The organism is Myceligenerans halotolerans, assembly GCF_054782975.1.
In genome coordinates, this window is the sequence record NZ_BAAGRL010000054.1 from 1 (window position 1) to 51,866 (window position 51,866).

A 51,866-nucleotide genomic window follows, 5' to 3' on the forward strand; every position below is an offset into this window, starting at 1 on the left:
CACCATCACCGCCCAGCGGCGGAATCCGTCCACAGCACAACCGGTCCCTCATACCGTCTGATACGCCGAACGGTCATCCGTCCGCCGAACCGCAAGCCAGACCAGGCTGGGCCTGCTGCCGAACCGCAGCCCAGTGCCGCAAGGTGCCGTCGAACCGCAGGGTGAATCGTTCGAATTTGAGTTTTGAACGATTCACCCTGCGGTTCGGCAGCGATCTGCGACGGCATCCTGCGGTTCGGCGTCAGCTCCGTTCCGGCTTTTGTTCCGCCGGGCCGCGGCGAACGCCCGGCCGCCAGGAACGCCCGAAACGCCGCCCCCGCCCGTCAGGCGTTCTGGATCAGGAGCGCCACGTTGTGGCCGCCGAAGCCGAACGAGTTGTTGATCGCCGCGATGTCGCCGCCCTGCAGCTTCACCGGCTCGTCCCGCACCAGCGGGACCTGCAGCTCGGGGTCGGGGTTGGCGACGTTGATGGTCGGCGGGGCGAGGCGCTCCGCCACAGCCTTCACCGTGAACACCGTCTCGAGCGCGCCGGCCCCGCCGAGCAGGTGACCGGTCATCGACTTCGTCGCCGACAGCTGCACGTGGTCCGCGTCGCTCCCGAACAGGTTCCGGATCGACGCCGTCTCGGTCAGGTCGCCCACCTTCGTGGACGTGGCGTGGGCGTTGACGTGCACGACGTCGGCCCCGGTCACCCCGGCGTCCTCGAGGGCTCCGCGCATCGCCGCGACCTGCCCCGTCCCGTCCGGGTCGGGAGAGGTGATGTGGTACGCGTCGGACGACAGCCCGACGCCGCCGATCTTCGCGTACACGCGCGCGCCCCGGGCGGCGGCGTGCTCGGCGCTCTCCAGCACCACCACGGCCGAGCCCTCGCCGACGACGAAGCCGTCCCGGTCGATGTCGTACGGGCGGGAGGCGCCCTCGGGGTCGTCGTTGCGCAGCGACAGCGTGCGCGACGCGGCGAACGCCGCGATCGGCATCGGGTGGATGGTGGCCTCGGTGCCGCCGGCGACGACGACGTCGGCGCGGCCCGTGCGGATCATCTCGACGCCGTACCCGATGGCCTCGGCTCCCGAGGCGCACGCGGACACGAGCGCGTGGGCGCCGGCCTTGGCGCCCAGGTCGAGCGACACGAACGCGACGGGAGAGTTCGGCATGAGCATCGGCACGGTCATGGGCAGCAGGCGGCGGGCGCCGCGCTCGCGCAGCGTGTCCCAGCCGTCGAGCAGAGTCCAGACCCCGCCGATGCCGGAGGACACGACTGCCCCCAGTCGCTCGCCCTCGACCTCGGGCTCCCCGGCGTCCTTCCAGGCCTCGCGCGCGGCGATGATGGCGTACTGCGCGGACGGGTCCATGCGCTTGAGCTCGGGACGCTTGAGCACCTCCTCCGGCTTGACCTTGATGGTCGCAGCGAAGGACACGGGGATCTCGTAGCGCTCGGCCCAGTCGTTGTCCATGGTGCGCGCACCGGACTTCCCGGCGAGTGCGGCGTCCCAGGTGGAGGGCACGTCGCCGCCGAGCGGGGTGGTGGCGCCGAGGCCGGTGACGACGACGTCGCGTGCGGAGGTCATGGGTCTGGCTCCAGGGTAGGTGGTGCGGTGGAAGATCGTGCCCGACGACGGCCCGGCGGGCTTTCGCAGGGAAAGACGGGCGGCGGACCGCCGTCGGACAGGGCGGGCGGAGGGATGACGACGAGGCGTCAGCCCGCGCCCGTCAAGACGTGAGCCCGGGGATCGTCAGTCCTGGGCGGTCTTGATGTAGCTCACGGCGTCGCCGACGGTCGCGAGGTTCTTGACCTCTTCGTCCGGGATGCGGACACCGAACTTGTCCTCGGCGTGCGTGACGATGGTCATCATCGACAGCGAGTCGATGTCGAGGTCATCGGTGAACGACTTCTCCAGCGCGACGTCGGCGGTGTCAAGGCCGGTCTCCTCGGCGACGATCTCGGCGAGACCCGCGAGGATCTCCTGCTCGGTGTTGGCCATGGGGCTTCCTTTTCTTCTCGGTGGGAGTCGAGGCTCCCGGGGGACTTGCCGTGACTGCACCTGTCCCGGGTTACGCCGGGGTGAGCAGTACGAAGCGAAGGTTACGGCAGGACGATGACCTGTGCGGCGTACACGAGTCCGGCGCCGAAGCCGATCTGCAGGGCGACGTCACCGGATTTCGCCTGGCCTTCCGCGAGCAGACGGGCGGTGGCGAGCGGGATCGAGGCGGCCGAGGTGTTGCCGGTGTCGGCGATGTCACGCGCGACCACGACCGAGTCGGGCAGCTTGAGCTGCTTGACGAGCTGGTCGATGATCCGCATGTTCGCCTGGTGCGGCACGAACACCTGGATGTCCTCGGGGGTGACGCCGGCGTCGGCCATCGCCTTCGCCGCGATCGGCGCCATCTGGAAGGACGCCCACTTGAACACTGTGGGGCCGTCCTGGCGGAGCGTGGGCCAGCCGAGCGAGGAATCCTCGCGCCACTCCTGCCACGAGTGGGTCTGCCGGATGGCGGTGTACTTGGAACCGTCCGATCCCCACACGGTGGGGCCGATGCCGGGCGTGTCGGACGGCCCGACGATCGCGGCGCCGGCGCCGTCGCCCAGGAGGAACGAGATGGAGCGGTCGGTCGGGTCGATGATCTCCGACAGCTTCTCGGCGCCGATCACGAGCACGTTCCGGGCGAGGCCGGCGCGCACGAGGCCGTCCGCCTGGCCGATGCCGTAGGTGTACCCGGCGCACGCGGCCGAGATGTCGAACGCGGCGGCCGGCGTGGCACCGAGCCGGTCGGCGAGGATCGAGGCCGCCGACGGCGTCATGTGCATGTGCGTGATCGTCGAGATGATCACGGCGTCGATGTCCGAGCCGGTGAGGCCGGCGGCGTCGAGCGCCTTGCGGGCGGCGGCCTCGGACATGTCGAGCACGTCACGGCCGGCCCCAGCGCGGCGGCGGGTCACGATGCCGGTGCGCTGCTGGATCCACTCGTCGGAGGAGTCGATGGGCCCGGCGATGTCGTCGTTGGTGACGACGTCCTCGCCGCGCTCCGCGCCGATGGCGAGGATGCGGGAGTACCGGGTGGGCTGGGCCTGCTGCAGGAGGGTCACTGTGCTGCTCCGGGGGTGGTGACGGGCGCGGCGCCGGAGGTGGCGCTGTGGCGGGCGATGAGGTCGCGGGCGGCGTCGACGTCGTCGGGCGACTTCACCGCGAGGGTTTCCACGCCCTTGAGGCCGCGCTTGGCGAGGCCTGTCAGGACGCCGCCGGGGGCGAGTTCCAGCAGGGCGGTCACGCCGCGGGCGGCGAGCGTCTCCATGACCAGGTCCCACCGGACCGGCGCGGTCACCTGCCCGGCGAGGTGGGACAGCACGTCGGCGGCGGTGCCGTGGCCGTGCGTGCCGCCCGTGTAGGCGGCGCCGTCGAGGTCGGCCAGGAGGGGGAGCACCGGGTCGGCCGCGCCCTCGAAGCCGGTCGCGACCGGCTCGAACTCGGCGCGGGCGGAGTCCATGAACGGCGTGTGGAACGCGCCGGCGACCTGCAGCGGGATCACGCGCGCGCGCTCGGGCGGATTGTCGGCCAGCTTCGCGAGGTCGTCGAGGGCGCCCGCGGCGACCACCTGCCCCCCGCCGTTGACGTTCGCCGGCCACAGCCCCGCCGCCTCGATCGCGGCGAGCACGTCCTCGGGCTTGCCGCCCACCACCGCGCTCATACCCGACGGCGCCGCCGCGGCGGCCTTCGCCATCGCGCGGGCACGCACCGAGACCAGCCCGGCCGCTCCGGCGTCGGACACGACACCCGCCACCGCGGCGGCGGCGAGCTCACCGACGGAGTGCCCCGCGGTGACGTCCACGACGTCGGCCGCATCCCGGCCGTCCAGGATCACGCTCAGCGCGAGGAGCGACGACGCGACGATCAGCGGCTGCGCGACAGCGGTGTCGCGGATCGTGTCCGCGTCCGACGTCGTGCCGTGGGCGGCGAGGTCGGTCTCCGCGGCCTCCGAGGCGGCGGAGAGCAGGTCGGAAGCTCCGGGCAGCTCCAGCCAGGGGCTGAGCATCCCGGGGGTCTGAGAGCCCTGTCCAGGGCAGACGACGGCGAGCACTCGTCCACTCTGCCAAGGCGAGGTCAAACCGGGGCGTCGCGACGCGTACCAAGGTTCTCCGGGGCGGTTGTGGGATGTCTACAAGGTCTGGCGCCGGAAGAGGGCGTCAGCGCTCGCCGAGCTGGCCCAGCGCGAGCGCCACCTGCAGCACGAACGACTCGCGCGCGTCGAGCGGATCCCAGCCGGTGATCTCCGAGACCTTGCGCAGCCGGTACCGCACCGTGTTCGGGTGGACGTACAGGCGGCGGGCCGCCGCCTCCAGGGACCGCCCGGTCCCCAGGTACGCCGACAGCGTCTCCAGCACCGAGCCGCCCGCCTCCGCCAGCGGCGTGTACGCCTGGCTCACCAGTGTGCGCCGGGCCGAGGCGTCGCCGGTCAGGACGCGCTCGGGAAGCAGGTCGTCGGCCATGACCGGGCGCGGGGCCTGCGGCCACGCCGGCGCGGCCGCCATCCCGGCCAGGGCGGATCGCGCGGAGCGTGCGGCGTCGTCCAGGCCCGACACCGCGGACCCGATCACGACCGGCCCCGGCCCGAACCGGCCGAGCAGGCCGGTCGCGGCCTCCACCAGGTCGCCCTCGCCGCCGAGCACCAGCACGAGGCGGTCGCCGTGGATCCCGACCAGGGCGTCGCCGGCGCTGCGCCGTGCCGCCCGGCGCAGCTCGGCGGCCCGGACGTCGTCGAGCCCGGGGTTCGTGGTGCCGACCACGACGAGCGTGCCGCCCTTGCCGCTCCAGCCCAGGGCCGACATCCTGCTGCGCAGCGCGTCGTTGCCGTCCCCCCGCACCAGCGCGTCCACGACCAGCGCCTCCAGCCGGGCGTCCCACGCACCCCGCACCTCGGCGGCGCGGGCGTAGATCTCCGCCGCCGAGAACGCGACCTCGCGCGAGTACCGCAGCACGGCCTCACGCAGCTCCCGCTCACCGCCCGGGGCGGCGATCTCGTCCGACATCGCCTCCACCACGTCGACACCGCAGCGCACGAGCTGCAACGTCTGCTGCAACGAGATGGTGCGCGTCAGCTCCGGGGGAGCGGCCGAGAACATCTTGTCCACGCCGTGCGGCGGGCGATGCGGGTCGGCGAACCACGTGATGAAGGCGTTGACGCCGGCCTGCGCGACCAGGCCCACGTAGGACCGGTCCTCCGCGGGCAGGTCGCGGTACCAGGACAGCTGCTCGTCCAGGCGCCGCAGCGTCGCCGACGTCAGTTTGCCGCTCGCGTCACGGACCCGCTGCAGGTTCTCCCCGCTGACCGTCCCGGCCACGGGCGCGGCCGTCGAACTCGTCTTGCGGCGGGGCGCGGGGCCGGTCGATGCGGTCTTGGGCGAAGCAGGCACGGAGCGAGAATACGGGCCCGATTGTACGGAGTCCACAAACGGACTAATCGCTCACGGTCCCCGACGGTCCGGGTCACCACTCTTTCAGCGGACGGGCAAGGCCGTCCCCTGTAGGGTCGAGGGTATGGCCCTGATGCAACGGCTCCGCCGCCTCATCCACAGGCCTACCTCTGCATCCAGTGTCGGCGCCCGCCACCCGTCGCCGTCGGCCCCACGTCGAGGAGACACCATCCACGAGGACGCGCTGCGAGCACAGCTCGCCGACGACCCCAACAACATCGAGGCCTTCACCGCACTCGCGGACATGGTCAGACGACACGCTGCTGAGGCCCACGGCGAGCTCGACCCCCTGCGCGACACCGAGGACGAGCTGACCGCGGCCGAACTGCGCAGCCAGGCCGCGGACCTCGCGGTCTGGGCGCTCGCGGAGGAGATCGGCGGCAACCCGCGCGGCTGGTACCCGCTGGTGGAACTGGGACGGCTCTCGCTGGCCGAGGACCCGGAGGGCGCGGTACGGCGCTTCACGACGGCGGCCGAGCGCGACCCCGAGGGCCGGGCGCTGGCCGAGGGCCTGGCGATCCTGCGTGCCGCGGGGATGCCCGTGGAGGCGCTGGGGCTCGGCGTCGGGCACTGGCGGGTGCGGGACCACACGCCCGAGGTGGGGCAGCACCTGGTGCGCGCCGCGCTCGAGGCGGACCGGCCCTTCGAGGCCAAGCAGCACCTGCGGGCGCTGGACCTGCACCCCGACGGTGACGCCGTGGCGAAGCTCAGGGCCGAGCTGGAGCAGGAGATCGCGGCGAGCGAGCGGGGCGCGGCCAGTACCTGACCGCCCCCGCCCGCCGCGCGGGTGTGGGAGCGCTTGCGGGCCGGTGACCGGCGGCAGCATCCGGGCCCGCTGCCGCCGGCCGGCCGGTCAGTCCTCCGCCTCCATGACGAGCAGGTCGTCGAACGCCCAGCCCGACGCCGTCGACCCGCCCGTGTAGAGGGAGATGCCCACCGATCCCGGGGCCTGCAGCGACGCGGTCGTGTCGGTGGAGACCACCTGCCACGTCGTCGGCTCCGGGCTGCCCTCGGCCCACACCCGCGTCCGGATCGTCGCCGGCGACGTGTCGGTCACCTGGACGCGCACGAGCAGCGGATCGCCGGGTGCGAACGCCAGCCCCGCGACGGTCCCGCCCGCCAGGGGCGTACCGTTCCGCACCGTGTGCAGGTCGACGCGCCCGTCGGGGTACAGCTTGAGCCGCCCGCCCAGGTGCTCGCCCCCGACACGACGCCCCTGCACCGTCAGGTAGGAGTTGCCCGACGGCGACTGGTCGGCCCACGTACGCACCGTGACGTCGGCGGCAGTGGTGGAGACGTCGCCGAGCTGGGCGGACAGCGTCAGCCCGCCCGCCATCGAGAACATCCCGGCGCCGCCGTCGACAGAGAAGCGGGACGCCGCGCCCCCGAGAGACCACGCGCCGCCCGTGTCGGCGGTTCCCCAGCCGTCCGTGACGGTGCGGTCGAACGTGTCGCGCGCGAGCGCCGGGTCGGGCGGCGGCGGGTCGGTCGCCGTGACGTCAGCGGTGTGGGTGTCCTCGGCGCCGTCGTCGTCGGTGACCGTGAGGGTCACCTCGTACGTCCCGGCCTCGGCGTAGGTGTGCTCGGCGACCGGTCCGGTGGCGGTGCTGCCGTCCCCGAGGTCCCAGGCGTAGGACACGATCTCGCCGTCGGTGTCGGCGCTCGCGCTCGCGTCGGCGGTGAGGGTGAGGTCCTGCACGGTGAGCGTGGCGTCCGCGACGGGCGGCTCGTTCGGGCCCTCACCGGTCAGCCCGACGAGGTGGTGCAGCGAGACCTGCTCGGGTGTGAGCACGTGCTCGTAGACGGCGACCTCGTCGATGTCCCCGGTGAAGTCGCGGGTCGGGGACGACGGGGACCATCCGTTGAGGTTGTCCCCGCCGACGCGCCAGTAGCCGTTGTAGGACTGGGCGCTCGTGGCGTCGGTGTCGGTGGCCACGAGCTCGCCGTCGAGGTAGAGGCGCAGCCCGTCGGTGCCGAGCGTCCCGGCGGCGTGGTGCCACTCGCCGTCGGTCACCGCGGTGGGCGAGACGATCGTGCGGACGGCGCCGGGGTAGACGCCGAGGACGAGCTTGCCGGTGGAGTCGAGGTACAGGTGCCGGTCGTAGCTGCTCGACGTCGACCGGCTCCCGCTGTTGCCGAAGCCTACGAGCTTGCCGCCCGGGGTGGTGGTGCGGAACCACGTCTCGACGCTGAACGTCTGCGGGCCGGGCCGGGCCGTGTCGCTGGTCCAGGAGCGGGAGTCGATGGTGCCGTCGGTGGTGACGGCGGTGTCGGAACTGTCGGTGAGCGCGCCGGCCGTGCCGAACACGACGTCGTCCCCGGCGGTGAGATCGTCCACGCCGGCGAGGTCGGTGACCGGGCCGGAGGAGCCGCCCATGCGCCAGTAGTGGGTGGCGCCGTCGAGCAGCACGTCCTCGGCGTACTTGCCGAGCGGCTCGCCGTCGGCCACGGTGATCTCCACCCAGTCGGACCAGGCCGCGTTGCCCCACGGGTCGCGCGCGACGACGGCGTAGCGGTGCGTCGCACCCGGCGTGGCGTCCACGTCGAGGGTCGCGAGGGGCTCCGTCTCCCAGAAGCTCGCGGTGGCCTCCAGCTCGGCGACGGGAGGGGCCGACGACGTGTCGCGGTACACGGTGTAGGACAGGGTCTTGTCGTCGCGGTCGTGGTTGCCCGGCCAGGTCAGGCGCACGACGCCGCTCCAAGGTGACGAGGCTGTCAGCTGGAACGACGTGCCACCGAGGCGCGGGCCGTCGTCGTTCGGCGCCACCTCCCGCACCGCGAACCGCACGAGACCCTGCTGAGGCTGGTTGTTCACGCGGAGGAACTCACCGCCGAACACCACGTGGTCACCGCCCGCCGTCACGTGCCACGGGCCCTGGTCCAGACCCGTGTACGTGCCGACCGTGAAGTCCGGGTACCAGTTGAGGAACTCGGGCCGCGGCGTGCCGGGGTGGTCCGGGTAGCCGTAGATGTCGGCCGTGTTCGTGCCCTCGACCGTGAGCGTGGTCGCCGTCCCGTGCTGGTAGGTCCACGGGTTCGTCTGCGGGAAACCGCCGCTGTTGCCGCAGTAGTGCTTGTGGCTCGCCTGGTAGGCGACCCCCTCGAAGGGAGCGACGGAGTAGGTGTCGCCGTGGCAGTCCTCGATCCAGACCAGGTCGCCGGTGTCCCAGGACGCCGCGAACGACCCCTCCATGTTGCCGGCACCGCCGAAGTGGTAGCCGGTGCCGTAGAAACGCTCGGCATCCGCGGACAGGGAGAGGACCGCCGACCGGTCGCCGGCGTTGCGGACCTCGGTGTTGACGGGCAGCGGCAGGAGATCGCCGGTGGCGGCGTCCAGCCGGGCCAGGCCGTAGCCGGGGTCGGAGGACCCGTCCACCGACGTGAAGTTGCCGCCGATCACCACGGAGCCACCGTCGGGCGCGGCGGCGAGCGCCTGGACCGAGTGGTCGTCGACGGACGCCGCGAAGGGGCGCGTCGTCGCTCCGGTCGCCGCGTCCACCGCGGCGACGCGGGAGCGACCGGTGTTGTTCACGCTGGAGAAGGCGCCCCCCAGGAACACGTCGTCGCCCGACGCCGCCACGGCGTACACCGGGCCGTTGACGGCCGGGCGGAACGAGGTGAGCGCGCCCGTGGCGGTGTCGAACGCGGCGGAACGGTACCGGGTGGTGCCGTCGATCGACGTGAACGAGCCGACCGCGTACAACACACTCCCGTCCGGGGAGACGGCCAGGCCCTTCACCTGCGCGTTCGCCATCGGGGACCAGGAGGTGTCGAGCTCACCCGTGTCCAGGTCGTAGGCGAGGAGGTTGCCGCGCGGTACCTCGTCGGTGCCCGGCGGAGCCCCGGCCGGGCGCGCGGAACTGAACTCCCCGCCCACGTACACCGTGTCGCCGACGACCACCTGGGTCCAGGCGACACCGTCGATCTGGACGGTGGGAAGGGGGTCGCTGCTCACGGTCGCGGGCAGGTCGGCGGACGTCGTCGTCTCCGCGGCCGTCACGGACGCGGCCACGTCGCCGCGGGCCGCCGGGGCCGCCGACGCCGGGACGGCCGCCAGGCTCGCCGCCAGTACCGCGGCGGTCGCGGCGGCCGCCACGACGGCCGCAGGACGGCGGTGCGACCTGACAGTGGGGGAATCGGATGGAGGGACGCGCATGTTCGTACTCCGCCTTCGAGAGCCGTTACCGGGCTCACCACACCCGTGTCGGGGACCCCACCGCCCGCGAGTGGGATCACTCCGAGGCTACGACCGGGCATGGGAGGGAAAAAGCCGAAAGAGGGTGAAGTGGCGGGTGAAATCGGACCGATGCGTCAGATCGTTTACCTAGGATCGGTCACATGCCCTTCGCCGTACCCCTGTCCGACGACGTCGTCCTGCGCGACGTCACCATCGCCGACACCGGGGCGCTCGCCGACGCCTACACCCGCAACCGTGCGCACCTGGAGCAGTGGGAGCCGGCCCGGCCGGACGACTTCTTCACCGAGGAGGCGCAGAAGCGCGTCGTCGACCTCCAGCTGGAGCAGGCGGCCGCGGGGCGAGGCGTGTTCCTCGTCCTGGCATCCGGCGACGACGTGCTGGGCAGGCTCAACCTCGCCGACATCGTGCGCGGTGCGTTCCAGAACGGGAACCTCGGCTACTGGATCGACGCGCGTCTCGCGGGGCGCGGCCTCATGACGCGTGCCGTGGTGTCGCTCGTGGACCACGCCCGCGACGAACTGGGTCTGCACAGGCTCCAGGCGGGGACCCTCCCGCACAACAGGGCGTCGCAGAAGGTCCTGGCGCGGGCCGGGTTCGAGCGGTTCGGCTACGCGCCGCGCTACATGCGCATCGCCGGGGAGTGGCGGGACCACGTGCTGTACCAGCGCATCCTGGACGACTGACGGCGACCGGCGGCGACTGACGGCGACCGGACGGCAGTCGCCGGGCGTCACCGGGGCGGCTCGGACCAGGCGGTGCTCGTAGGCGAACGCGGCGTGCGCAAGCGCCGAGTGCCGGTGCTCATCGGGCCGGATGGCGCTCCCCTGCGGTTCCGAACGGCGGCACGGCGGTCACGGGCGCGGGGATCAACTCGGTCTGAAGTTCGCGGATCGTCGTGGCGAGAACGCCGGAAGCAAGGAGTCCCGATCCCAGGGGTCCGGATGAGTCCTCGCCGAGGGCGGGGAGGCGTCGGAGCGCGGCGCGGACATCCGCTGTCATGTGCTCGACCTGCCAGTGGACCTCGTTCTCCCGGGCATCCGTCCGATCGGGTGCGGCCAGTCCGGCGGCCTTCGCGGCGTACGCTGCCGCGCCCAGGGCGTGTGCGCCCATGTGCGCGACGCCTGACGCCTGACCGGCGGAGCGGGCGGCCGCCACCGCGGCGGGGCCGGTGACCGACTGGGCTGCCCGACCCGCGACGAAGCGGCGACGGATCTCCCCGGCGGCGCTGAGTTCACCACGACCGAACGCCCGGGCACGAGCTATGCCGTCTCGTGCGCGGTCGTCGGTCGGTGCCTCGGCCTCGAACAGGGCAAGAACGCGCTCCGCGCAGTCCGCTGCCCACAGGGCCACGAGCCGACGATCAGCCTCACTGAGTGCCTGCGGGGATGCCATCCCGACACTCTCGCACATACCTGGCACTGGCCTGCGACGCGTCGCGACAGCGGGGAGCAGATGCCGAACCTGCTGACGTCGCGGGTTCGAACATCCAGCCTCGGGACCTTGCCGAGCGATTCTCAAACATCCGTCCGGCGTTGGCAACGCTTGTTCGCCGTGCTCTTCGAGGGAGTGAGGGGAGGTGGGACCGTTCGACAACTTGTAACACCAAGTCACACGTTCGTATTCCGAATGAAACCAAACGGTAAAAACTGGCCTCTTCACTGAGGTCATGACGCCGACCGACCAGCTCTCCACCCGAGTGAGCATCGCGCTCCTCGGGGTGCGCAGCGACGCTCCGGTCCGCCGTACCGGCGGTGCGGGGCCGAGCGACGACGGACATTTCGTCATTGGCGGTGCAGGCGCCGCGATCCCGATCGACCCCGACAGCCCGTACGTCATCTCGCAAGGTCGCCTGACCCTGGACGGCGCAGATCTCGGGATGGACGTGGAACCCGTCACCCGACCGCGATTCTACGACCTGACCACAGCCGACGGGACCCCGTACGACAAGATCGCCAAGCTGCACGGCAAGGACGTGCTGGCCACCACCGTGGTCCAGACGTGCGTCCGCTACGACGAGAGCGAGCGCTGCCGGTTCTGCGCCATCGAGTCGTCGCTGCGCTCGGGAACGACGATCGCCGTCAAGACCCCGGCGATGCTCGCCGAGGTGGCGGAGGCCGCCCGCGAACTGGACGGCGTCTCGCAGATGGTCATGACCACGGGTACCTCGAACGGTTGGGACCGGGGTGCCAAGCACCTGGCGCGCTGCGTCCTCGCGGTCAAGAAGGCCGTCCCGGAGCTGCAGGTCCAGGTGCAGTGCGAACCGCCGTCGGACCTGCGGGCCATCACTGATCTGTACGAGGCGGGCGCCCGCTCCATCGGCATCCACGTCGAGTCGATGGACGACGACGTGCGGCGTCGCTGGATGCCGGGCAAGGCGACCGTGTCGCTGGACGAGTACCGCGCGGCCTGGCGCGAGGCGGTGCGCGTGTTCGGGCGCAACCAGGTCTCCACCTACCTGCTGGTCGGCCTGGGCGAGGACCCGGACGAGATGGTCGAGGCCGCGGGCGAGCTCATCGACATGGGCGTCTACCCGTTCGTGGTCCCGTTCCGACCGCTGGCCGGCACGCTCGCGACCGACGTCGACCACGTCCCGGCACCGCACCGCGCGGTGGTCGCCGACGTCACCCGGCGGGTCGGCGCGCTCCTCGCGGCCGCTGGGATGCGCGGGTCGGACCAGGCCGCGGGGTGTGCGGCGTGCGGCGCCTGCAGCGCTCTCGCGGCAGTGGGAGGCTGACATGCTGGACGTCCCCACGCTGACCGGCAGGCAGCTCGCGCCGGCCGCGCCCTGGGCGGTCCGGGAGGCCGAACCTCGGCACGTGGCCGCCTACCGGGCGCTGCGCCGCGAGGTGTTCGTCGCCGAGCAGGGCCTGTTCTCCGGGCACGATCTGGACCGGATCGACGAGGACGAGCGCACACAGGTGCTGGTCGCCGTCGATGCCGAGGACCGGGTGCTGGGCGGCGTGCGCATCGCCCCGGATCCCGGCGCGCTCGACGCCGCAGGCAGGGACATCGGGTGGTGGGCCGGCAGCCGGCTCGTCGTGGCGCGCGGGGCGCGCGGGGCTACCGGGATCGGGGCGGCGCTGGTCCGGTCCGCCTGTGCTCGCGTGACGGAGCTCGGCGTGCTGCGCTTCGAGGCCACCGTCCAGGTCCGTAACCGGCCGCTGTTCGAGCGCCTCGGCTGGCAGGCCTGGGGTACCCGGGACGTCCAGGGCCGGCCGCACGACCTGATGCGCTGGCCGGTGACCCGGGTCGCGGACCTGGTGGGCTCCACCAAGTCCGCCCTCGCCGACCTGATCGGTCCGTTGCGCGAGCACACGGGCCCCGCCACGCTGGGCGGCGCGGGATTCGTGGGCGACGACGGAGCACCTGTGCCGGGCAGCGACGTCGTCGCCGCGTGCGACGCGATCCTGCCGGCGATGCTCGAGCGCGACCCCGAGTGGGCCGGCTGGTGCGCGGTGCTGGTCAACGTCAACGACCTCACGGCGATGGGCGCCGACCCCACCGGGCTGATGGACGCGCTCGGTGCGCCGACCGCGTCGTTCGCGCGTCGTGTGCTGGGCGGCCTGCACAGCGCGTCCCAGGCGTGGGGCGTGCCTGTGCTCGGCGGGCACACCCAGCTCGGCGTGCCGGCCTCGCTGGCGGTCACCGCGCTCGGCCGTACGGAGCACCCGGTCCCGGGTGGCGGCGGCCGGCCGGGGCACGCTCTGTCCCTGACCGCCGACCTCTCCGGCCGCTGGCGGCGCGGGTTCGAGGGCCGGCAGTGGGACTCCACCTCCTCGCGCTCGGCAGCTGAGCTGCGGCACCTGGCCGGCACCGTCGGCGCGGCCCGCCCGCACGCCGCCAAGGACGTGAGCATGGCCGGCGTCCTCGGCACGACGGCGATGCTCGCCGAGGCCTCGGGCACGGGCGCCACGGTCGACGTCGCCGCCGTGCCGATGCCGGACGGTGCCGCGCCGGGCGACTGGTTCACCTGTTTTCCCGGCTTCGCGATCCTCACGGCGGACCCACGGGGCGCCGGGCGCATGTCCTCGCCGCTGGCGGACACCGCCGAGTGCGGGGAGCTGACCAGCGAACCCGGCGTCCGCCTGCGCTGGCCTGACGGGGAGACCACCGTGGCCGTCCCCGGCGCCGCGACCGGCCTCGGCCGCGCCTGACCGCGCCCGGCCGCACACCGATTCGGCGGCGCTGCCGGCCACCCCACGAGCTGCACCACTCGCACCACCCAGCACGACCGCACCATCCACCACCGAAGGAGCATCAACCATGGCGTTCGACGAGCAGATCCAGGCCAACATCGACGTGTCACTCGCGGAGATCCCGCACCCGTCGCTGCCGAAGGGCAGCAACCTGTACGGCTCGACCAAGATCTTCCCCGACTACCAGGCGGAGCCGGGCCAGGCGTACTTCACGCTGGTGCACGGCGTCGCGCACGAGTCGTCGGTGAGCTTCGTCGCGATCCTGCAGGCCACCCGTGCGCTGCGGAAGGGCTTCGAGTCGGCCCTCTACTTCTACGGCCCCGGCGCGATCAACGCCCTGGACACTCGCGGGTTCCCCACCACCGGCGACAGCGCGTTCCCGGGCGAGCAGAACATCAACGACGCCCTCAAGACGTTCATCGCCGAGGGCGGCACGGTGTTCTGCTGCCGGTTCGGCCTGTCGCTGCACGGCGCGCGCGAGGAGGACCTCATCGCCGGTGTCATTCCGGCCCACCCGCTGGACGTGCAGGACGCGGTGATCCACTACGCGCGCAAGGGCGCGATCATCAACTCCACCTACAACCTCTAGCCCGCACCGCAGCCTGGCAGACCCCCGTTGTACGACCCCGGAGGAGCAACTTCCGTGAGCCTCACCGTCGCCGCCGTGTCGGCGAACTTCACCCGCGACCTCGAGCAGAACTACGCACTCGTAGAGCAGCTCCTGGACGAGGCACGCGCCCAGGGCGCACGGCTCGTCGTCTTCCCCGAGGCGTCGATCGGGGGCTACCTGTCCACACTCGGCAACCACGGGGACACCGTGCGCACCACCAAGCGGTCATTGCCGCCCGCGATCCGCCTGGACGGGCCGGAGATCCGGCGCGTCCAGGCGCTCGCGGGGGAGACCGTGGTCTGCATCGGCTTCTGCGAGCTCGACGACGACGGCGAGACACGCTACAACGCGGCCGTCTGCCTCGACGGAAGCCAGGTGTACGGCTCCTACCGCAAGGTGCACCAGCCCCTGGGCGAGGCGATGTCGTACGCCCCGGGCACCTCCTACCGGGCGTTCGACACACCCGTCGGCCGGATCGGCCTGCAGATCTGCTACGACAAGGCCTTCCCGGAGGCAGCCCGGGCGCTGGCCCTGGACGGCGCGGAGATCGTCGTGAGCATGTCGGCGTGGCCGGCGGCCCGCACCGCGACCGCCGAAGACCTGCAGCAGGACCGGTGGACCTACCGGTTCAACCTGTTCGACGCCGCCCGCGCGCTGGACAACCAGGTGTTCTGGATCGCGTCCAACCAGTCCGGCACGTTCGGGTCGCTGCGCTACGTCGGCAACGCGAAGGTGGTCGACCCCGGCGGGAACGTGCTGGCCACGACCCAGCTGGACGCCGGGCTCGCCGTCGCCGAGATCGACGTCGAGGGCACCTTCCGCGCGATGCGCGGCGGCATGTTCCACCTGCGCGACCGCCGCCCCGACGTCTACGCGGCGCTCACCGCACCGGACGCCCCCGAGTCCACCGGATGGAAGGACCTGGCCCATGCCTGAGATGACGTTCGACGTGCGCTGGCCCGACGGATCCACGGCGAGCTGCTACTCGCCCAGCCTCGTGATGCACGACCACCTCGAGGTCGGGGCCAGCTATCCCGTGGCCGAGTTCGTGAACCGCACGTCCCGCGCACTACGCGAGGCAAGTGAACGGGTGCGAGCCCGCTACGGCATGGCATGCACGTCGGCCATGCAACAGGAGGCAGAGATCCGGCAGACCGCCACGTCGTTCCGCACAGGTGAGGTCGAGGTCCTGCGCATGGAACCGCCTCTACCCGGGACGGACGTGCAGGAGACCGCCGGACAGGCCGTTACCGCGCCGGCGACCGCCGTGCCGGGAGGTGGCGCATGAGGGCGGCACGCGTCGTCGACGGCGCCCACCACGAGGTGGTGGTCGTGGGTGGCGGGCAGGCCGGCCTGTCGCTGAGCCACCATCTGGTCGGCTCCGGCATTGACCACCTCGTGCTCGAGCGAGACACCGTGGCACACGAATGGCGCGACGGGCGCTGGGACGCGTTCACCCTGGTCACGCCCAACTGGCACTGCCGGCTGCCCGGCTACCCCTACGACGGCCCGGACCCGGACGGCTTCATGCGCCGCGACGAGGTCCACGCCTGGGTGCGCCGGTACGCGGACACGTTCGACGCGCCGGTCGCCGAGGGCGTCGCCGCCACGCGGCTCGCATCACGGCCGGGCGGCGGATTCGTGGTCTCGACCTCCCACGGCACGGTCACAGCCGACGCGGTGACGGCGGCCGTGGGCGGCTACCACCGGCCGGTGGTACCGCCCTGGGCGGCGGCACTGCCCGAGCGGCTGGCACAGGTGCACTCGCACGAATACCGCAACCCCGGTCTGCTTCCCGAGGGCCCGGTACTCGTGGTCGGCACCGGCCAGTCCGGTACCCAGATCGCCGAGGACCTGCTTCTCGCCGGGCGCGAGGTACACCTGGCCGCCGGGCGGGCGCCACGCGTGGCCCGCCGCTACCGGGGCAAGGACTGCATGACGTGGCTGGCGGAGATGGGCGTGTACGACGTGCCCGTGGCCGCGCGAGGCCTGGCCAAGCGGGAATCGACCAACCACTACGTGACCGGCCGGGACGGGGGCCGCGACATCGACCTCCGCGATTTCGCACGCCGGGGCATGCACCTGTACGGCCGGGCCACCGGTGTGAGCGACGGCGCGCTGACCTTCGCCCCCACGCTGCAGAGCGACCTCGACCATGCCGACGCGGTGGCGGAGTCCATCAAGGACGACATCGACCGGTGGATCCGGACCGAGAGCATCGACGCACCCACCGAGGACCGGTACGTCCCGGTCTGGCGACCCGAGGCCGAACCGGAACGGCTCGACCTCGACGGGATCGCCGCGGTGGTCTGGTCGGTCGGCTTCCGAGCCGACTGGTCCTGGCTCGACTCGCTGGCGCCCGCAGTGCTCGACGACGAGGGGCACCCACGGCACGTGCGCGGGCTCAGCCCCGTCCCCGGGCTGTCGTTCGTCGGCCTGCCCTGGCTGTACACCTGGGGATCGGGCCGGTTCCTCGGCATCGCACAGGATGCCGAGCACGTCGCCCGGGCGGTAGGCGACTGGCGCGGCGGCGGTGCGTGGGACGGGCCCGCGCCACACGCGCTCACCGCGCAGTCGGCCAAAGCCGGATGACGAACAACCTACGCTGTGGGACATGTCCACGACGACCATGGGCGCGGTCGCAGCGCACTTCGGACGCGACATCGACCGCACCCTCGCCAAGCTTCCCGGCATCATCGACCAGGCCCGCGAGCGTGGCGTCGACCTGCTGGTGCTGCCCGACGCCACGATCGGTGGCTACCTGCACGACATGTACCACCCGGCGGACGAACCGCTGCCGCCGGCCGTGGACCTCGACGGGCCCGAGGTCGCGGCCGTGCGGCAGATGGCCGGGGACATGGTGGTGTGCTTCGGCATCGCCGAGCGAGCCCAGCAAGGTGAAAACGAAGTGCGGTACAACACCGCCGTCTGCGTGCACGGGGACGGGCTGCTGGGCGTGCACCGCAAGGTGCACCTGCCGCTCGGCGAGTCCGAGGCATACCGGCCCGGCACCGGATTCGACGCCTTCGACACCCCCGTGGGCCGCCTCGGCATGCTCATCGACTTCGACAAGACGTTTCCCGAGTCGGCTCGCTCGATCGCGCTCGACGGCGCGCAGATCATCGCGTGCCTCAGCGCCTGGCCCGCGAGCGTCACCGACCGCTCCGACCGGCTACGCAACGATCGCCAGGCCCACCTGTTCGACCTGTACGACTGTGCGCGGGCGGCCGAGAACCAGCTCTACGTGGTCTCCTCCAACCAGACGGGAGTGCTCGGCGGGCTCCGTTTCCTCGGGCAGGCCAAGGTCGTCGACCCGGCCGGAGAGATCGTGGCCAAGACCTGGGCCAAGGGCGGGCTCGCCGTCGCCACCGCCGACGTGGGGGCCGACGTCGCCCGAGCCCGCCGCACCATGAACCACCTGCGCGACCGCGTCGAGAACGCCTACACCCTCACCACGCGGGCGACGTCGAGCCGAAGTCCCGGGTGACATCCGGGCCGACCACCCTCAGGACGGAGCGCCGTGCGCATCGCTCAGATCACCTACTCGACCAAGCCGCGCGGCGGGGTGGTGCACACCCTCGCCGTCGCCGAGGCGCTCGCCGCCCGAGGCCACCAGGTGACGGTGTGGACCCTTGGCCGTGGTGGCGACGACGCGTTCTTCCGGCCGGTCGACCCGGCGGTCGAGGTGCGCGTCGTACCGTTCGTCCCCCGCGACGACGAGAGCGTCGGTGACCGTATCGAACGGTCGATCCAGACCATGGCCGCCGCCTTCGACCCCTCCGGCTACGACGTGGTGCACGCGCAGGACTGCATCTCCGCCAACGCCGTGGGTCCGTGCGTGCGCACGATCCATCACCTCGACGAGTTCACCACACCCCGCCTCGTCGAGTGCCACCTGCGGGCGATCACCGACCCGATAGCGCGGCTCTGCGTCTCGCGTGCCGTCGCGCAGGAGGTGCACGAGGGCTACGCCCTGGCCCCCACCGTGATCCCCAACGGCGTCGACGCCGACCGGTTCGCCCGCGCGGCCGGCCCCGACGGAGCCGGTTCACGCGCCCGGTGGCAGGCGGAGCTGGGGCGATACGTCCTCGCGCTCGGCGGCATCGAGCCCCGCAAGGGCAGCATCGACCTGCTGGAGGCGTTCGCGCTGCTGCGCGCCGACCACCCGGACCTGAGCCTCGTGATCGGCGGGGGAGAGACGCTCTTCGACTACCGCCCCTACCGCGACCGGTTCGACCAGCGCTGCACCGAGCTCGGCGTCGAGCCCGTGGTACTCGGCACCCTGGCCGACGGCGACGTGCCCGCACTCGTCGCTGCTGCCGCCGCGCTGGGCTTCGTCTCCACCAAGGAGGGCTTCGGCCTGGCCGCCATGGAAGCGCTCGCTGCCGGCGTACCCGTGGTGGCCCGCGACCTGCCGGTCACCCGCGAGGTATTCGGCGAAACCGTCACCTACGCCGCCGACGTGCCACAGATCGCCGCGGCGCTGGCCGCCATCCTCGACGACCCGACCCCGGCCGACGCCGGCCCCGGACGAGAGCTGGCCGGGCGCCACACCTGGGCGGCAGCCGCCGCAGCGCACGAATGCTTCTACGAGCACGTCGCACGAGAGGGAGGCGACGATGGCCAGGAGATCGATCTCACGGATCGTCAGCGGGCTCGCCGAGGCTGACCCGGACCGCGTCGTCGCTGCCGGCTTACCCGGCGCACTGCCGGGTGAACTCGGCCAGCTGGGCCGCCATCGGCTCGGGCTCCCACGAGTGCATGGCGCCCGGCATCTCCTTCTTGGTGCCGTTCGGCACCGTCGCCACGATGCTCGCCGCCGCCACGGGCATCTCCGGGAAGGTTTCCACCCCGTACATGGCGAGCACCGGGACCGTGATGTCGAGCGTGCCGTCGTCCAGCGCGTGCTGCGCCCAGGCGAGCGACTGCGCGTCCGCGCGATAGGCGGCGACGGTGCGGGCGATCATCGGCCAGGCGGGGGACGCCTCCATCCCGGCCAGCCACTCGGGAGGCATGTCCTTCATGTAGTGCCGCATCGCGTTCTCGTGGTCGCCCGCGTCGAGCAGGCGCTCGATCTCGTCGGACCACGCCTGCGCCTTCGCGGCGGGGTCGCCGAGGGGTGCCTCCCAGAGGGCGAGGCCGGCGACCGGCAGGCCGGCGTCGGCGGCCCTGATGCTGACCGAGCAGCCGGACGAGTGTCCGACCAGCACCGCGGGACCACCAGCCACCTCGATCATCGCGGCGACGACGGCGAGCTCGCGGTCCAGGTCCAGGCGGCCCTCGGCGGGACTCTCCCCGCGCCCGAGCCGGTCGAACACGACGGCGGTCAGCCCGGCGTCGGCGACGCGCTGCGCGGTCTCGGTGGTGATCGGGTCGTCGGCCCGGTCGGGTCCGGCGCCCGTCACGAAGACGACTGCAGGTCCGGTACCGCGTAGGTCGTAGGCGACGCGGTCGCCGCGAGAGGTCGTCATGAACTCGGTCATGGTCAGGCTCCTTCTTCCCTCAGAAATTAGACTCGGCAGTCTTGTTTCTCGTGAGATTAGACTGGCCGGTCTAGAAACGCAACGGTCGAGGAGGTTGGCAATGGTGGTGGAGGCTCCCAGGCCCAGCTCGCGGCGCAAGCGGGCGGCGATCCTCGAAGCGGCGGAGATGGTGTTCCTTCGCGACGGGTTCGTCGGTGCGAGCGTCGACGAGGTCGTCGCGGTGGCGGGGGTGTCGAAGCAGACGATCTACAACCACTTCGGGGGCAAGGAGCAGCTCTTCGTCGCGGTCGTCTCGGCGATGACGACGGCGGCGGGCGACGCCGTCCATCCCGACGAGCACGAGCTGCCAGGTCCCGATGAGCTCGCCGGCTACCTCGAGAGGTACCTGCTCCGTCAGGCGGCGGTCGTCCTCCGGCCGCGCATCCTGCGTCTGCGACGCCTGGTGATCGGTGAGGTCGAGCGCTTCCCGGACCTGGCGCGCACGCTGTGGGAGAACGGACCGGCTCGGGCCATCAGCGCGCTGACCGTGCTCGTCTCGCAGCTGGATGCCGCCGGGCTGGTCCGCGCCCCCGATGCACGGGTGGCGGCGTCGTCCCTGAACTGGCTCGTGATGTCCGGTCCGCTCAACGAGGCGATGCTGCTCGGGGACGGTGCCGTGCCGGACGAGGAAGCGCTACGGCGTCACACCCGTGAGGCGGTGCGTATCTTCCTGACGGCATACGCGCCGGCGTGAACTGGGTCAACGGACATGGCGAGGTGAAGTTCCAACCCGCCGACGTCGCGGGTTCGAACATCCAACCTCGGGTGGGCCCGGAGGGACTCGAACCCCCGACCATTACGGTGTAAACGTAGTGCTCTACCAGCTGAGCTACAGGCCCCGGAACAGCGCAGCCCAGAATACCCGTCCCGGCACCTGGGCTGCGCCCTTCGTCACGTCAGAACTTCCGGTACTGCCGTTCCTCGGACTCCGCTACGGGCGCGTGGCTCGTTCCTCGCTTCGCACCCTGCGCTGCGCCCTTCGTCACATCAGATCTCCGCCAGGGCCTGGAGGTAGCCCTCCAGGTCGCGGCGCTTGCCGTGCGGGCTGAGGACGCTCCAGCGCACGATCCCGTCGGCGTCGATGAGGAACGATCCGCGCAGGGCGTGCCCGGACTCGTCGTCGAACACGCCGAACGCCCGCGCTACCGCGCCGTGCGGCCAGAAGTCGCTCAGCAGGTCGAAGCCGAAGCCCTCGGCCTCCTGCCACGCCTTGAGCGCGAACACGGGGTCCGTGGAGATCGCGAGCAGGCGCACTCCGGCGGCCTCGAAGTCCTCGATGTTGTCCCGCAGCTCGCGCAGCTCGCCGGTGCAGATGCCGGAGAAAGCGAATGGGTAGAAGACGACGAGCGTGGCCTGGCCGCGCAGGTCGGCCAGGTGCACGGGGGTGCCGTGCGTGTCGGGGAGCGTGAAGTCGGGCGCCGGATCACCGGGACCGACCGTCGCCTCGGGGACGACGGCGGGCTCGGGGGCGGTCATCAGTGTCCGCGGCCGCGGAAGGACAACCTCGTGGCGGACCACTCCTCGGCAACGGCGAAGGTGTTCGTCGTCTGCAGGCCCGCGGTGTTCGCCGCTTCCTGGATCTCTCCGGGCGTCGTGTGTCCCTGGCGTCCCGCCTTCGGCGTGAAGATCCAGATGAGGCCGCCGTCGTCGAGGAGCGTGGTGACGTCGACCATGGCGTCGGTCAGGTCTCCGTCGCCATCCCGCCACCAGAGGACCACGCCGTCGGTGACGTCGCCGTAGTCCTCGTCCTCGAGCTCGTTGCCGGTGATCTTCTCGATGTCGGTGCGCACGTCGTCATCGACGTCGTCGCCCCAGCCGAACTCCTGAACCACTTGGTCGGCCTTGAATCCGAGTCGGTCCGCACCCTGGGTGTCCGCGCTCACTTTGGTTCTGCATTCCCTTCATCTCACGATCCTGGGCCGCGTGGTGACCAGGCGTCCTTCGTGGCAAAGGTAGTGCACTCGGAGGTGCCGCGCTGCACGGGGCGCGCCGGAGATACCGGACCGTTGCGTCCTGCTCCGGCGACCGTGCACCGGCGAGCGCCGGAGGCAGCGGCTCGGTACCGCCGGGCGTCGGACCGGCGTCACCACGGCCGCCGTCGTCCACGGACCGCCAAATCCGTACCCGGTATCAGTAAAGCGATACTCGGTCTCACCTTCGCGTCTCCTCCGCGGGAAGTCGGCGCGAAGTAACGCAGATCACGCATCCCGCTGAGCTTCTTGACCGTCCTATGGTGTGAGCGCACGCTTGAAGGGGTCAGAATGGCTGTGACCACCTGTGCGTGGGCGGGCGTCGCGGACCGCGACGTCGGTCGTCCCCCGGTGGCGCAGGACGAGAGAAGCACGGCCGACCGGTCGTGCCGACGACTCTGACGTGACGAAGGGCGCGGTGAAGGGAGAGGGGCCGGCGAGGCACCTGCCCGGAGCGGAGCCCGAGGAGCGTCAGCGGCAAGGGAGAGGTTGCTGGTGGCTTCGTTTGACGAGACCGGACCGCTGATCAACGGTCTGCTCAGCGCTGTGCCGGACATCGACCCGGGAGAGACCTCCGAGTGGGTCGAGTCGTTCGACGGACTGATCGACGACAAGGGCGGCCCGCGGGCCCGGTACGTCATGCTCAACCTGCTGCGGCGGGCTCGCGAGCGCAACGTGCACATCCCCGCGACGACGGCGACCCCGTACGTCAACACGATCGGTATCCACGAAGAGCCCTACTTCCCGGGCGACGAGGCGATGGAGCGGCGCTATCGCTCCTTCATCCGCTGGAACGCGGCGGTCATGGTGACCCGCGCGCAGCGCGAGGGCCTGTCCGTGGGCGGTCACATCTCCTCGTACGCGTCGGTGGCGACGCTCTACGAGGTGGGCCTGAACCACTTCTTCCGCGGCAAGGACCATCCGGGCGGCGGCGACCAGATCTACTTCCAGGGCCACGCCTCACCGGGCGTGTACGCCCGCGGCTTCCTGGAGGGGCGCCTCAGCGCCGACCAGCTCGACGGGTTCCGCCAGGAGAAGTCGCACGAGGGCGGCGGCCTGCCGTCGTACCCGCACCCGCGGCTCATGCCGGACTTCTGGGAGTACCCGACGGTGTCGATGGGTCTGGGCCCGGCGTCGGCGATCTACCAGGCGTGGACCAACAAGTACCTGCACAACCGCGGGATCAAGGACACGAGCCAGCAGGACGTGTGGGCGTTCCTCGGCGACGGCGAGATGGACGAGCCGGAGAGCCGCGGCATGATCCAGCTCGCGTCCCAGCAGCAGCTCGACAACCTCACGTTCGTGGTGAACTGCAACCTGCAGCGCCTCGACGGGCCGGTGCGCGGCAACGGCAAGATCATCCAGGAGCTCGAGGCGCAGTTCCGCGGCGCCGGCTGGAACGTCATCAAGGTCGTCTGGGGCCGCGAGTGGGACGCCCTGCTCCAGGCGGACAAGGACCGCGCCCTGGTCAACCTCATGAACGCCACGCCCGACGGCGACTACCAGACGTACCGCGCCGAGTCGGGTGCGTTCATCCGTGAGCACTTCTTCGGTCGCGACCCGCGCACCAAGGCGCTCGTGGAGAACATGACCGACGACGACATCTGGAACCTCAAGCGCGGCGGCCACGACTACCGCAAGCTCTACGCGGCCTACTCCGCGGCCCGCGCGCACACCGGCCAGCCGACGATCGTGCTGGCGCACACCGTCAAGGGCTACGGCCTGGGCTCCGGCTTCGCCGGCCGCAACGCGACGCACCAGATGAAGAAGCTCAAGACCGACGAGCTCAAGGCGCTGCGCGACTCCCTCAACATCCCGATCACGGACGAGGAACTCACCGACCCGTACGACGCGCCGTACTACCACCCGGGCATGGACTCGCCGGAGATCGAGTACATGCTCGACCGCCGGCGTCAGCTCGGCGGGTTCGTGCCGGAGCGCCGGTCGACGCCGAAGGCCCCGCTCCCGCTGCCGGAGGACAAGTCCTACGAGCTGCTGGCGAAGGGGTCGGGCACGCAGCAGGTCGCCTCGACCATGGCGTTCGTCCGGATGCTCAAGGACCTGTTCAAGGTCAAGGGCTTCGGCGAGCGGATCGTGCCGATCATTCCCGACGAGGCGCGGACGTTCGGTCTCGACTCCATCTTCCCCAGCGCGAAGATCTTCAACACGCTGGGGCAGAACTACCTCGCCGTGGACCGCGAGCTCATGCTGAGCTACAAGGAGTCCGAGTCCGGCCAGATCATGCACACCGGCATCAACGAGGCCGGTTCGGCCGCCGCGTTCCAGGCGGTGGGCACGTCGTACGCGACGCACGGCGAGCCGCTGATCCCGCTGTACATCTTCTACTCGATGTTCGGCTTCCAGCGCACCGGCGACCAGTTCTGGGCGGCGGGCGACCAGCTCACCCGCGGCTTCATCATCGGCGCGACCGCCGGCCGCACCACCCTGACCGGTGAGGGCCTGCAGCACGCCGACGGCCACAGCCCGATCATCGCCGCGACCAACCGCGCGATCGTGCAGTACGACCCGGCCTACGGCTACGAGATCCGGCACATCGTGCGCGACGGTATCGAGCGCATGTACGGCCCGGGCGAGAACGGCGTCGGCTCCGACGGCCGCGACCAGGACGTCATGTACTACCTCACGGTGTACAACGAGCCGATGGTGCAGCCCGCCGAGCCGGAGGACGTCGACGTCGAGGGCATCAAGCGCGGCATCCACCGCGTCCACGCCGCCGACGGCGGTGACGGGCCGCGCGCCCAGCTGCTCGCCTCGGGCGTGGGCGTCCCGTGGGCCCTGGAGGCGGCGGAACTGCTGCGCGAGGACTGGGGCGTGCACGCCGACGTCTGGTCCGTGACGAGCTGGACGGAGCTGCGACGCGACGCGCTGGACGCCGAGCACGCCGCCTTCGTCGACCCGGCCGCCGAGCCGCGCGTGCCCTACGTCACGCGGAAGCTCCAGGGCGCCCCGGGGCCGTTCGTCGCCACGAGCGACTACGACCACATGGTGCCCGACCAGATCCGCGCCTGGGTGCCCGGCGACTACGCCGTGCTCGGCGCGGACGGCTTCGGGTTCTCCGACACGCGCGCGGCGGCGCGGCGGTACTTCCTCATCGACGGGCCGTCGATGGTGGTCAAGACGCTGCAGGTGCTGGTGCGCCGGGGCGAGATGCCGGCCGATGTCGTCGCCAAGGCGGTGGAGAAGTACCGCCTGCTCGACGTGAACGCGGGCACCTCGGGGAGCGCGGGCGGCGAGAGCTGAGGTCCATGTGACGGCGGGGGTGGCGCGTGGGCGCCGCCCCCGCTGTTCGCTTGTACGAGTGGGTCGGCGGAGTGGCCGGGTGCCGGGTGGTCGTGGTCGGCCGGTCGCCGGGTGACCGGTCGGGTAGCTGGTCCGATGTCGAGCGGTCGGTCCGATGTCGGGAGAGGTCGGTCGGATGTCAAGAAGTCGGTCCCTCGGGCGACCGACTGCAAGGACATCTGGCCGACCGCTCGACATCCGGCCGACCGCATTCGTGGCGTCGGCGTCCGATGTCAGTGTCTCCAGGCAGACTCGTCCCGTGAGAGTGATCCTGTCCCAGGCAGGCGGCCAGCGGGCCGCCGTCGCGCGGCTGCCCGAACCGGGGGAGGCCGTGCACGACGACGGCGTCCCCGCCGCGCCACCACGCTGGACCTGGGACGACACGAACCGCTGGTACCCGAGACTCCTGGCCGACGGCGTGCGGGTCGAGCGCGCCCACGACCTGCGGCTCGTGCACGCGATCCTGCGCTCGTCGGCGCTGACCTCGGACACGGAGCTGGCCACCGCACCACGCGGCCCGTGGGACGGCCTGCCACCCGCGCCGCCACCGCAGGCGGGTGGCGCGTCCCATGAGGTCGTCCCGGACACGCTCTTCGACCTCGACACCCTGGGGGCGGCTGACACGCCGGAGCGCGGGTCGGGTACCGGCTCCGCGGGCGGGTCGGGCGCAGAGCCCGCTCGCGGCTCGGACGATCGAGCGGGTGCGGCGGGACCGCCGTCGGACACGGACAGCGGGCTGGATCCGGTCACCGAGCTGGCCGCGCAGCTCGACGCGATCGCGTCGAGCGCCGACCCGGGGCGCCTGCGACTGCTGATCGCAGCCGAGTCCGCCGGCGCGCTCGCGGCCGCCGAGATGCACCACGCGGGCCTGCCGTGGCGCGCCGACGTGCACGACGCGATCCTCACCGAGGCGCTCGGCCCGCGCCCCCGGCCCGGCGCCCGGCCGGCGAAGCTCGAGGCGCTGGTGGAGCGCATCCGCGAGGCGCTGGACGCGCCGCCCACCCTCAACCCCGACTCGCACCCCGACCTGCTGCGGGCCATGGAGTACGCGGGAGTGGGTGCGCGGAGCCTGCGCAAGTGGGAACTCGAGACGATCGACCATCCGGTGATCGCCCCGCTCCTGGAGTACAAGTCGCTCTACCGCCTGTACACGGCGAACGGCTGGACCTGGTTGGACACCTGGGCGCCGGACGGCCGGTTCCGGATGGAGTACGTGGTGGGCGGCGTCGTGACCGGCCGCTGGGCGAGCACCGGCGGCGGGGCGCTCCAGCTCCCGCACAGCGTGCGGCGTGCGGTGGTGGCGGATCCGGGGTGGACATTCGTGGTCGCCGACGCCGCCCAGCTCGAGCCCCGCGTGCTGGCCGGGCTCGCGCAGGACGAACGGATGGCGGCTGCGGGCCAGGGGCCGTCTGGGTCGGGCGGGCCCGGGGGCGGCCGCCACGGACAGGGCTTGGGTGCAGGCGGTGGTGGCGCGGCGGGGGGCAGCGCGCATGGCGGCGGCGCCGGAGGTGACGGCGCCCGTGGCGGTGGTGGAGGCGCGCATGGCGGTGGTGGAGGCGCGCGTGGCGGCGGGGTCGGCGGTAGCGGTGGGGGCGGTGGCGGTGGGGGCGCGGACGGTGGCGTGCGCGTCGAGGCCGTCGACATGTACGCCGGGATGGTGGCCGCCGGTGTCGTCGAGACGCGCCAGCAGGCGAAGCTCGGGATGCTCGGGGCGATGTACGGCGGTACGACGGGCGCGTCGGCCCAGGTGATGCCGCGGCTCGCCAAGGCGTTCCCGCGGGCGATCGACCTGGTCGAGCGCGCGGCACGGGCGGGGGAGCGGGGCGAGGTCGTGACCACGCGGCTCGGGCGCAGCTCACCGCCACCAGGCAGCGACTGGGCGGACGCTCAAGCACAGGCCTTCGCCGCCGACCCGGACAGCGCCGCCGAGGCCGGCCGCCGCGCTCGCTCGCAGACCCGTGCCTGGGGCCGGTTCACGCGGAACTTCGTGGTGCAGGGCACTGCCGCCGAGTGGGCACTGTGCTGGATCGCGTCGATCCGCCGGCGGCTGTGGGCGCTCGGCGAGGTGCCGGACGTGCGGGTCGGGTCCGGCGCGCTGGGCGCCGGTCATGGTCCCCGGGGCGAGGGGCTCGCGGGTTCTGCGGGTTCCGGGAGCCTCACTGGTTCTGGGAGTCTCCCGGGTTCGGCGGGCCCTACGAGCCTCGGTGGTCTCGCGGGTTCCGTCGGCCTCGCAGGATCCGAGGGAACCGGCGGTGCCCCCGAGCCCTTCGCCTGCCGCCCGCACCTGGTGTTCTTCCTGCACGACGAGGTCGTGGTGCACACCCCGGCCGTCCTCGCCGACGCCGTGGCGCACGAGATCCGGGCCGCGGCGGACGAGGCGGGCAGGCTCCTGTTCGGCGACTTCCCGGTCACGTTCCCGCTCAGCGTCGCCGTCGTGAACAGCTACGCCGACGCCAAGGACTGATCCGAGCCGGGGCTGCTGGCGAACTGCAGGATGACTCTGGTGTTCGTCGCCGAACCGCAGGATGGTTCCGGTGTTTGTTGGCGAACCGCAGGACGCCATCGCGGAGCGCTGCCGAACCGCAGGATGAATCGTGCCAACGCGCGAGTTGAACGATTCATCCCGCGGTTCGGCAGCGATCGGTGGTGCCACTGTGCGGTTCGGCAGCGCTCCGCGGTGTGATCCTGCGGTTCGCCAACAAACACCAGAACCATCCTGCGGTTCGGCAGCAGTCGGCGGTGCCACCGTGCGGTTCGATGCGGGTGCGGGTGCGGGTTCGGGGGGCGGTGTCGTCTTGCGGTTCAGTGGTCGGCGGCCACGTTCGCAGGGCTCTCGTGCGGATCGATCTCGCGCGCGACATGCGAGCGGGCGTGGGTGATCGCGGCGTCGAGGGCCGTGAAGAGGTGGTTCTCGTGGCGTAGTCGCTTGAGCGCGCCCACGTTGACCAGGAGTCGGCGGTGCCTGTCCTGCACGCCCTTGACCAGGACGGTCACGCCGCGCTGCTCGAGCTCGGTGATGAGTTCGGCCAAGGCGTTGGCGCCGGTGGCGTCGACCAGGTGGATCTGGGAGAGGCGCAGGATCACCACCCGCACGTCGTCGCGCCGGCTGGCATGGGTCACCTCGGCGAGGATGCGCCCGGCCGCGCCGAAGAACATGGCGCCCTCCAGCCGGTACAGCGCGATGTGTTCGTCCCCGGGCTCGGCCATGCCGGGCAGCGGGTCGCGATGCACCGACGATGCCCGGGCGACGTGACGCAGCGTGAGGAACGCCGCGACGAGCAGGCCGATCTGCACGGCCTCGATGAGGTCGAACGCGACGGTGATGACCGCGGTGACGACGAACGTGGCGGCGTCGGACCGGGTCGAGGTGAGCACGGCGCGCACGGTCGCGGCATGCACCATCCGGAACGCTGTCACCATGAGCACGCCCGCCAGCGCTGCGAGCGGGATGCGGGACACGGGCCCGGTGGCCACGTAGATCACGGCGAGGATGACCACGGCGTGCACGACGGCGGCCAGCCGGGTTCGCCCGCCGGAGCGCACGTTGACCGCGGTGCGCGCGATGGCGCCGGTGGCCGGCATGCCGCCGAACATCCCGCTCGCCACGGAGGCGAGGCCCTGGCCGACGAGTTCCCGGTCGGGCTCGTAGGGGCCGGTGCCGCCGCGATCGGTGTGCATGGTGGCGGCGACCCGCGCGGACAGCAGTGACTCGATGGCGGCCAGTGCGGCGATGGCGATCATGGCGCCGAACACGTCGCGGACGGCGCCCGGCGTGATGCCGGGCAGCTGGGGGACGGGGAGCGAGGAGGGCAGTTCGTCGATCCGGGGTGCGGGCGCCCCGGCGAGCTCGGCGGCGACCGTGACGACGACGACGGCGACGAGCGACGCCGGCAGACCGGCATGGATCCGGGGGAGAGCGATCATGATCACCGCGACGGCCGCCACGATTCCCAGGGTCCAGAGCGTGGCCGCGTCCGGCGCGTCGATGGCGTCGCCCAGCGCGCCGAGCGCGGTGACGAGCGTGTTGTGCCCGGCCTCGACCGGGACGGCCAGCGCACTCGGGACCTGCTGCAGGAAGATGATGGCTGCGATGCCGAGCGTGAAGCCCTCGACCACCGGCCACGGGATGTACGTGACCACGCGGCCGAGTCGCAGGACGCCGAGCGCGAGCACGAGAAGCCCGGCGCCGACCGTCACCAGGGCGACCGAGGCGAGACCGTACTGGGCCACGATCGGCGCCAGGATAACTGCCATCGCGCCTGTCGGCCCGCTGACCTGGACGTTCGACCCGCCGAACACGGCCGCGACGATGCCCGCGATCACCGCGGTCACCAGGCCCGCGGCCGGTCCGACGCCGGAGCTGATACCGAACGCAAGCGCCAGCGGGAGGGCGACCACGCCCACGGTGACACCCGCCACGAGGTCGGCCCGCAGCGTCCGGGGACGCAGGTCGTAGTCGGAGCGGGTGGGAAGGAGGTCCCGTAGGTCGAGCCGCGCGACGAGCTCGCGGGCGGTCATGCCCCGGCCCGGACGGTGTCGGGCGTCTGGCTGCCGGGTGTTCCGGCTGGTGCTTCCGGCGTGGTCGCCCTCGCGGCGTCCGGGCTGTCCGCGTCACGCCCGCCGGGTCCGGTGTCGCGGGGCTCGACGTAGGTGGCCGCGAGAACGGTCCGGGCGCTGGCGCCCGGCAGGGCGGGGAGGTCGCGTGCGGCGGTGAGCCGGTCGGCGGCTCCGTCGCGGCCCGTCGCGAGCGAGGACAGCAGGAAGGCGCGTGCGACGACGAGCAACTCCGCGACGAGCGGCTCGGCCAGCCGGTAGTGCACCGTGTTCCCGGACCGGACGGAGGTGACCACACCCGTGCGCTTGAGCACCGCGAGATGCTGGGAGAGCTGGGACGCCTCCGCGCGGCTCACCTCGGCGAGGCGGGAGACGGGTGCGGTGTGGTCGGGTGCGGCGGCGAGGACCTCGAGCACCTGGATGCGGGTGGGATGCCCAAGGGCTTTGAAGAGGTCTGCCTTGATCTGGTAGAGCGGCTGGGTGTCCATCGTTTGGCTATTTTAGCAATCCATCAATCCACTCGCCCACCAGCCGGCACGAGGTCACACTGTGCTACGCCCGGGCATTCCGCCGGCACCACGCCACCGGACTCCGCCACTGCTCGATCCCGAGTGGAGGCGGAACCGCGGCCCGACCGGTTGCTGGTCAGAGCCGCGTGAGCGTCGCCTCGACCACCCGGGCCGAGCGCAGCGCGGCGTCGTCAACATGGGTGAGGAACTCCGAGCCGTCCGGGGCGCAGAGGTCGGAGACGGCGCGGACCGACACGAACGGCGCGCCGTGGTTGTGGCACGCCTGCGCGATCGCGGCCGACTCCATGTCCACCGCCAGGACCTGGTCGAACGTCTCCCGCAGCGCGCGGGCGGGCTCCGCGGTGACGAACTTCTCGGACGAGCCGATGGTCCCCGTGACGACGTTCTGATCGTGCCCGACGGCGGTCTCGGTGGCCTCGAGCAGCCCGTGGTCGGCCGCGTAGACGGCGGGCATCCCGGGAAGCTGCCCGAGCCTGTACCCGAACGCGGTGGCGTCCGCACCGGTGTTCACGTATGTCCGCCCGACGACGACGTCGCCGACCACGATGGACTGCGCCAGCCCACCCGCGCTCCCTGCGCTGATCACCGGCACGATGCCGTACGTCAGGAGCGCGCCGACGGCGGCGTCCGAGGCGTTCACGAACCCGATGCCGCTGCGCACCAGCGCGATGCTGCGCCCGCCCAGCGTCAGGATCCGGTGCTCCGCGGCGCCGACCATCCGCGACCCGGGAGCGAGCGCGCCGCCGGACATGTCGAGCCCGGCGCTGCCGTCGTCCGCCACACCGGCCGCCGTCGTACCGTCGGCGGGGGTCGTGCTGGTCGGCGGGGAGACGTCGTCGGACCTGGAGTCGGACTCCTCGTCGCCGCGGGGGACGCCGGCGAGGTCCAGGAACGGCGCCGCCTCGTCGGGCATGGCGACGATGACGACCGCGTCGACCGTGACGCCGCCCGTGCCGGCCGTCACGCGAAGACCTGCGTCCACTGCGAGCGCTCGGCGAGGAACGCGCGGGCGGCGTCCTGTGCGCCGGTCAGGGTGTGGTTCGCGCCCCAGCCGCACTGCACCTCGTTGGCGGCGGGCACCTCGGTGGCGTCCGCGATGTCGGTGAGGGTCGCCTCGACCAGGTCGAGGACGTCCTCCTCGGCGGGGTCTCCGGAGAGCATCAGGTAGAAGCCGGTCTGGCAGCCCATGGGGGAGAAGTCCAGGACGCGGTCCGTGTGGTTCCGCGACTTCTCCGCGAACAGGTGCTCCAGCGAGTGCACCACCGGCATCTCCAGGTGGGCGACGTTGGGCTGGGCGAATCGGACGTCGTACTTGACGATGACATCGCCGGCGGGAAGTTCCTTGCGGTCGGCCAGGCGCACGTACGGCGCGGCGACGGCGCGATGGTCCAGGTTGAACGACTCGACGTTCATGCGGGGCTGGTGCTGCTCGGTCACGGAGTCAGCCTACGGGGCGAGACCTGTTCGGCATCTCCGTGACCGGGGACGGCGCGCCCCGGCCCACGACCGCCGGCCTCCGGGAAACGGGCCGGCGGTCGTGGAGGATCAGAAGCGGGAGCGGATGTCCGCGGTCAGCTGCCGCAGGCGAGCGATCCGGCGGACGGCGGGGAGCCGTTGCCGATGAACCCGAACCCGGCGCTCTGGCCCGCCCCGAGGTTGCCGTTCCACGACACGTTGGAGACGGTCGAACCGGACAGCGTGCCGTTCCAGATCTGGTTGACGTCGATCCCGCCGGACAGCGCCACGGACCAGCCGTTGATCGCGGACGAGCCCGCCGTCACGGTGACCTCACCCTGGTAGCCGGTGTTCCACGAGTTGACGATCGTCAGATCCGCGGAGCAGTCGCCCGGCGGAAGGGTCGTCGGGTCGTCCGTGGGGTCATCGGTGGGATCGTCCGTCGGGTCCGGCGTGCTGGTGCCGTCGTTGAGTTCGTCGAGGACGGCGTGGTAGGCCTCCTTCTTGTTGCCGTTTCCGTCGAACAGCAGGGGGGTGCCTTGTGAGCGCCAGGAGTCGGTGTCGCGCACGCCCCAGACGGTGATGCCGTCGCAGCGGGAGACGGCGAGGCAGTCTTCGACGACGCGGCGGTAGGTTTCGGCCTGCTGCTGGCCGGAGCCTTCGATGTCGAGTTCGGTGATCTGGACGTCCACGCCCAGGTCGGCGAAGCTTTGCAGGGTGGTGCGGTAGTTGTTCGGGTAGGGGCTGCCGGAGTTGAAGTGGGACTGCAGGCCGATGCAGTCGATCGGTACGCCGCGCTGTTTGAAGTCGGCGACCAGGTTGTAGGCGGCCTGGGTCTTGGCCCAGCTCCAGTTGTCGATGTTGTAGTCGTTGTAGCAGAGCTTGGCGCCGGGGTCGGCCTCGCGGGCGGCGTAGAAGGCGGCTTCGATCCAGTCGTTGCCGGTGCGTTGCAGGTTGGAGTCGCGGCGGGCGCCGGTGCCGCCGTCGGCGAAGGCTTCGTTGACCACGTCCCAGGAGTGGATCTGGCCGCGGTAGTGGGTCGCGACCTGAGTGACGTGGTTGAGCATGGCCTGGCGCAGCTGGGGGCCTTCCATGTTCTGCATCCAGCCGGGCTGCTGGGAGTGCCAGGCCAGGGTGTGGCCGCGTAGCTGCTTGCCGTTCTGGGTGGCCCAGTTCGCGATGCGGTCGCCGCGGGAGAAGTCGAACTGGCCCTGCTGCGGCTCGGTGGCGTCCAGCTTCATCGCGTTCTCGGCCGTGATCATGTTGAACTCGCGGTTCGCGATGGTCTCGTACGTCGAGTCGGTGAGCTTGGACCCGGTGATCGCCGTGCCGAAGTACAGGCCCCGATCGGCTGCCGCCTCCTGCAGCGTGTCGCCGGCCGCCTGCGCGGACGTCGACATCGCGACACCACCGGCGAGTGCTGTCGCGACCGCGACAGCTCCCGCCACCCAGGCTGCCCGGCGCCGTGGCGGCGCGGTGCGGTGATTCATCTCGTCCTCCTCGTCGAGTGACACGACCGCGTGGCGCGGCCGTACCACGAGGATGGATCGAAAACGTTATCGAAGCGAGCGCGCTAAACGGTTAGCGCGCTGAGCCGTCGTCAGGAATCCGTCGGGAACCCGACCGTCGTGATCTCGCTGGCGCCGTCGGCCCAGAGCCGCAGCACCGACAGCGACGCCGGCGGGATGCGGATGCGCGACCAGTGCGACGCCGGCGCCCCCATCGCCTGTCCCACGGCCGTCCGGATCTGGGCCGCGTGCCCGACGACGACCACCGTGCGCCCCACACCGCCGTCGACCAGCGCCTGCATCCCGTCCCACACGCGCGCGCCCACCTGCGCGTACGACTCCCCGCGCGGCGGCACGAACGTGCCGGTGCTGTGCCACAGGTGCAGCTCGCCGGGCCACCCGGCCTCGATCTGCGCGGCCGTGAGGCCCTCCCAGTCGCCGAACCGGCACTCCGCGAACTGCTTCTCCACCGTGACCGGCAACCCGAGCCGGCGCCCGACCGCACCCGCCGTCTCCTGGGTGCGGACCATCGGGGAGGCGACCAGCGCCGCCGGGCGGGGGACGTCCGGCCACAGCCCGCGGGTGTCGCCGCCGATCCGGAACACGGCGTCCGCCGCCTGCGCGGCCTGGGCCTGCCCCCTCGTGGAGAGTGCGGGGCCGGGCACGTCGGACCCCGAGTAGGCGCCGGTCTCCGTCATCGGCGTCACGCCGTGCCGCACGAGGACGACGGTGAGCGGCAGGGCGCCGTCGAACCGGCTCACCGAGCCGGGCGGGCGCACGTGGGTGTCGTAGCCGGGTGCGTGCTCCGTCGGGTCGGACGTCGTCCCCATCACGCGATCCGCACCAGGATCCGGTCGCACTCCTCGCAGGTCACGACGTGCTCGGGTGCGGCGGAGCGTGCGGCGGCGAGATCGCCGGGGTTGAGCTCGAGGCGGCAGCCCCCGCATCGCCCCTCGCTGAGCGCGGCGGCGGCCAGGCCGCCCTGGCGGGCGCGGATGCGGTCGTACATCGCGATCAGCCCGGAGTCGAGCTGTTCCGCGAGGCTGTTCCGCTCGGCGGTGACCTCCCTGGCCTCCGCGTCGATCTTGGCCCAGCCGGCGTCACGGTCGGCCTCGGCGGCGTCGCGGTCCGCGGCGAGCGCCTCGTAGGCGGCGGTGACCTTGGTCAGCGACTCCTCGTGCGCCTCGAGGCGCTCCATGACGTCGAGCTCGATCTCCTCGAGCACACCCTGGCGCGCGGCGAGCGAGGCGATCTCGTCGGTGAGCGCGACGGCGTCCTTGGCCCCGACGGATCCCGTGTCGAGCCGCTGCTGGTCACGCGCGGAGCGGGCGCGGACCTGTTCGACGTCCGCCTCCGCCTTCGTCAGTTCCCGCTTCAGGTCGGCGACCGCCGTGCGCGACTCGACCAGCGAGGCGTTCAGATCCTTGATCTGTCCCTCCAGCTCCTGGATGCGGGCCAGCGCCGGGTGCTTGCGCCGGGAGTGCGCGAGCTGCTGGAGGCGTGTGTCCAGGGCTTGAACCTCCAGGAGCTTGCGCTGGTGGTCGGGGGGAGCTGAGACCATGAGCGGGGGTCCTCTCGCAGGGTGGGGGCAGGTCATGAGGCCGCGCGGGTGGGTCGTGTCGCCGCGGCACCGCGCGGCTCGGGCTTCGCGGGGTGGCGGCGCGCCCGACCGGCGCGACCCCTGGGCAACGCTACCGCGCGACGCCGGTCCACGGGTCCGTCACGATGTCGCTGACCCGGGTCTCCACGCCCGGCAGCCCGCGCGAGGCGAGCCCCGCGGCCAGATCCTCGGCCGCGTACGCGAGCCAGGGCCACTCGCTCGCGAAGTGCGCGGTGTCCACGAGGAAGGGCGTCCCGCCGGCGTCCGGGCGCCCGGACGCCGGGGCCTCGAACCGAGCGCGTTCACGCAGCTCGGACGCCGGGTGGTGGCGCAGGTCGGAGGTGACGTAGACGTCGACGTCGGCCGCGCGGACGTCGTCGAACAGCGAGTCCCCGGAACCGCCGACGACGGCGGCCGTGCGGACCGTCGCCCCGGGGTCGCCGGAGAACCGGATGCCCTGGGCGGTCGCGGGCAGGGCGCCGGCCACGCGCCGGGCGAAGTCCCGCAGCGTGACGGGCTCGGTGAGGGTGCCCACGCGGCCGATCCCGATCTCGGTGTCCTCCGCCTTCGCGACGAGCGGCCGGCGGTCGGCGATCCCGACGAGGTCGGCGAGCGCGTCGGCGACGCCGCGCGGCGCGGAGTCGGCGTTGGTGTGCGCGACGTGGAGGGCGCACCCGGAGGTGACCAGCCGGTGCACGACGGAGCCCTTGAACGTGGTGGCGGCGACGGAGTGCGTGCCGCGCAGGAACAGCGGGTGGTGGGTGACGACGAGGTCGGCGCCCCATTCGAGGGCCTCGTCGACGACGTCGGCCACGGGATCCACAGCGAACAGCACGCGCCGCACCTCGGCCACGGGATCCCCGGCGACCAGCCCGACGGCGTCCCATCCCTCGGCGGTCCCGGGCGGGTACAGCCCGTCGAGCACGCGGACGACGTCGGTCAGGCTGGGTGCGGAACTCACGTCCGCGAGCCTACTTCGTGCGCGTGGGCGGGGCCGCGCGGCTGGTACGAGCGCGAATGGCGGGCCACTTCGTGCGCGTGGGCCGGGCGCGGCACAGGCGGAGGAACCGGCTGAGCCGTCGATCGGACCGCGTGCGGGGGTGCCGCTGCGGCTGCGCGGGGTGCAGTTCAGCCGGGCGCAGCGGTCGCTGGTCGGGGGTTGGGTGTGTGGTCGGGGGGTTGGCGTGTAGTCGGTCAAGTGATTGACCGACTACACGCAAAACCCCCGACCAGGTGGGCTTCGAGCACGGGGACCCGGTGCTGGGGTCCGCGGCTCAGCCGGGTCAGTGGAGGACCAGTTCCAGGGTTTGCGGGGAACTGGGGCGGTCCGGCGGGGTGAGGGTGGACTCGACGAGGGTCTGGGTGTTGCCCGTGGTGATCTCCGTGAGGATGATCTGGCCCTCGAGTTCGCGGGCTGCCGCGAGCACCTCGGCGGCCGACGTCGGCTCGCCCGCCCGGCGCAGCAGGTGGCCGGCCAGGACGCCGCGCGTGTGCTTGGCGTTGTGCGAGACGACGGACCGTTTGCCGTCGACCTCACGGACGGCGCGGACGGTGAGCCACTCCGCGGCGTCGGGCCCGGTCGTGGCAGGTTTCCAGGCGGCGACGTAGGTCGCGGACCGGCAGTCGACGACGACGTCGCCCGCGGCGCGCGGTCCCAGCTCCGTGGCCAGCGCGGGCTTCCACGCCCTGGCCAGCGGGCCGACGTCGGGCAGCGACGTCCCCATCGAGAGGCGGTAGGCGGGGATACGGTCGCCGGGTGCGACGGCACCCCAGAGGCCGGAGAAGATCCGCACCGTCCGGTCGGCGCGTTCGGCGGCGCCGCCGGTGAGCGTGCCGAGGCCGGCCGCGCCGTACAGCACACCGGTGTAGACGGTGGCGGCGGGGCCGGCGGGCGCGTCCTTGAGGTGCGCGTTGCAGGCCACCTCCTCGGCGAGGTTCGGGCTGACCGCGAGCACATCGACGGCGTCCGGCCGGGTGGCGACCGCGGTGAGTGCGTCGAGCACGACCTGTCGCTGGGTCGTGAGACCCGGGTGGGTGAGCGTGGCGAGATCCACGGGAGCGGCGCCGTCGGCCGCGGGCGTCTTGCCCTCGGACGGCGGGAGGAGGAGAAGCACGCCCGCGAGTTTACGAGGGCGGACGGGGCCCGGCGTGCCGACGAGCTGTCGCGCAGGTTGATCCCGTGCTCGACCCACGCCTTCATCGCGGCGAGCATCTGGTGGTGACCGGTGGTCGGCAGTTCTGTGAGTGATCGGCAGTTCGAAGTGCCGATCACTCACGGAACTACCGACCACCCTTCGCGCTCGGTGCGCTCGGTGCGCTCGGTGCGCTCGATGCGCTCGGGAACCGATCAGGCGTCGAGGTCGGCGGCGGTGATGGTCTGGTCCGCGGGCGGGGCCTCGATCCCGGAAGGCTCCGTGTTGTAGGTGATGTTCATCGTGTGGACGAGCGTCTGCCCGGGAACGGGTGCCGGGATGATCGTGCGGAGCGGCAGGTCGGTGGAGTCGAGGAAGTACTCGACGTCGATCGATCCCGTCTCGGCCGCCGCCGACTCGTCGAACCCGAGCGCCGTGAGGTCCGCGGCCGCCAGGTCCACGGTGACCACGTAGTGGTGGGTCTCGGTGCCGCCGACGGTCTCCGTGCCCCGGTCCTCGACGGCGGTGACCGCACCGTCCAGGGCGACCGTCCGGGCGTACACGTTCACGTCGGTGAACTGCTCGTCCCGAAACACGTAACCCGGGTCCGGGTCCGTGAGGTGGAGATACTTGCCGTCGGTCTCCTGGTCCTTCGCCCAGATGTTCTGGTCGTCGAGCTTGATCAGGTCCTCGTCGAGGTTGGTCGTCATCTGGATCGCGACGGAGTCCGGGGTCTCGCCGTACATCGCCTCGCCGTCGAACGTGGTCGCGACGCCAGCGCCCTCTCCGGCGAGCGAGCCCGAGTACTCGGCCTCGAACGTCGTCGTCGAGATGGTCGAGAGTGCCGTCGCGGTGCGTTCCACGAAGTCGTCCGCCGTCAGGGTGCCGGAAGCCGGACCCGCGGCGGCGGTCTCGCCGTCCTGCGAGGGCGCGGTGGATCCCGGCGCCCCGTCATCGGACGAACCGGTGGTGTCGCCCTGGCACGCGGTCAGGGTGGCAACGGTCGCCCCTGCGACGAACAGGGCGGCGATCTTGCGGGTGAGGTGCATCGAGTGTCTCCTTGGTCAGTCAGACCTGGCACCGGTCCGGTGCGCTTCGTGGCGTCTGACCAGGTGGTTCTCTCACAGTCGTGGCGAACCGTGCAAGGAAAGTCAACGTGGTTCACGGCGCTCGCCGCCCTCGGCGCGTGGCGTGGTGCCGAAGCCGCGGGCCAGGGGGATCAGAGTGAGCACCAGGAGCAGGGGGAGCGTGAACCCGATGCGGAGGGAAGATCCGGTGCTGATCAGGCCGGTCACCACGGAGCCGACGAGCGCGCCCACGTAGTTGAGCTGGTTGAAACGGGCGACGACGACGTCGGCCCGGGCGCGGTCACCACCCGCGATCCGGCCCGCGGCGGAGAAACTCAGCGGCGCGACGGCGCCGAGCCCCAGCCCAGTGAGGAAGAACCCCGCTGCCGCTACCGGCCAGACCGGGGCCAGGACGACGGCGGCGAGTCCGGCGAACGCGACCATCGCGCCCGTCCGGACGAGTGCGGGGGCGCCGAAGCGCGCGGTCAGGTGATCGCCGGCGAGCCGGACCAGCAGGTTCGCCGCGAGGTACGGCAGGGTCGCGAGGGCGACGAGTTGCTCGGGGGAGTTCAGGACGAGGTCGAGGTAGAGGGGCCCCCAGGCCTGGGTGGCGCTGTCGACCAGGTAGAAGATCAGGAAAGCGATTCCGGCCGGGGCGATCGCGGCCCAGGCGACGGGGTGGGTCAGTCCGGGGGCCGTGGGGTCTGGTGGCGTGGAGGTACCGGCTGCCGAGGGGGCGCTCGGGTCGACGTCGGACATTGTGGGGACGGGCGGGGGCGCCGCGACGGTGCCGGACGTGACGATCGGGCCCAGCGCACTGTCGGGAAGCATTCCGGGGACCGTGCCGGAGGTGGTCTCCGGGGCGTAGCGGAGGGTGGGGGTCGACGCGGCGGCGTCGTCGGGCGCGAGGACGGCTCGGCCCTGGAACGGCGCGAACGCCGCGAGCAGCGCGACGACGGAGAACGCTGCGCCCGTCGCCAGCGGCAGCGTGGCGACACCGGCGAGAGATACACCCGTGGCCACGAGGCCGCCGAGCGTCCACGCGCCCTGCGACGACGGCAGGATCGGGCGGCCGTACCGTCGCTCCAGGGTGACGGCCTGCATGTTGGATCCGGCGTCGACCATGCCGAGCGTGATGCCGTACAGCACCATTCCGGCCGCCAGGCCCGCCAGGTGGCCCGTGACGTACATGAGGGCCAGCGCGGGAACCATCGTCGCGAGCCCCGCGCGCAGAGCTGCGGCGCTTCCCGCGCGGCGGGCCGCGACCTCGGCGATTGCGGAGCCGACGGCCGCCGCCAGCACCATGCCCAGCAGGAACATCGAGAACACGCCGGGGTCGAGGTCGAACTCCCGGACGATCTTCGGGATGGACAGAGTGGCGCTGACGAACACGAATCCCTGGGCGAAAAAGGCGGCGAGCACCGCCGCGCGGTTCTGGCGGAGGCTCGCGGGAGTCGCGGGAAGCGTCATGCGGGGCATCCAACCACTCCGATGCGCTGCCTGGATAGAGGCAGACGCTCGTCCGGCCCCGCACTCGGGTAGGCTGGCCTGCGCGGACGAGCCGGTCGGACGGCCGCGTCGTCGGTGGCCCGGGAAACCGGAAGCGCCGGCGCCGAGGAACGTCCGGGCTCCACAGGGCAGGGTGGTGGCTAACGGCCACCCGGGGTGACCCGCGGGACAGTGCCACAGAAAACAGACCGCCGCGCGCGGCCGAGAGGCCGGGTGCGGTAAGGGTGAAACGGCGGTGTAAGAGACCACCAGCGCCCCTGGTGACAGGGACGGCTAGGTAAACCCCACCCGGAGCAAGGTCAGACAGGGAGTGTTCGAGGGCTGCTCGCCCGAGCTCCCGGGTAGACCGCTCGAGCCCAGCGGCAACGCTGGGCCTAGATGGATGGCCGTCGCCCGCACGGGGGTGACCTCGTGCGGGAAACAGAACCCGGCGTATGGGCCGGCTCGTCCGCTTTCATCGGCGATGGCGCCGTTGCCGCGTCGACCGTCGCTGGCGGAAGGGCATGCAGTTGAAGGCGTACGCCCTTGGGTGCATACTAGGTTCATGGAGATTCACCGGTCGCGGCAGTTCAAAGCCTGGGTCGATGACCTGGTTGCGAAGGCCAAGTCCGGCGATCAGCGTGCCGTGCGGATGGCCAAGCATGTGTACGACGAACTCAGCTACCTCAAGACCCTCGATGAGGAACCTGAGGACGACACCGCCACGCTCAAGCGTGTCCGGCAGAGTCGGCAGCATCCGGTGTGGAGACTGTCGCACCCGTTCGATCCGCAGATGGCGGTCCGCATCGTCTGTTGGTTCGACGAGCAGTCCAAGTCCGTGGTCGTCGCCCTCTTCGCCGCTGATAAGGCGGCGATGGGTGATGTGTTCTACGACAGCGTCGGCACGCGTGCCGACCAGGCGATCGACCAGTGGAAGCGCGAGAACGAGGGGACAGACCATGACTGAGAAGCACGACCAGTTCGCTCTCGCCGACGACGTGTTCGAGGCACTGGAGTCGATCCCGGGCCTGAACGACGACCGCGACGAGCGAGACGCAGCCCGCGAGCAGATGGAACGCGAGCACGCCATAGGGCTTGCCACCATCCGTCAGGTCGCCACCCTGACCCAGGCCGAGGTAGCCCGCAAGATGGGCGTGCGCCAGACAAGCATCTCCAGGCTGGAGGCCCGCCCGGACATGCTTCTGTCAACGCTCAAGGCCTACTTCGACGCCGTCGGCGCCGAGGCGACCGTCACGATCCGCATCGGTAACGTCGAGCACAAGGTCGCCCTGGACGAGATCGTCGGCCGGGCCTGACCGCCGCCTCGACGCGAGTGTGCGGGAGCGGTTCGGGATCGAGGACATCAACAAGGCTCAGGTGTCCCGTGCGCTCAAGGAGGCCACGGACAGTGGATGGATCGTCATCTACGACGCGACCGTCGGCTATCGCAGCCGCCGCTACGTTCCCTTCTGGGCGGTCGAGCCGTCGCGCTCCCCGATTGATTGATCGTTGATTGACTGGCGGCCTCGGACGCGGGCTTGTAGCAACCGCCCCAGGCCACTGACCTGCGACGACGTATCACTCAGTTGATTGCTGGTTGATTGATCGGGGCCAACGGGAACGCTTTGGCAAGTTGGCGAGCACTCTGTCGGGCAGGCCGCTGATGACCGTGGCGAGGCGGGACGCCAATATCGCGTCGCTCAGGCGGTTCCAAGCGTCGTCGGGCACGCTGACGACTGCGAGCAGCAGGTCGCCGGGGTAAATGTCCCCGCTCACGAAAGGGTCCTCGGCCAGCACTTGCACTGCGATGGGGATGACCCGAGCGAGTGCGACCCGCTGCGCGATGAGCGACTCGCAGATCCTCGGGCGTGAGTTCCGCGAGCGGTAGCCGGCGTGCGGCGTGCACGCGCCGCATCAACCCGGTGGCGTCCGACGGCGGGTCGGGCCAGCGGGGCGGGTCAAGGTCGTCGGGCGTCACCATGGACGTCACATCCCCGACGGGTGTGCGGACAACCAGTCCGCGTACTTCGCTTCTAGGGCATCGCGTTCCTCGGCGGTTCGGGCGATGACGTCGGCGCCGCCGTCGTACGGGGCGTAGATCCAGTCGACGGTCGCGTTCGTGAACAGCGTGCGATCGATGTCATCGGCCACACGGCGCAGCAATGGGTCCAGCGCGGCGGGTGTCGGAGGTACCCAGCGCGCGAAGGCGTACCACGGGGTGCCGTCCGAGTCCGGGTCAGCGTCGGCGAAGGTCCGCCAGAGCGGCCACGTGGCTGCGATCCTGCGGAACCTCTTCGGAGCGCTGAATCTCCCGCCGTCGAACCACTCCCTGCGGACGGCAACGATGTCGCTCTCGTCGTCTCCGCGGAGTTCCGCGAGGATCTGATGGTGGCGTCCGAGCAGGATCTGGTACTCCTCCTCGGAGTCGGCGTACCGTTTCGACTCCGGCAGGCTGTGGAACCTCACCCAACGTTCGTCGGGCAGTCCGCGCAGCGACCAGGACGCCGTCGAGTCTGGAAAGGCGCGTCCCCACGCCTCCGTGAGCCAGGCCCACGACTCGTCAGGTTCCGGCATGCGGAACCCCAGGAGGCCCGCCAGGACCTGCGACGTCCGAGTGGGGATACCTCCCCACCGCATGTCGTGGATCGCCTGCTGGAGAGCAGTCCACTCCTTCACACCCATCCCTTCCTCATGTCGGACGCGGAGCCGGGACCCGGTCCGCAACCCAGACGCCCAGACCGAACGGGTGGCGGCGCACCATTGTGTCGTCCAGGACCTCCCCGGACTCGCTTCGTCGCGCAGAGCGGAGTCTTCCATGCTGGAGCCAGGCCGGGCAGCACTATTCTCATGCCCGTGAAGACGCCATGACCGAGACGCCCAAGGTCGACTGTCCCGGCGCGTGGTTTCGTCTCGGTGCGCCGAACCTCACCGATCTGCGCACCTTCCACGCGACGGGCCGTCGGATCACGCGGGCCGAGCTCCTGCTCTACGTCGAGGCCGATCTTCAGATGCGCGACGGCGACGTGGTCCTGTTCGACGAGCCGCGGATCGAGGTCGCCGCGCTCGCCTGCGAACTGACCGCCTGGGCCGGTGACGGCTCGGAGCCTAGGCGCGGCTTCGAGCACAGTCCCGACGCGTACGAGGAGTCCGGCATCGTCCGCATCGCGCGGAACGAGCAGGGCTGGGTCGCGGGCTCGTGCTTCACCATTGCGACGACAACACCCGGCGACTGGGAGACCGTGAAGAGCTTCATCGACGCTTCATGGCGGAGGTTCGCGTGCTCACCGCGTGGTCGCTGATCGACGCGGGATGGCCGCTCGCCGACGCAGTTCTCGCAGTGCGCGACGGGTTCGACCTCTCACTCGCCGTCGCGAACCAGATCGTCGTGCCCGTCAGCGGGCAGGAGCGAGAGTTCTGGGCGCTCCAGGAACGGTTCTGGGGCGCGATGGAAACGCTCGCCGCCGAGGACGAGCAAGAGAAGGCACCGTGACACCCGCCCCGACGCTCCGCGCCCTCACCGACCTCCTCAACGCGATGATCGAGGAGATCCTCGACGCCGCTCGCCCACGCACGTTCGACCGGGTCGCGATAGTCCCGCACTCATCGCGATCCGCACGAGTCTGACGGGCGCGTTCAAGGCTGCTCAACCGCGGCCAAGTTCGCGTCGTGTGAGGGGAGCAGGCCGGGTACACATCGGGTACACATGAGCGCTGTCTCGGCTCGTCTGACGCCAGCCTCACCAACGCGTCGAGATCTCACACTAGCCGCGAGATCCCAACGTTCTTGCGGTGCCCAACCAGCCCGTCGGGCACCGCGAGACATACCGCCCCACCCTCCAGGAGAACCCGGCGTATGGGCCGGCTCGTCCGCTTAAATAGCCCTGACCTGCGGCAATGGCTGCAGGTGGTCGGCGGTCGACCTGTGATCCGCGTGTGGTCCGCAAGGAGCCGACTGGTGGATCCTGGGAGCGTCCTCCGGCTACCGCTTGGCGCGGGACCGCTTGTTGCGCTGATAGGCCTGGACGGCCTTTCGGCTCGATCGCCAAATGCCGTCGGGTCCTTGGATGGCATCGAGTCGGCCACGCTGTGCGGCCTGACGCAGTGCGGCCAAGCTGAAGTCCTTGTTGACCAGCGACGCGAGCGGCACCAGTCGGGCCGGGCCTGCCACTGCCGGGACGATGAACCGGTTGAGGTTGTCGTACATGGCACGCGCGAGGAGCTCGCCCAGAGGTCCGTGCTCGCCGTCGTCCGACTTCTGCATCGCGGACAGATAGGCGGGACGTTCGCGCTTTAGCACGATGACCGGCGGGTAACCGAGACGGACCAGGATGAGGTTGAGCAGGAGGCGACCTGTGCGTCCGTTGCCGTCGATGAACGGGTGGACGCGCTCGAACTGGTTGTGGATCTCGGCGAGGCGCTCGGGCCACGGAGCGTGGCTGGTCCGGTCGTGCAACTCGTCCCGTGCGGCGTTCACGGAGTCGACCCAGTCCTGGACCATGGCTGGGACCAGCGGCCAGCCGGGGGGCTGCATTCCAGCTCCGAACGGGTGGATGTCGTGTTCTCGGAACTGCCCCGGTGCCTCGCGGGTTGTGGCATCCGGATGTGGTGCGACCTCCCATACTGGACTCATCGTCCGCTGATGCACCTGGCGGACCTCGAAGACGCTGATCAGTTTGCCGTCGTGCCAGTCGCCTGGTTCCAGTGCGTGTCCGTAGACCCACTGCGCGGCGGCGCCGTACCCCTGGACTTCCATGTATTCCTTGAGGGGCTTGGCTCCTACTGCGCGGCCGTCGTCCAGCAGCGCGGCTACCTCGCGTAGAACGAGGGTGTTGCCTTCGAGCGCCGTCGAGTGATGCGCCTCGAGGTGCCAGATGTCGGACCAAACGAACTTCGACTCCTTCGGGGAGGGGAGCCCCCCGAGGCGCTCGTTGAGCTCACCGATCGCACTCTCAAGCCGTGCGTACACCGTTGCCCGTGAGGGTCTCCCGCGCGCCATGCGCCTCCTGACTGATACACCAGATCGCTACCGAATTGATCTTATCAACGAGGCCTCCGGTTGATACACCAGGAGCCAACCCAATCGAACTTATCAGCCGCGAGGCGCGGGAGGGCTCGTGAGGACGGCGGTATGGTCGCTCCACCTGGTGTACGACGGCGGTCAGGTGACCGTCTACAACGGACTGGACGAGAACGGGCTGCCGTTCGGCGACTCGCGGCTGAGGACGCCTGGCACCGGATCGGCTGACCGACCGTCGTCGGACTCCAACCACGCCATCGGCCGGTGTGAGCGGACATCAGGATCTCCCTATCGGCGGACAGGGCGCTCCCTACTGACGGACAGAAGAATCCGGTCAGAATGTCCGTGGATGCCTGCGGCGGCCTGTCGAGGCGTGGAGGCCTCGCCGACCGGCGGCGACGCCCTGGCAGCGCCGCTCGCCCCGCGTGGGCGCTATCCACAGGCGTGCTACCTGGGCCGACGACGGTGCGCGGGTCGCATCACGGGTACGTGCCGACCGTCCGCTCGACCAGAGGCGCTGGAACTTATTGCTCCGAACCTGTCCGCCAGCAGGGACGTTCGGTCCGCGACCGAAGCTCGTTGTTGTCCGCCAGGAGGGCACGGTTCTGTCCGCCGAGAGAGGGAAGTCCTGCTGGCCACTGACAGGCCGGGATCGCTGGAATTCCAACGTTCCCGGCCGATGCCATGTCCAGCCGTGCCCCCGCGTTGTGCCAGCAGCACTTACCCGGCGCATAGGCCGGCTCGTCCGCCCCACAACCGCCATATGCCGTGTGGAACCTGCCGACATAGCGTCGCCGCATGACTCCAGACGCAGCGGCGGCCGGCCAGGCCAGCGGCCGAGCCCCTCCTGACGGCACACGAGCTCGCGACGTACCTCAAGCGAAGCCCGCAGTGGGTTAGGACGCATGCCGTAGGACTACGCGGGATGATGGTCGGCCGTTCCTGGCGTTTCGACCTCGCCGAGACCAAGGCCGCGATCCGGGTCACGCGCAATCCGGACCTGAGCGAGAAGACGCCCGCCGGAGCCGACCCCCTTGCGCCCACGCCCCTATCGGCAAAGCGCCAGGCGACGAAGCGCCGCCGAGCGGCCGGTCTCATCTGATGAGTGACATGTCTTTGCGCGACGTCGCCGCGGAATGAGTCGGTCCCGTGTCATCGCGGTCCGTTCCCAGACCGGTGGTCGAGGACCTTCAGCGCCTCTTCTCGAACCTCGACATCCAGGCGTGCGATATCCAGATTGATTTGCGCTCGATCGATCTTTGCCCCGTCGGCGTAGCCTCGCAGCTCTTCGAGGTAGTCGTAAGTGTGCTCGATCTTGATGAACGGGTCGAGCACGGGGAACCATCGCGGACCAGGCGTCCTCGGACCGTCGAGGTCGTACGCCCACGCCGTCACGGACCTCGGCGCGGCCGTCCCGTCGAGGACCGTTTGGCACCTGTTCCTCAGTTCGATCCGGACCGCGTCTTCGGCCGTGGGCTCCGGCAGGCCCAGTTCCTGAGCAGTTTGACGGGCGAGGCCGTCGAGCGCGTCCTGCGGTTCGTCCCCGTAGAGCCCGGCAAGCTCGCGCAGTGCCGGGCTGTCGAGGTCGGCAACCAGCGCGCCGACCGCCGACTCGACGACCCGCTGCCGGTCCGGGTCGACCTTGTCGAGCCAGAACCCCGCCGCGGCGAGGAGTTCCTCGGTGGCTGCTCGGGCGAGGTCGGGTGACACGTCGGCAAATCTAGCGGTCGTGGGGCCATCGTCGAGTCGCTTTTCCGTGTGAGTCGCCCGCCGGTTCCGCTACGGTTCAGGCGTGGAGATCCTCAGCCGGCTGCCGTTCCGTGCCTCTGCGCTGTTGTCTCTCCAGCGGGCGCTGTGGGACGAGGTGTCGCCGGGCCTGCGTGGTGTGGCGGTCGCTGTCACAGCGTCGGCGATCCGCGGCCGGATGATCTACGACCACGTGCCCACCGAGGATGAGGTCGAGTCGTGCTCGCTCGTGGAGACCTACGTCGTGGCCGACATGGCACCTGAGGTGGTCGTCGATCTCACCCCGGTCTCTGTCACGCCTCCGGAGCCCCGAGACCTGCTGCCCGGCGAGGAATGGGTCTACCTCCGCAAGGAGGAGCCTCCCGTCGCCGACAAGGTGCGCGAGCCCTTGATCCTCATCGGGTATTGGCGCGGCCCCGGCGCCCCGAACCTTCCCGACCCGCGTGACTTCGTCGATCCCGCGTGGGGCTCCCACGAACGTCGGCACGTGCAGCGGTACCTGGAAGGCGGGATGCTCGCCCGGGTGTACCGGGGCATGTCGTCCTGCCGGTTTTGCGGGGAAGACGTGGGGCATCGGGAACAGACCGACGGCACCTACCTGTGGCCCGAGGGCCTCGCTCACTACGTCGCCGAGCACGAGGTCCGGCTCCCCGCCGAGTTCGTCCACCATGCACTCGGCACCGCGCACGACGTGGAGCACCGCGACGTGGACAGCACCTGGTGGACGGCCCGCGTCGGTCCCGGCCCCGCCACGTACCCGGTCACGGTCATCGCCGTCGGCGACGGGCATCCCGTGCCAGTCACCGTCGAGACGCCCGCAGGGCTCCTGCGAGGGGTCTTCATGGCGACCGTCCCCGCCGCCGGGGACATCGTGAACGTGGAGGTTGAGGTCCCCGGAGAGATCTCCTGGGACGAGGTCGCGAGCGGGGACACGCCCACCGTCCGTCCTGCTGGAGCCGACCGGCAATGGTTGCGAGGCCTCGTCGAGGCCGTCGAGCCCGACGGTGTCATGGTCCTGCGCTCCGGCGTCGGGCTCACCATGCTGGAGATGACCGGGGACACGCCGGACGGCGTCGTGGGAACCAAGATCGCCGTCCCCGTCCAAGAGCTCCAGTTCTACCCGACCGGCGTGTGAGCAGCGTTCATACCTTCGGGCTCACGGACGGTATCGGTCGGGACGAGAGACGAGGAGCCCTCACCCGCACACGCCGCGGCGCTCGACGATCTGCTCGAGGTCGCCCGAAGGCTCCGACGAGACTTCCAGAAGGCTCGATCGTGATGATGGGGTGCCGCTACGCCAGGAACCCAGCGGAGCGCTTCGCCCCGCATCCACGTTCTCTTGGCTGATGCGCCCGGTATCGTTCCGGCCGTGGTGGACGACCCCAGTGCCCTGAACGACGTAGTCCGGTCCGCATCGATGATCCGGCTGTATGACGCCGGCGCCTCCGAGCGGCGGATCTTCGCGGACGCGCGCCGGTGCTGACGTTCACAACCCGTGCCGACCTCGACACCCTTGCCCGGCTGCTGATGGTCGACGACATCACGGGGTTCGTGTGCATGTGCCATGGCGACGCGGCGTTCGAACTGCTCGACGGCGTCGGCGCCAGGATCGATGTGGTCGGCTGGCACTTTGACGCCAGGGTCCGCTGGGGTGGATGGGAGAGCGACGCCAGCCTCGCACACGCACCCGAACTGATCTCCTGGCTTGCCGAGCGCGGATTCACCCCACCCGCCGAACGTGCGCAGCGCTTGGCCGAGCAACGCGCGGCCCGCCAAGACGCTGAGCACTCATGGAAGGCCGCCGCTCCGGCCTGCGCGCGAGATCTGGTCCCGCAGATGCTGCGTCCCACATCCTCGCCCTTTGTGGACGACGATGTCGTTGGCGAAGTGCGACGGCGTCTGCACGACGCTCACCCGCGCCAGCGCGATCGGGCGAGGGTGCTGTTGCGTTGGCGTGCCGGAGGTTCAGGCCGCTACTCCGGCTATCCGATCCACGAGCAGCTGCCAGACGAATTGCTGGTGGAACTGCCTCTGTCTGCGATCCTGGCCGCGGTCGATGGGCTGCCACGGACCGATCCGGCCTGGACAGGAGCGGCATGGCACCTGTTGTCACGATCCCGAAGCCTCAAGCAGCTCCAACGGGTTCCCGCGTCCGTCTGGGACGAGATCGCGCGCGTCACCCAAGCTCACGACGACCGCGCCTGGTCGGAGCGCCACCGCTCCACCAGGCGCCAAATCGATCACGCGAACGAACAGCGAGCCACAGCGAGACGCCCCACAAGCGGGCGATGATCGGCGTTTCCAGCCTGACCCGAAGTCGCGTAGCCCAGCGGAGTGCTGACCTTGGATGATTCGGCCGGACGATTGGTCACGCGGCTGTCTGTTCGGGTACAACGATCGCTGTGAGCTGGGTGGCGAACGTCATGGTCTCGGTCGCCATGGACGACAACGAGAACGCGGAAGCGCTGAGCGAGTGGCTGCGCACGCAAGCGCCCCTTCGTTCGAGGCCTGACGCCCACGGCGTGGGGTACCTGAGGCTGCTCACAGGCGGAGAGGGCTCGCAATGGGGCGGGTGGAAGGAACCTGAGTGCGAGGTCTGGGCGGGTGCGTTGAACTACGCCGACCTGGATGCCCTCCGGCAACGGTTCTTCGAGACGCCGTGGCGCGAACCCAACGCCGCGCAGCTGTTGGTGATGGACCAGGAAGAGGGCTTCTTCCGACTCTGGATGATCCGCGGCGGAGAACTGCGACAGTACGCGCCGCTCGTGCCGAGCGAAGAGGACGAGGGCTTCTACCAGGGGTGAAGAGCTAGGTTCGAGACCTGCCCACCCGCGGGCGGCGTCGAGCCTGCGCTGTGCGACGGGAGCGGCCGGGTACACATGGGCGCCGTCTCGGCCCATCTGATACGAGCCTCTCCAACGCGCTCAGAGCCTGCCGGAACCGCGAGATTCCAACGTTCTCGCGGTGCCCAACGAATCCGCTGGACACCGCGAGACATACCGCCCCACCCTCCAGGAGAACCCGGCGTATGGGCCGGCTCGTCCGCTCTTGACGGCCTGATCGCAGCAGACGCCGTGCCGACCAGCTCTCTCGAGCATTCAGGTCCCTACTCGTCCCAGGCGGTGAGCAGGCGGTCAGGCCCGATGATCGTCAGCCCGTCGAGCGACGCCTCGCTGCGGGACACCGCCACGAGTGGGGTCTCGTCCGTGGCTCCCGGCAACTGCGAGCGATGAACGACGAGTCGCGTGGCGTCACGGTGATCGAACGGCCGGTTCTCCAGCCACTTGATCGAGCCTACGAACGTCAGAGTCTTGGCGATCGGCTCGCGGTCGGCTCCGACCAGGTCGATCTCGGGGTCGTTGGTCCGCGTCCAGTAGCCCCCCACGACGTTGGTTCCGGGTGCGATCTCGTCATCCGCGAATCGCCAGAGTGCATCGCGGATCACGGGCTCGATCGCCCTGCCGCGCCAGGTCGTCCACTGCTTTCGCACGGTTTCGAACACTCGGTCACCACGTCCGCGTTCGATCTGAGCGATCCCAGGTTGGACGAAGGACAGCCAGAACCGGAGGTACGGGTCGTCGATCCAATAGCGGGTCTCCTTGCTAGGCCTCGTCGACAGCGGCAGGCGAGCCACGACGGCGCGACGCTCGACGAGAAGCTGCAGCGATCGGTTCAAGACGTTCGGTCCGATGCCGGACGCTCGCGCGATCAGCGAGTAGGTACGCTCGCCATGCCCGATAGCCGAGAGGATCGATCTCGCCTGGGCTTCGGTGGGGAACTCGGCGGCCAGCGTGCGCTCACCGCTCACGAGGAGTGCCGACGTGGGGTCATGAAGCCCACGTTCCAGGTAGTTCCACAGCCCTTCTCCCGTGTCCCACTCGGTCAGGAGGAGAGGCAGCCCACCCGTCACAAGGTACGCATCGAACGCGTCTGCGGCCTGGAGGCCAAGCATCGACGCGACGTCGGAGGGCGTCAGGGGTGGAACGATCAGTTCCGTGCCGCGCTGGTAGAAGGGGCGTCCATGGGTATTGAGGCGTTCCATCATTGCGATGTCGGACCCGATCAGCAGTAGCAGGACCGGCAGCTTCGACAGGGTTCTGTCGAATGCCTTCTGGAGTGCACCCTCGAACGCTGGGTCGTCGCGGACGAGGTAGGGAAGCTCATCGATCACGACAATGCTCGGCGAGTCCTGTGGCAAGACCGACGCCAGGACACGGAACGCTGCGTCCCAGGTGGTGGGATCAGCGAAGTCTGCAGCGGACGCACCCTCCGGGAGATCTGAGACGGTGATTTCTTGGACGAAGCCCACCAGGTCCTCGTCCCGATTGCCGCCGACCGCGGTGAAGAAGACATGAGGCATGTCGGCCCGCTCGACGAACTGCTCCACGAGGCGTGACTTGCCGACGCGCCGTCGTCCACGGATCAGTACTGCCTGGCCGGCAGGTCCCCGCCTGCTGGCACGCACCTTGCTGAGTTTGCCATCAAGGATGGCGAGCTCCCGTTCGCGACCGATGAACCCGTCCATAATGCTCCAGATACTCTCGTTGGTGAGAGTCTCATCGGAGAGACTCTCACCAACGAGAGTATCGCTCCGATCGCTTTGCGCAACCAGGCCCGAGCCGAGCGACGCCACGAGACGGACGTAGCAGCGTGCATCCGAGGTAGGTGCCCAGATCGGATGAGTCACGCCGTTGGCCACTGGGCGGGTCCAGCGGAGAGTGCTTCCTGACTTTTATCAGTTCGGTGGATCTGGCGCGGGCGTAGCTCGCTGACCTGGGGTGTTGTTCGATCACGGGCGTGGATCGGCGCACTAACGGGGTCTCGTATGCTGCGGGTTGTGGCTCCGTATATCCGAACGGTGACGACGGCGTCCGGTGCGACCGCGGTGCAGATCGTCTACGGCAAACGGGCCGGGAAGCTCGATCTTGAGCACATCGGGTCCGCGCATGACGGTGAGGAACTCGCGCTGTTGCGCGCGGCCGCGGCGCAGCGAATGGCGGCAGGGCAAGACGAGTTCGACCTCGGCCTGGACCGCGCGGGGACTGCGCCGCCTCGTCGCCGGTCGCGGCCGGTGCGTGCGGCGCGGGTGCCGATCACGTCCTCGCGTGCCGAGGTACTCCTCGATGCGTTGAACGCCGGGTTCGACGCGCTCGGCCTGGACACCATCACTGGCGCAGGCACTGTGTTCCGGCAGATGGTGCTCGCGCGGATCATCGAGCCGACCTCGAAGAAGGACAGCCTGCGAGTGCTGGCCGAAGCGGGCCTGGAGATGGTCTCGTATCCCACGGTGGTGCGCCACCTGCCTCGGTACTCGACCACGAAGTTCCGCGACGAGGTCACCCGAGCGCTGGCTTCTCGGGCCAGACTCGGCCCTACGAGCCTGGTGCTGTTCGACGTCAGCACGCTCTACTTCGAGACCGACAAGTCCGATGACCTGCGCAAACCAGGGTTCTCGAATTACGCCGAGGTCGTGGTTATGCCGATGTTGGTGTCGGGTCGCGGGTGTT

49 protein-coding genes, 1 tRNA gene, 1 other RNA gene and 1 pseudogene are annotated in these 51,866 nt (G+C 70.9%); 25 read left to right on the plus strand and 27 right to left on the minus strand.

Annotated elements, in window-relative coordinates:
* Positions 1–323 precede the first annotated feature (323 nt).
* The 5 genes from ACYVK5_RS23430 to ACYVK5_RS23450 all read right to left on the minus strand — a co-directional run bounded on the left by ACYVK5_RS23430 (position 324) and on the right by ACYVK5_RS23450 (position 5,407).
* Entirely contained in the window at positions 324–1,568 is a 1,245-nt protein-coding gene (locus ACYVK5_RS23430; protein ID WP_460708392.1) for a beta-ketoacyl-[acyl-carrier-protein] synthase family protein, read from the minus strand.
* A gap of 165 nt (positions 1,569–1,733) precedes the next feature.
* Complete coding sequence (locus ACYVK5_RS23435) at positions 1,734–1,982, minus strand: acyl carrier protein (protein WP_460708393.1); 249 nt, start codon at positions 1,980–1,982, stop codon at positions 1,734–1,736.
* 101 nt (positions 1,983–2,083) lie between these two features.
* A complete protein-coding gene (locus ACYVK5_RS23440; protein WP_460708394.1) occupies positions 2,084–3,085 on the minus strand; it encodes a beta-ketoacyl-ACP synthase III in 1,002 nt (333 codons plus the stop codon).
* On the minus strand, positions 3,082–4,074 hold the full coding sequence (locus ACYVK5_RS23445) for an ACP S-malonyltransferase (protein WP_460708395.1): 993 nt from the start codon (positions 4,072–4,074) through the stop codon (positions 3,082–3,084). The genes ACYVK5_RS23440 and ACYVK5_RS23445 overlap by 4 nt, the downstream gene beginning before the upstream one ends.
* A gap of 106 nt (positions 4,075–4,180) precedes the next feature.
* Positions 4,181–5,407 carry a PucR family transcriptional regulator gene (locus ACYVK5_RS23450; protein WP_460708396.1) on the minus strand — a complete coding sequence of 409 codons (1,227 nt, stop codon included), beginning with the start codon at positions 5,405–5,407 and terminating at the stop codon, positions 4,181–4,183.
* A 124-nt stretch (positions 5,408–5,531) separates the two neighbouring features.
* On the opposite strand from ACYVK5_RS23450, the gene ACYVK5_RS23455 reads away from it, so the two are divergent.
* On the plus strand, positions 5,532–6,233 hold the full coding sequence (locus ACYVK5_RS23455; protein WP_460708397.1) for a hypothetical protein: 702 nt from the start codon (positions 5,532–5,534) through the stop codon (positions 6,231–6,233).
* 87 nt (positions 6,234–6,320) lie between these two features.
* Here ACYVK5_RS23455 and ACYVK5_RS23460 read toward each other — a convergent pair whose 3' ends face one another.
* A complete protein-coding gene (locus tag ACYVK5_RS23460; RefSeq protein WP_460708398.1) occupies positions 6,321–9,623 on the minus strand; it encodes a LamG-like jellyroll fold domain-containing protein in 3,303 nt (1,100 codons plus the stop codon).
* 182 nt (positions 9,624–9,805) lie between these two features.
* Here ACYVK5_RS23460 and ACYVK5_RS23465 point away from each other — a divergent pair, with 182 nt between their 5' ends.
* On the plus strand, positions 9,806–10,348 hold the full coding sequence (locus ACYVK5_RS23465; RefSeq protein WP_460708399.1) for a GNAT family N-acetyltransferase: 543 nt from the start codon (positions 9,806–9,808) through the stop codon (positions 10,346–10,348).
* Between the two features lie 118 nt (positions 10,349–10,466).
* On the opposite strand, the gene ACYVK5_RS23470 is transcribed toward ACYVK5_RS23465, so the two are convergent.
* Entirely contained in the window at positions 10,467–11,057 is a 591-nt protein-coding gene (locus ACYVK5_RS23470) for a putative immunity protein (RefSeq protein WP_460708400.1), read from the minus strand.
* Between the two features lie 274 nt (positions 11,058–11,331).
* Between ACYVK5_RS23470 and ACYVK5_RS23475 the strand changes: the two genes are divergently transcribed.
* From ACYVK5_RS23475 to ACYVK5_RS23510, 8 genes are all read left to right on the plus strand, one after another.
* A complete protein-coding gene (locus ACYVK5_RS23475) occupies positions 11,332–12,399 on the plus strand; it encodes an MSMEG_0568 family radical SAM protein (RefSeq protein ID WP_460708401.1) in 1,068 nt (355 codons plus the stop codon).
* A 1-nt stretch (position 12,400) separates the two neighbouring features.
* A complete protein-coding gene (locus tag ACYVK5_RS23480; RefSeq protein WP_460708402.1) occupies positions 12,401–13,819 on the plus strand; it encodes an MSMEG_0567/sll0787 family protein in 1,419 nt (472 codons plus the stop codon).
* A 109-nt stretch (positions 13,820–13,928) separates the two neighbouring features.
* Positions 13,929–14,450 (plus strand): MSMEG_0572/Sll0783 family nitrogen starvation response protein, encoded by a 522-nt coding sequence (locus ACYVK5_RS23485; RefSeq protein ID WP_460708403.1) that lies wholly within the window; start codon positions 13,929–13,931, stop codon positions 14,448–14,450.
* 54 nt (positions 14,451–14,504) lie between these two features.
* On the plus strand, positions 14,505–15,407 hold the full coding sequence (locus ACYVK5_RS23490; RefSeq protein ID WP_460708404.1) for a carbon-nitrogen hydrolase family protein: 903 nt from the start codon (positions 14,505–14,507) through the stop codon (positions 15,405–15,407).
* The gene (locus ACYVK5_RS23495) at positions 15,400–15,759 is read left to right on the plus strand and encodes an MSMEG_0570 family nitrogen starvation response protein (RefSeq protein WP_460708405.1); all 360 of its coding nucleotides are present in this window, start codon (positions 15,400–15,402) and stop codon (positions 15,757–15,759) included. The genes ACYVK5_RS23490 and ACYVK5_RS23495 overlap by 8 nt, the downstream gene beginning before the upstream one ends.
* Positions 15,756–17,063, plus strand: a complete 1,308-nt coding sequence (locus ACYVK5_RS23500) for an MSMEG_0569 family flavin-dependent oxidoreductase (protein WP_460708406.1) — start codon at positions 15,756–15,758, stop codon at positions 17,061–17,063. The genes ACYVK5_RS23495 and ACYVK5_RS23500 overlap by 4 nt, the downstream gene beginning before the upstream one ends.
* Before the next feature lie 22 nt (positions 17,064–17,085).
* On the plus strand, positions 17,086–17,958 hold the full coding sequence (locus tag ACYVK5_RS23505) for a carbon-nitrogen hydrolase family protein (RefSeq protein ID WP_460708407.1): 873 nt from the start codon (positions 17,086–17,088) through the stop codon (positions 17,956–17,958).
* Between the two features lie 33 nt (positions 17,959–17,991).
* Positions 17,992–19,140, plus strand: coding sequence for an MSMEG_0565 family glycosyltransferase (locus ACYVK5_RS23510; RefSeq protein ID WP_460708408.1), 1,149 nt, complete (start codon positions 17,992–17,994; stop codon positions 19,138–19,140).
* A gap of 25 nt (positions 19,141–19,165) precedes the next feature.
* Here ACYVK5_RS23510 and ACYVK5_RS23515 read toward each other — a convergent pair whose 3' ends face one another.
* Positions 19,166–19,954, minus strand: a complete 789-nt coding sequence (locus tag ACYVK5_RS23515; protein ID WP_460708409.1) for an alpha/beta fold hydrolase — start codon at positions 19,952–19,954, stop codon at positions 19,166–19,168.
* A 100-nt stretch (positions 19,955–20,054) separates the two neighbouring features.
* Here ACYVK5_RS23515 and ACYVK5_RS23520 point away from each other — a divergent pair, with 100 nt between their 5' ends.
* A complete protein-coding gene (locus ACYVK5_RS23520; RefSeq protein WP_460708410.1) occupies positions 20,055–20,687 on the plus strand; it encodes a TetR/AcrR family transcriptional regulator in 633 nt (210 codons plus the stop codon).
* A gap of 72 nt (positions 20,688–20,759) precedes the next feature.
* On the opposite strand, the gene ACYVK5_RS23525 is transcribed toward ACYVK5_RS23520, so the two are convergent.
* The 3 genes from ACYVK5_RS23525 to ACYVK5_RS23535 all read right to left on the minus strand — a co-directional run bounded on the left by ACYVK5_RS23525 (position 20,760) and on the right by ACYVK5_RS23535 (position 21,825).
* Positions 20,760–20,832: transfer RNA gene (locus ACYVK5_RS23525), tRNA-Val, on the minus strand.
* A gap of 148 nt (positions 20,833–20,980) precedes the next feature.
* Positions 20,981–21,469: a peroxiredoxin gene (locus tag ACYVK5_RS23530; protein ID WP_460708411.1), complete on the minus strand. Its 489-nt coding sequence runs from the start codon at positions 21,467–21,469 to the stop codon at positions 20,981–20,983.
* The gene (locus tag ACYVK5_RS23535) at positions 21,469–21,825 is read right to left on the minus strand and encodes a DUF3052 domain-containing protein (RefSeq protein ID WP_460708412.1); all 357 of its coding nucleotides are present in this window, start codon (positions 21,823–21,825) and stop codon (positions 21,469–21,471) included. Before ACYVK5_RS23535 ends, ACYVK5_RS23530 begins: the two co-directional genes overlap by 1 nt.
* 633 nt (positions 21,826–22,458) lie before the next feature.
* Here ACYVK5_RS23535 and aceE point away from each other — a divergent pair.
* The gene (gene aceE, locus ACYVK5_RS23540; protein WP_460708413.1) at positions 22,459–25,224 is read left to right on the plus strand and encodes a pyruvate dehydrogenase (acetyl-transferring), homodimeric type; all 2,766 of its coding nucleotides are present in this window, start codon (positions 22,459–22,461) and stop codon (positions 25,222–25,224) included.
* A 370-nt stretch (positions 25,225–25,594) separates the two neighbouring features.
* A complete protein-coding gene (locus tag ACYVK5_RS23545) occupies positions 25,595–27,727 on the plus strand; it encodes a bifunctional 3'-5' exonuclease/DNA polymerase (RefSeq protein ID WP_460708438.1) in 2,133 nt (710 codons plus the stop codon).
* Between the two features lie 338 nt (positions 27,728–28,065).
* Here the strand turns inward: ACYVK5_RS23545 and ACYVK5_RS23550 are convergent, their stop codons facing one another.
* From ACYVK5_RS23550 to ACYVK5_RS23600, 11 genes are all read right to left on the minus strand, one after another.
* A complete protein-coding gene (locus ACYVK5_RS23550) occupies positions 28,066–29,781 on the minus strand; it encodes a SulP family inorganic anion transporter (RefSeq protein ID WP_460708414.1) in 1,716 nt (571 codons plus the stop codon).
* A complete protein-coding gene (locus tag ACYVK5_RS23555) occupies positions 29,778–30,305 on the minus strand; it encodes an ArsR/SmtB family transcription factor (protein ID WP_460708415.1) in 528 nt (175 codons plus the stop codon). Before ACYVK5_RS23555 ends, ACYVK5_RS23550 begins: the two co-directional genes overlap by 4 nt.
* Before the next feature lie 157 nt (positions 30,306–30,462).
* On the minus strand, positions 30,463–31,311 hold the full coding sequence (mtnN, locus tag ACYVK5_RS23560) for a 5'-methylthioadenosine/S-adenosylhomocysteine nucleosidase (RefSeq protein ID WP_460708416.1): 849 nt from the start codon (positions 31,309–31,311) through the stop codon (positions 30,463–30,465).
* Positions 31,308–31,760, minus strand: coding sequence for an S-ribosylhomocysteine lyase (locus tag ACYVK5_RS23565; RefSeq protein ID WP_460708439.1), 453 nt, complete (start codon positions 31,758–31,760; stop codon positions 31,308–31,310). Before ACYVK5_RS23565 ends, mtnN begins: the two co-directional genes overlap by 4 nt.
* 158 nt (positions 31,761–31,918) lie before the next feature.
* Positions 31,919–33,292, minus strand: a complete 1,374-nt coding sequence (locus tag ACYVK5_RS23570; protein WP_460708417.1) for an endo-1,4-beta-xylanase — start codon at positions 33,290–33,292, stop codon at positions 31,919–31,921.
* Between the two features lie 110 nt (positions 33,293–33,402).
* Entirely contained in the window at positions 33,403–34,140 is a 738-nt protein-coding gene (locus tag ACYVK5_RS23575; protein WP_460708418.1) for a histidine phosphatase family protein, read from the minus strand.
* A complete protein-coding gene (locus ACYVK5_RS23580) occupies positions 34,140–34,871 on the minus strand; it encodes a zinc ribbon domain-containing protein (RefSeq protein ID WP_460708419.1) in 732 nt (243 codons plus the stop codon). The genes ACYVK5_RS23575 and ACYVK5_RS23580 overlap by 1 nt, the downstream gene beginning before the upstream one ends.
* Before the next feature lie 130 nt (positions 34,872–35,001).
* Positions 35,002–35,871 carry a Nif3-like dinuclear metal center hexameric protein gene (locus tag ACYVK5_RS23585; RefSeq protein WP_460708420.1) on the minus strand — a complete coding sequence of 290 codons (870 nt, stop codon included), beginning with the start codon at positions 35,869–35,871 and terminating at the stop codon, positions 35,002–35,004.
* A gap of 322 nt (positions 35,872–36,193) precedes the next feature.
* Entirely contained in the window at positions 36,194–37,024 is an 831-nt protein-coding gene (locus ACYVK5_RS23590) for a YaaA family protein (RefSeq protein ID WP_460708421.1), read from the minus strand.
* Between the two features lie 233 nt (positions 37,025–37,257).
* Positions 37,258–38,091: a hypothetical protein gene (locus ACYVK5_RS23595; protein WP_460708422.1), complete on the minus strand. Its 834-nt coding sequence runs from the start codon at positions 38,089–38,091 to the stop codon at positions 37,258–37,260.
* Between the two features lie 102 nt (positions 38,092–38,193).
* On the minus strand, positions 38,194–39,579 hold the full coding sequence (locus ACYVK5_RS23600; protein WP_460708423.1) for an MFS transporter: 1,386 nt from the start codon (positions 39,577–39,579) through the stop codon (positions 38,194–38,196).
* An 87-nt stretch (positions 39,580–39,666) separates the two neighbouring features.
* Here ACYVK5_RS23600 and rnpB point away from each other — a divergent pair.
* The 4 genes from rnpB (at position 39,667) to ACYVK5_RS23620 (ending at position 41,103) form a co-directional block, all read left to right on the plus strand.
* Positions 39,667–40,069, plus strand: an RNA gene (rnpB, locus tag ACYVK5_RS23605) — RNase P RNA component class A.
* Positions 40,070–40,162: 93 nt separating this feature from the next.
* Positions 40,163–40,564 (plus strand): hypothetical protein, encoded by a 402-nt coding sequence (locus tag ACYVK5_RS23610; RefSeq protein WP_460708424.1) that lies wholly within the window; start codon positions 40,163–40,165, stop codon positions 40,562–40,564.
* On the plus strand, positions 40,557–40,913 hold the full coding sequence (locus ACYVK5_RS23615; protein WP_460708425.1) for a helix-turn-helix domain-containing protein: 357 nt from the start codon (positions 40,557–40,559) through the stop codon (positions 40,911–40,913). Before ACYVK5_RS23610 ends, ACYVK5_RS23615 begins: the two co-directional genes overlap by 8 nt.
* Positions 40,914–40,932: 19 nt before the next feature.
* Complete coding sequence (locus ACYVK5_RS23620; protein WP_460708426.1) at positions 40,933–41,103, plus strand: hypothetical protein; 171 nt, start codon at positions 40,933–40,935, stop codon at positions 41,101–41,103.
* A gap of 72 nt (positions 41,104–41,175) precedes the next feature.
* Here ACYVK5_RS23620 and ACYVK5_RS23625 read toward each other — a convergent pair whose 3' ends face one another.
* Together ACYVK5_RS23625 and ACYVK5_RS23630 are read right to left on the minus strand one after the other, a co-directional pair.
* A complete protein-coding gene (locus ACYVK5_RS23625; protein ID WP_460708440.1) occupies positions 41,176–41,457 on the minus strand; it encodes a contact-dependent growth inhibition system immunity protein in 282 nt (93 codons plus the stop codon).
* Positions 41,458–41,583: 126 nt separating this feature from the next.
* Entirely contained in the window at positions 41,584–42,273 is a 690-nt protein-coding gene (locus ACYVK5_RS23630; RefSeq protein ID WP_460708427.1) for a DUF3885 domain-containing protein, read from the minus strand.
* A gap of 188 nt (positions 42,274–42,461) precedes the next feature.
* Between ACYVK5_RS23630 and ACYVK5_RS23635 the strand changes: the two genes are divergently transcribed.
* From ACYVK5_RS23635 to ACYVK5_RS23645, 3 genes are read left to right on the plus strand one after another with little or no spacing between them, the layout of a single operon-like run.
* Entirely contained in the window at positions 42,462–42,896 is a 435-nt protein-coding gene (locus tag ACYVK5_RS23635; protein WP_460708428.1) for a DUF7878 domain-containing protein, read from the plus strand.
* Entirely contained in the window at positions 42,875–43,087 is a 213-nt protein-coding gene (locus tag ACYVK5_RS23640; RefSeq protein ID WP_460708429.1) for a hypothetical protein, read from the plus strand. The genes ACYVK5_RS23635 and ACYVK5_RS23640 overlap by 22 nt, the downstream gene beginning before the upstream one ends.
* Positions 43,084–43,221 (plus strand): hypothetical protein, encoded by a 138-nt coding sequence (locus ACYVK5_RS23645; RefSeq protein WP_460708430.1) that lies wholly within the window; start codon positions 43,084–43,086, stop codon positions 43,219–43,221. The genes ACYVK5_RS23640 and ACYVK5_RS23645 overlap by 4 nt, the downstream gene beginning before the upstream one ends.
* A gap of 354 nt (positions 43,222–43,575) precedes the next feature.
* Here the strand turns inward: ACYVK5_RS23645 and ACYVK5_RS23650 are convergent, their stop codons facing one another.
* Positions 43,576–44,592 carry a Fic family protein gene (locus ACYVK5_RS23650; protein WP_460708431.1) on the minus strand — a complete coding sequence of 339 codons (1,017 nt, stop codon included), beginning with the start codon at positions 44,590–44,592 and terminating at the stop codon, positions 43,576–43,578.
* A gap of 946 nt (positions 44,593–45,538) precedes the next feature.
* Here ACYVK5_RS23650 and ACYVK5_RS23655 point away from each other — a divergent pair.
* A complete protein-coding gene (locus ACYVK5_RS23655; RefSeq protein ID WP_460708432.1) occupies positions 45,539–45,715 on the plus strand; it encodes a hypothetical protein in 177 nt (58 codons plus the stop codon).
* 50 nt (positions 45,716–45,765) lie between these two features.
* On the opposite strand, the gene ACYVK5_RS23660 is transcribed toward ACYVK5_RS23655, so the two are convergent.
* A complete protein-coding gene (locus ACYVK5_RS23660; RefSeq protein WP_460708433.1) occupies positions 45,766–46,323 on the minus strand; it encodes a hypothetical protein in 558 nt (185 codons plus the stop codon).
* A gap of 82 nt (positions 46,324–46,405) precedes the next feature.
* On the opposite strand from ACYVK5_RS23660, the gene ACYVK5_RS23665 reads away from it, so the two are divergent.
* The 3 genes from ACYVK5_RS23665 (at position 46,406) to ACYVK5_RS23675 (ending at position 49,163) form a co-directional block, all read left to right on the plus strand.
* Positions 46,406–47,494: a hypothetical protein gene (locus tag ACYVK5_RS23665; protein ID WP_460708434.1), complete on the plus strand. Its 1,089-nt coding sequence runs from the start codon at positions 46,406–46,408 to the stop codon at positions 47,492–47,494.
* Positions 47,495–47,835: 341 nt separating this feature from the next.
* Complete coding sequence (locus ACYVK5_RS23670) at positions 47,836–48,651, plus strand: hypothetical protein (protein ID WP_460708435.1); 816 nt, start codon at positions 47,836–47,838, stop codon at positions 48,649–48,651.
* A gap of 110 nt (positions 48,652–48,761) precedes the next feature.
* On the plus strand, positions 48,762–49,163 hold the full coding sequence (locus ACYVK5_RS23675; protein ID WP_460708436.1) for a squamosa promoter-binding protein 15: 402 nt from the start codon (positions 48,762–48,764) through the stop codon (positions 49,161–49,163).
* A 302-nt stretch (positions 49,164–49,465) separates the two neighbouring features.
* On the opposite strand, the gene ACYVK5_RS23680 is transcribed toward ACYVK5_RS23675, so the two are convergent.
* A complete protein-coding gene (locus tag ACYVK5_RS23680) occupies positions 49,466–50,992 on the minus strand; it encodes an ATP-binding protein (protein WP_460708437.1) in 1,527 nt (508 codons plus the stop codon).
* 225 nt (positions 50,993–51,217) lie between these two features.
* On the opposite strand from ACYVK5_RS23680, the pseudogene ACYVK5_RS23685 reads away from it, so the two are divergent.
* A pseudogene (locus ACYVK5_RS23685) lies at positions 51,218–51,866 on the plus strand (IS1634 family transposase); the annotation flags it as partial.

Bases quoted from the DNA above. Each gene is read 5' to 3' on its own strand.
- ACYVK5_RS23430 (WP_460708392.1), bottom strand. From the start codon at position 1,568: ATGACCTCCGCACGCGACGTCGTCGTCACCGGCCTCGGCGCCACCACC.
- ACYVK5_RS23435 (WP_460708393.1), bottom strand. From the start codon at position 1,982: ATGGCCAACACCGAGCAGGAGATCCTCGCGGGTCTCGCCGAGATCGTC.
- ACYVK5_RS23455 (WP_460708397.1), top strand. From the start codon at position 5,532: ATGGCCCTGATGCAACGGCTCCGCCGCCTCATCCACAGGCCTACCTCT.
- ACYVK5_RS23460 (WP_460708398.1), bottom strand. From the start codon at position 9,623: ATGCGCGTCCCTCCATCCGATTCCCCCACTGTCAGGTCGCACCGCCGT.
- ACYVK5_RS23465 (WP_460708399.1), top strand. From the start codon at position 9,806: ATGCCCTTCGCCGTACCCCTGTCCGACGACGTCGTCCTGCGCGACGTC.
- ACYVK5_RS23470 (WP_460708400.1), bottom strand. From the start codon at position 11,057: ATGGCATCCCCGCAGGCACTCAGTGAGGCTGATCGTCGGCTCGTGGCC.
- ACYVK5_RS23475 (WP_460708401.1), top strand. From the start codon at position 11,332: ATGACGCCGACCGACCAGCTCTCCACCCGAGTGAGCATCGCGCTCCTC.
- ACYVK5_RS23480 (WP_460708402.1), top strand. From the start codon at position 12,401: ATGCTGGACGTCCCCACGCTGACCGGCAGGCAGCTCGCGCCGGCCGCG.
- ACYVK5_RS23485 (WP_460708403.1), top strand. From the start codon at position 13,929: ATGGCGTTCGACGAGCAGATCCAGGCCAACATCGACGTGTCACTCGCG.
- ACYVK5_RS23495 (WP_460708405.1), top strand. From the start codon at position 15,400: ATGCCTGAGATGACGTTCGACGTGCGCTGGCCCGACGGATCCACGGCG.
- ACYVK5_RS23500 (WP_460708406.1), top strand. From the start codon at position 15,756: ATGAGGGCGGCACGCGTCGTCGACGGCGCCCACCACGAGGTGGTGGTC.
- ACYVK5_RS23505 (WP_460708407.1), top strand. From the start codon at position 17,086: ATGTCCACGACGACCATGGGCGCGGTCGCAGCGCACTTCGGACGCGAC.
- ACYVK5_RS23515 (WP_460708409.1), bottom strand. From the start codon at position 19,954: ATGACCGAGTTCATGACGACCTCTCGCGGCGACCGCGTCGCCTACGAC.
- ACYVK5_RS23520 (WP_460708410.1), top strand. From the start codon at position 20,055: ATGGTGGTGGAGGCTCCCAGGCCCAGCTCGCGGCGCAAGCGGGCGGCG.
- ACYVK5_RS23530 (WP_460708411.1), bottom strand. From the start codon at position 21,469: ATGACCGCCCCCGAGCCCGCCGTCGTCCCCGAGGCGACGGTCGGTCCC.
- ACYVK5_RS23550 (WP_460708414.1), bottom strand. From the start codon at position 29,781: ATGACCGCCCGCGAGCTCGTCGCGCGGCTCGACCTACGGGACCTCCTT.
- ACYVK5_RS23555 (WP_460708415.1), bottom strand. From the start codon at position 30,305: ATGGACACCCAGCCGCTCTACCAGATCAAGGCAGACCTCTTCAAAGCC.
- ACYVK5_RS23565 (WP_460708439.1), bottom strand. From the start codon at position 31,760: ATGAACGTCGAGTCGTTCAACCTGGACCATCGCGCCGTCGCCGCGCCG.
- ACYVK5_RS23570 (WP_460708417.1), bottom strand. From the start codon at position 33,292: ATGAATCACCGCACCGCGCCGCCACGGCGCCGGGCAGCCTGGGTGGCG.
- ACYVK5_RS23575 (WP_460708418.1), bottom strand. From the start codon at position 34,140: ATGGGGACGACGTCCGACCCGACGGAGCACGCACCCGGCTACGACACC.
- ACYVK5_RS23580 (WP_460708419.1), bottom strand. From the start codon at position 34,871: ATGGTCTCAGCTCCCCCCGACCACCAGCGCAAGCTCCTGGAGGTTCAA.
- ACYVK5_RS23595 (WP_460708422.1), bottom strand. From the start codon at position 38,091: ATGCACCTCACCCGCAAGATCGCCGCCCTGTTCGTCGCAGGGGCGACC.
- ACYVK5_RS23600 (WP_460708423.1), bottom strand. From the start codon at position 39,579: ATGACGCTTCCCGCGACTCCCGCGAGCCTCCGCCAGAACCGCGCGGCG.
- ACYVK5_RS23610 (WP_460708424.1), top strand. From the start codon at position 40,163: ATGGAGATTCACCGGTCGCGGCAGTTCAAAGCCTGGGTCGATGACCTG.
- ACYVK5_RS23615 (WP_460708425.1), top strand. From the start codon at position 40,557: ATGACTGAGAAGCACGACCAGTTCGCTCTCGCCGACGACGTGTTCGAG.
- ACYVK5_RS23635 (WP_460708428.1), top strand. From the start codon at position 42,462: ATGACCGAGACGCCCAAGGTCGACTGTCCCGGCGCGTGGTTTCGTCTC.
- ACYVK5_RS23650 (WP_460708431.1), bottom strand. From the start codon at position 44,592: ATGGCGCGCGGGAGACCCTCACGGGCAACGGTGTACGCACGGCTTGAG.
- ACYVK5_RS23655 (WP_460708432.1), top strand. From the start codon at position 45,539: ATGATGGTCGGCCGTTCCTGGCGTTTCGACCTCGCCGAGACCAAGGCC.